Consider the following 54,142-nt stretch of genomic DNA (forward strand, 5'->3'; position numbering starts at 1 on the left):
CCCCCGTTCCGCCCGAGCCCGCAGCGCCGCTGCCGGTGACGCACTACGAGAACTTCCCCGTGGCCTCCTGGCTGTGCCCGCCGGCGCTGCGCGCGCCCATTGCGGCGATTTACGCCTTTGCCCGCACCGCCGACGACATCGCCGACGAAGGCGATGCCGCGCCAAGCCAGCGCCTAGCGGACTTGGACGATTTCGAAACCGAGCTGCGGGCCGTCGCCAGTGGCGCGGCGCCCGGCGCACGCTGGCCCGAAGTGTTTGCCCCCCTCGCCGCCACAATCAAAAGCCACGCCCTGCCCCTGCCCTTGCTGACCGACCTGCTCAGCGCCTTCCGCCAGGACGTGGAGCGCACGCAGTCGGCCGAGCCCTACGCTGACCGAGCCGAGCTGCTCGACTACTGCCGCCGCTCGGCCAACCCCGTGGGGCGGCTGCTGCTGCACCTGTACGGTGTGAACGACCCCCAGGCGCTGGCGCAGAGCGACGCCATCTGCACGGCGCTGCAACTGATCAACTTCTGGCAAGACCTCAGCGTGGACCTGCCCCGCCAGCGCTGGTACGTGCCGCAAACCGACGCCACCGCGCTGGGCCTGCGGGCGGCGGACTTGCTGGCGCAACCGCGCACCCCCGCCAGCGACCGCCTGGTGGCCGAGCTGGCCGGCTGGGCACGGCGCTGCATGGACCAAGGCGCGCCGCTGGTGCACCGCCTGCCCGGCCGTGCGGGCTGGGAGCTGCGCCTGGTCGTCCAGGGTGGCCTGCGCGTGCTCGACAAAATCGACGCACTGCACGGCGCTTGCCTCAGCCAGCGCCCACGCATCCGCGCCTGGGACGCGCCCCTGCTGCTGGTGCGCGCCATGGCGATGTAAGCAAGTTTCATGGGCAACAAGCAGACGCTGTTGACCGCCAAAATTTTGAATCAAATTGGTCTCTAGCGCTTATCCACTATGCGCTAGAAGCTAGTTTTTTTATAGCGCGCTCTGTGTCTGCATCGGCCGTTGGGGCGCGCCCAGCGTGGCGCATCAGGGTAAGCGCGCATACCCGGCGGCGGCGGCGTGCGTACTGTGCGCGCACTGCCACTTTTTCACGGGCCAGCGTTCTGGCCCGTTCGCTTCATGACCCACGATTGCGCGCCTGCGGACAGCTTTGTCAGCGTCTTTGATCTGTTCAAGATCGGCATCGGGCCGTCCAGCTCGCACACCGTCGGCCCCATGATTGCCGCGCGCCAGTTTGTCTGCCAACTGCAATCGGCCATGGGGCTCGCGCCCGTGCATGGCGTGCGCGTCGAGCTGTTTGGTTCGCTCTCGGCCACCGGCATCGGCCACGGCACCGACCGCGCGGTGCTACTGGGCCTGGCCGGCCATGAGCCCGACCGCATCGACCCCGAGGCCATCGCCCCGGCCATCGAAGCCATTCGCAGCTCGCAAAGCCTCTCGCTGCTGGGCCAGCACCCGGTGCGCTTTGTCGAAAAAGAGCATGTGCTGATGCGCCGCAAAAGCCTGCCGCTGCACCCCAATGGCATGCGCTTTGCCGCGCTGGGCGCGGCGGGCGAAGAGCTGCTGGTCAGCGACTTCTATTCGATTGGCGGCGGCTTCGTCGTCGACGCGGCGGGCCAGCGCGTGGTCAACGCCAGCGCCGACGCCGCCGCGCCCAGCACGGCGCCCGCGCTGTACCCCTTTGCCAGCGGCGCCGAACTGCTGGCGCAGTGCAGCGCCAGCGGCCTCTCGGTAGCGCAGCTCATGGCGGCCAACGAGGCGCAGCGGCAAAGCCCTGAGGCGGTGCGCAGCCGCTTGCTCGCTATCTGGACCGTCATGGCCGGCTCGGTAGCGCGCGGCTGCGCAGCCAGCGGCCACCTGCCCGGGCGCATGCAACTGCGCCGCCGTGCGGCCGAGCTGCACAAAAGCCTGTGCAGCCACCCCGAGGCTGCGCTGCGCGACCCGCTGGCCATGCTCGATTGGGTCAACCTCTACGCCATGGCGGTAAACGAAGAAAACGCCGCCGGTGGCCGCGTGGTCACCGCCCCCACCAACGGGGCGGCCGGGGTGATTCCGGCGGTGCTGCACTACTACCGCAACTTTGTGCCCGGTGCGAACGAGCAGGGCGTGCTCGATTTCCTGCTCACTGCTGGCGCCATCGGCATCCTGTACAAAAAGAACGCCTCGCTCTCAGGCGCCGAAGTCGGCTGCCAGGGCGAAGTCGGCGTGGCCTGCAGCATGGCGGCGGGCGCGCTCGCCGCGGTGCTGGGCGGCAGCCCGGCGCAGGTGGAAAACGCTGCCGAAATCGGCATGGAACACAACCTGGGCATGACCTGCGACCCCGTGGGCGGCCTGGTGCAGATTCCGTGCATAGAGCGCAACGCGATGGGCGCCATCAAGGCCATCAACGCCGCGCGGCTGGCGCTGCGGGGCGACGGCCGGCATGAGGTATCGCTCGACCAGGTGATCCGCACCATGGTGCAGACCGGCGCCGACATGAAGAGCCGCTACAAGGAAACCTCGCGCGGCGGGCTGGCGGTGAATGTCATTGAGTGTTGAATTAGGTGCATCCCCCTGAGGCGCTTCGCGCCTTCCCCCTTCTCTTGCATCGCTGCACGATGCGGAAGGGGGACACCACCAGCGCGGCGGGGCGGCCCTTGCGCGGTGGTTGCTGGCTTCTGGCGCGCTCGCTTCATACGTCCTGGGTGGCGTACGCTGCATTCCCATCTCTACAAGCGAAAAGCGCCCCAAGGGGCGCTGCAATGGGCCGGTGCGGGTGTGCTTTTACCAGCGGTCGGAGCGCATGCGCAGCTCCCAATTGCCGCGGCGCAGTTGGTACACGCCCACGGCGGCGTAGCGCTGCTCGCCCTTTTCGTCCCACTTCATGGTGCCGGTGACGGGGGCGTAGCCGTTGATCTTGTGCAGCGCCGCCGTGATGTCTTCGGGCTTGGCCGACTTGGCCAGTTGCAGCGCTTGCGAGAGCACGTACATGCTGTCGTAGGAATAATGGCCGCCGTACGCCGGGGGCTTGCCAAAAGCGGCGCCGTATTTTTCAAGAAACTGCGGGCCGGCGGTGAATTCCTTGGCTTCCAGCACCGGCGACGTCGCGTAGAGGCCGTCGATGATGCCGTCGCCCTTGATCATGTCGGTGGTTTTGGCGGTATCGCTCCCCAACAGGCGCACGGAGGTGTAGTTGATCTTCTTGAGTGCCTGGAGCAGTGCCAGCACCTGGAAATCGTTGAGCGCCGAGATGATGACGTCGATGTTCTCAGCCTTCAGCTTGGCGGCCAGCTCATCAAAGGCCACCGTCTTGTCATCGAACGACTGGCGCAGCGCGACGCTCTTTTTCGCGGCTTCGAGGCGCTTGGCGGCGCCATTGGCCAGGTCTTTGCCATAGGGCGTTCCGTCATCGACCGCGGCATAGCGTTTGCCACCCAACTGCTCAGCAGAGAATGACGCAATTGCTGCGGCCTGCAAGTTGTCGTTGGCCACCATGCGCAGCGTGGTCGGAAAGCCCAGCTCGGTGTACTTGGGGTTGGTCGAAATAGCGATCTGCGCAATGCCGTGGGCCGCGTAAATGGGCGCGGTCGGAATGCTGACGCCCGAGTTTAGATGCCCGATCACCGCGACCACCCCGGCATCGACCAGCTGCTGCGCCACCTTCTTGCCCGTCTCCACGTCGGATTTGTCGTCCACCGACACCACTTCGAGCGTGACCTGCTTGCCGTCCACATTGAAACCCGCCGCATTCAGCTCTTTGACGGCCAGCGTGACGCCGTTGAGCAAATCCTGCCCCAGCGCGGCAATCGGGCCACTCAGCGGCTGCGCCACGCCGATGCGGACCGTGTCGGGTATGCGGCTGCAGCCGGCCAGCAGACCACCTGCAGCAAAGGGTGTCAGCACAAGCCCGGCAGAAAACTGGCGGCGATTCAGGTCTTGGGTCATGGAGTCGGTCGGCTGAAAAATTGAATGGGGTAGGTATACGGCGTGCAGCGGCGGCTGTGCGCGGGGGTTAGCCCTTGTATTAGAAAATGTGATCAACCGTAACAAATTGCCATGCCAGTGCCTTTGTTCCAGCAGATCAAGGCATTTGTCGGCCCCGCGTGGCACGACTCTTGCTTCGCATTGCCCACCATGAACGAACACAAACAAGCGCTGCGCATTGTGGTGATAGCCCCCGAACTCGCCGTGGCCGACCCGCGAGACCGGCACGCCCTGCGGCTGGCCGAGCGCTCGCGCATGCTGCGCATCGGTTTGCTGGAAAACAACCTCAACCTCGTCGCCGTGCTGCCGGCCGACACCTTCCTGAGCGAACGCCTGGCGCAGCTCCAGCCCGATCTGGTCATCGTGGACGCCGAAAGCGAAGCCCGCGACGCGCTTGAACATGTGGTGATGGCCACGCGCGATGCGCCCCGCCCCATCGTGCTGTTCACCAACGACGACGACACCACCCACGTGCGCGACGCCGTGGCCGCGGGCGTGTGCGCCTACGTCGTGGCGGGCCTGGCGCCCCAGCGCATCCGCCCCATCCTCGACGTTGCCCTGGCCCGCTTCGCCCACGAACAAGCCCTGCGCAGCGAACTGGCCGACGCCAAAAGCGAATTGAAAGACCGCAAAACCATCGACCGCGCCAAAGGCCTGCTCATGCAGCGCCAGGGCCTGAGCGAACCCGCCGCCTATGAGAAGCTGCGCAAGACGGCGATGGAAAAGGGGCTGAAGCTGGGCGAGGTGGCGCGGCGGATGCTGGAGATGGTGGATTTGCTGGGGTGAGAACCACCGTGGTCAAGGGGCCGCCCCATGCCTTTGCATGTCCCCCTCACATGCCCGACGAATTGAAGCAGGGGGGGTTGTGAGCGCCGCAGGCACTGCGCTGCTGCCAACCGGGACTGTGCGCCAACACGCCGGAGCGGCGCCTTGGGTTTCCACGGGTAATATCGAACGCGCACGGAGGGGCTCTCATGAAGCAGTTTGACCTGGGCAAGGCTTTCACTCTGATGGAATCGGGGCCCGTGGTCCTCGTGACCACCCATGATGGGGAGAAGCACAACGTCATGACCATTTCCTGGACCATGGTGCTGGATTTCACTCCGAGGTTCGCCATCGCCACGGGGGAGTGGAACCACTCTTTCGCGGCGTTGCGAAAAACCCGGGAATGCGTGATTGCGATCCCCACCGTTGACCTCCTGGACCAGGTGGTCGGCATCGGGACATGCTCCGGGGCAGACACGGACAAGTTTTCCAAATTGGGGCTCACGCCCGTGCCGGCCAAGCACGTCAGGCCGCCCTTGATCAGGGAATGCCTCGCCAACATCGAGTGCCGGGTCGTCGACCTCATCCAGAAGCACCCCATTGTCGTGCTGAAGGCGGTGGCCGCCTACCTCGATACCGGACGCACGGAAAAGCGCACGGTTCACGCCGTGGGGGACGGAACGTTCATCGTCGATGGCGACAGGATCGACCGAAAGAAGATGATGGCCTCCAAGCTGCCACCGGGCGTTTAGCCGGCCCAGCGGTTCAGGCGGGCCATTTCCGATCTTCGTCGCTCCCGCGCTCCCATGGTGCAGCGCACAACTCCGGTGCATCCCCACGCACCCGGTTCGCAAGAGGCCAGCCCCAGCGCTCTGGAACCAAGCGCCTCGCAGTCCTTTTCCCCTAGCAAGCACTCCGCCCACCACCTGGCACAAGCCTTGCAATAGTGCTTACAGACCCTTCGGGGTCAATACGGCGGCACCACCCAATGGCGGGTGGAGGCAACCGTTCAATGGACAAAGGCGTCCCCACCCTGCGCGTCTGCCGCCCCTTGCGGCGCTGCGCAGCGTGAGGACGCCTTTTTTATTGGCCCAACGCAAAAAGGAACCCCATGACCGATCTTCTGACATCCCGCTTGCCCCGCCGCACCGTGCTGCAGGCCGCCGCCGTGGGCGCCGTGGGGATCAGCCCAGCGCTGCGCGCGCTGGTCCACGCCCAGGGCTCGGACGCCCCCGAGAAGAAGGAAGTGAAGATTGGCTTCATTCCGCTGACCGACTGCGCCAGCGTGGTGATGGCCTCGGTGCTGGGCTTCGACAAGAAGTACGGCGTGACCATCATCCCCAGCAAGGAGGCGAGCTGGGCCGGGGTGCGCGACAAGCTGGTCAACGGCGAGCTGGACTTTGCCCACGTGCTGTATGGCCTTGTCTACGGCGTGCACCTGGGACTGGCCGGCCCCAGGAAGGACATGGCGGTGCTGATGACCCTCAACCGCAACGGCCAGGGGCTGACGCTCTCCAAAGCGCTGGCCGACAAGGGCGCGACCCACCTGGCAGGCCTGGCGGCGCTGATGAAGAAAGAGCCGCGCGAATACACCTTTGCGCAGACCTTCCCGACCGGCACGCACGCCATGTGGCTGTACTACTGGCTGGCGTCGGGCGGCATCGACCCGTTCAAGGACGTCAAGTGCATCGTCGTGCCGCCGCCGCAAATGGTGGCCAACATGCGCGTGGGCAACATGGACGGCTTCAGCGTGGGCGAGCCCTGGAACGCGCGCGCCATCGCCGACGGCGTGGGCATCACGGCCGCCACCTCGCAGGACGTGTGGAAGGACCACCCCGAGAAGGTGCTGGGCACCACCTTTGACTTCGCCCAGAAGTACCCCAACACCGCCCGCGCGGTGACGGCCGCCATTCTGGAGGCCAGCCGCTGGATCGACGAGAGCGCCGCCAACAAGACGCGCATGGCGCAGACCATTGCCGCCAAGTCGTACGTGAACACCTCGGTGAACACGATTGCGCCGCGCATCCTGGGGCGCTACGACAACGGCTTGGGCAAGACCTGGGACGACCCCAACCACATGAAGTTCTACGACGGCGGCGCGGTCAACTTCCCCTATTTGTCGGACGGGATGTGGTTCCTGACGCAGCACAAGCGCTGGGGCCTGCTGAAAGACCACCCCGATTACACCGGCGTGGCGCGCGCCATCAACCGCATCGACCTTTACAAGCAGGCCGCTGCGGCCAGCGGCACGCCCTTGCCCAAGAGCGAGCTGCGCAGCAGCACGCTGATCGACGGCGTGGTGTGGGACGGCAAAGACCCCGCCAGGTACGCCGACAGTTTCAAGATTCACGCCTGACCCTTAGGAGCCCACCCATGGTCGCCGCCGTTTTCCATTCCCCGCCCGAAGCCGCAGCAAGCGCGCCTACACACTCCGGAGCTATCAAAAATATAGCTTCTAGCGCAATCAACACAAGCGCTAGAGGCCAAAAACACCTTAAAGACACCCCACGCGGCCCGCTGCTGTCCCGCGCCTTCTGGCTGGCGGTGCTGCCGCCGCTGTGCGGCTTTGCGCTGCTTCTGGGCGTGTGGGCGCTGGTGTCGGCCGGCACGGGCGCCAGCATTCCCGGCCCGGCCGCTACCTGGCAGCAGGCGCGCGAGCTGTTTGCCGACCCGTTCTACCGCAACGGCCCCAACGACCAGGGCGTGGGCTGGAACGTGCTGGCCTCGCTCGAACGCGTGGCCGTGGGCTTTGGCTTGGCGGCGGCGGTGGGGATTCCGGCGGGCTTTGCCATCGGGCGTTTTACCTTCCTCTCGCGCATGTTCGGGCCGCTCATCAGCCTGCTGCGGCCGGTGTCGCCGCTGGCCTGGCTGCCGATTGGCCTGCTGGTGTTCAAGGGCGCCAACCCGGCGGCCATCTGGACCATCTTCATCTGCTCGATCTGGCCCATGGTCATCAACACCGCCACCGGCGTGCAGCGCGTGCCGCAGGACTACATGAACGTGGCGCGAGTATTGAACCTGTCGGAATGGAAGATCGCCACGCGCATCCTGTTCCCCGCCGTGCTGCCGTACATGCTGACCGGCGTGCGCTTGGCGGTCAGCACGGCCTGGCTGGTGATCGTGGCGGCCGAGATGCTGACCGGCGGCGTGGGCATTGGTTTTTGGGTGTGGGACGAGTGGAACAACCTGAACGTGGCCCACATCCTGATCGCCATCTTCATCATCGGCGTGGTCGGCTACGCGCTCGAATTCGCCCTGGTGCGCATCGCATCGGCCTTCACGTTTGAGGAGACACGCGCATGACCACCCCCAGCGACACCACCGCCGCCGCCCTGCCCGCCCGCTCTGCGCCACCGGCTGCGCGCTACCTCGACATCCAGCAGGTGGGGCAAACCTTCAAAACGGCCAAGGGCCCGTTCACTGCGCTGCAGGACATCAACTTGCAGATCGCACAGGGCGAATTCGTCGCCCTGATCGGGCATTCTGGTTGCGGCAAATCGACGCTGCTCAATTTGATCGCCGGGCTCACCGCGCCCACCAGCGGCGTGCTGCTGTGCGCCAACCGCGAGATCAAAGGCCCCGGCCCCGAGCGCGCGGTGGTGTTCCAGAACCATTCGCTGCTGCCGTGGATGAGCTGCCACGACAACGTCTACCTGGCGGTGGAACGGGTCTTCGGCGCCAAGGAGAGCCGCGCCCAGTTGCGCGAGCGCACCCAGGCCGCGCTGGCGCTGGTGGGGCTGTCGCACGCCGCCGGCAAACGCCCAGGTGAAATCTCCGGCGGCATGAAGCAGCGCGTCGGCATCGCCCGCGCGCTGTCCATGGAACCGCAGGTGCTGTTGATGGACGAGCCCTTCGGCGCGCTCGACGCCCTCACCCGCGCCAGGCTGCAGGACGAACTGCTGGAAATCGTCCTGCGCACGCGCAGCACCGTGGTGATGGTGACGCACGATGTGGACGAAGCCGTGCTGCTGGCCGACAAGATCGTCATGCTGACCAACGGCCCCGCCGCGACGATTGGCGAGGTGCTGCACGTGCCCCTTGCGCGCCCGCGCCAGCGCGTGGCGCTGGCCGACGACCCGGTCTACCTGCGCTGCCGCAAAGCGGTGCTGGATTTTCTGTACACCCGGCAGGCGCATGTGGAAAAGGCGGCCTGAGCGCGAGCCTGGAAAAAAGGCGGCCTTGGCCGCCTTGGGTTCAGACAAGCGCAGGGCGTTTACTGGGCGCCGCGTGCCTTCTTCACCGCGGCCTGCACCTCGTCCCACAGCGGCTGGCCCACGTTGGCGGCAATGCCGGCGTTCACCGTGCTCAGCTTGTCGCGCATGCGGTTGGCCTCCATGGGCGAGAGCTGGTTGATCTGCATGCCCTTGGCTTTCAGATCGGCCAGCGCCTTGTCGGCTTCGGCACGCGTGTCCTGGCGCTCGAAATCGCGGCTTTTCTTGGCGGCGTCCATCAGCACTTTTTGCTCGGTCTTGGACAGACCATCCCAGTATTTCTTGCTGACCAGCACGATCCAGGGGCTGTAGACGTGGTTGGTCACCGTGAGGTACTTTTGCACCTCATAGAACTTGCTCGACAGGATGGTGTTGAACGGGTTTTCCTGGCCATCGACCGTCTTGGTTTCCAGGGCGGTGAACAGCTCCGAGAACGGCAGCGGCACGGCGTTGGCGCCCAGCGTTTTGAAGCTGTCGATGAAGACATTGTTCTGCATCACGCGCAGCTTGATGCCGTCGAGGTCTTCGAGCTTGGCGACGGCGCGCTTGTTGTTGGTCAGGTTGCGAAAGCCGTTCTCCCAGTACACGAGGCCGACAAGGCCCTTTTCCTGCAGCTTGTCCATGATCTTCTGGCCGACGGGGCCATCGAGCACGGCGTCGGCTTCCTTGCCGTTGTTGAACAGGAAGGGGGTGTCCCAGATCGCCATCTCCTTGGTGATGCCCACCAGCGTGGCCGTCGAGCCGACCATCATCTCCTGCGCGCCGCCGATGAGCGCCTGCTGCATTTGCACATCCGAGCCCAGGGCGGCACCACCAATGGCGCGCACCTTCATCTTGCCCCCCGACAGCTTCTCGACTTCATCGGCAAAAACCTTGGTGGCGCGGCCTTGGTTGGAGATGTCGTTCAGGCCATAGCCGAAACGGATGATGCGGTGCTTCACCTCCTGCGCATGGGCAGCGCCCACGCTCATAGTGACAGCAAGGGTAAGGCTGGCGGCAAGGGCAAGTGACTTGATCTTCATGAAAATCTCCTTGGGGAACAGAGCAGACAAAAGGAAAAACCGCGCGGCCTCAGAACATCAGTTGGAGAGGCCAGAGCACGATCTGCGGGAACAGGACGAGCAGCACCAGAGTGACGAGGTACACCGCCAGAAACGGCATCACGCCGCGAATCACCGGCTCCATGCGCAACTGGCCAACGCCGGCCACCACATTGAGCACCGTGCCCACGGGCGGCGTCAGCAGGCCCAGACAGCCGACAAAGATGAAGACGAAGCCGAAATACACCGGGTCGATGCCGGCGCGCGCCGCCAGGGGCGCCAGCACCGGGCCGAGGATGAGGATGGTGGGCGTCAGGTCCATCACCATGCCCACGGCGAGCAGAAACAGGCACACCACCACCATGAACAGCAGCGGGCTGTGCAGCAGCGGCCCCATGCTCTGCGCCAGTTGGCTGGGCAGATCGGCCAGGGTGATCATGTACGACGCTGCGGTAGCCGCGCCGCACAAAAACATCACCACGCCGGTAGTGCGCGACGCGGCGACAAACACGCGGTACACCCCGGCCAGGTTGAGTTCGCGGTACACCAGCGTGGCCACCAGCAGCGCGTAGACCGCCGCGACCACGGCTGCCTCGGTGGGCGTGAACAGCCCGGCGCGCAGCCCGCCGATGATGATCACCGGCAGGCCCAGGGCCCAGGCACTGGAGGCAAGCGCCTGCCAACGCTCGGGCCAGGACGCGCGCTCGGCCACCGACAGCGCCTTCGATTTCGCCACGCCACGCCAGACGAGAACCAGCGCCACGGCCATCAAAATGCCCGGCACGATGCCGGCGAGGAACAGCTTGCTGATCGAGGTGTTGGTCGTCACGCCATAGATCACCATGGGCATGGAGGGCGGCACGATGGGCGCGATGATGCCGCCCGCACCGATCAGGCCGGCACTCGACCCATCCGGGTAGTTCTGGCGCCGCATCATGGGCAGCAGCAGCGTAGCCAGCGCGGCGGTATCGGCAATGGCCGAGCCGCTCATCGAGGCCAGCATGAGCGAGGCGGCAATCGCCACATAACCCAGGCCGCCCGGCACATGGCCGACAAAGCTGCGCGCCAAATCGATGATGCGCCGGCTCAGGCCGCCGGCATTCATCAGCTCGCCGGCCAGGATGAAGAAAGGCACGGCCAGCAGCGGAAAACTGTCGAACCCGGCCTGGGTGTTCTGGGCCAGCAACTGCGCATCGAAAAAGTCGAGCTGCACCATGAGCGCCAGTGCCGTGAGCAACAGCGCAAAGGCAATCGGTACGCCCACCACCATGGTGGCGAACAGCACGCCAAGAAACAGGGCAATGGTCATGCTGCATCCCCCGTGCGCTGGCCGCGCAGTTCGGCCCAGCACTCGGCCACCAGAATCACCGCCATGCAGACACCCATGAACAGAATGCCGCCCGCGCCCAGCGCCAGCGGGTAGTTCATCACCGGGCTGCGGCTGTCCATGCCGACCAGCACCTGCTGCCAGGAGCCGACGATCAGGTAATACAGCGAAACGGCGATGAGCCCGCGCGTGAGCCAGCGCGCCACCGTCGCTCGGCGCCCATGCAGCCGCGCGGTCACCAGATCAAACCCCAGGTGCTGGCCCTCGCCATAGGCCAGCGTGGCAGCGATGCTGACCAGCCAGACGAACAGCAGGCGCGAGAGCTCTTCGGACACCACCCAGCCCGTGCCCCACAAATACCGCTGCACCACGTTGCCAAACACCGCGATCACCATGACCAGCAGGCTGAGCGCCATCAGTGCTTCCATGGCCGTTTGAAAACCTTTGCGCATGCGCTACTCCTTTTCAGTGCCAGTGAGCCAGGCACACACGTCGGCAGACAAAGCTTCCAGGGGCCGCAGGGCGTCCACCGTGAGCACGCCGGGCTCGCCGCGCGGGCTCTCCAGCGTGGCGAACTGGCTGGCGACCAGGCTGACCGGGAAAACATGGCCCAGGCGCGCCGCGACGCGCGCACGCGCATCGCTCTCGCTCAGTTCCAGGAACACGAAGCGCAGACCCGGCGACGCGCGGCGCAACTGGTCGCGGTAGGCGCGGCGCAGTGCCGAGCAGGCCAGCACGGTTCCGCCGCTCGACTCCGCCAGGCGCCTGGCCAGCACGGCAAGCCATTCCGTCCGGTCGGCGTCGGACAAGGGCACGCCGCTCTGCATCTTCTGCAGGCTGGTCTGTGAATGGAAGGCGTCGCCCTCCACCAGCGCCATGCCCAGTGCGCTGGCGCAGGCGGCACCCAGGCTGGATTTGCCGCAGCCGGCGACACCCATGACAACGAAAGAGCCTTCAAAGCGGCGAACAGACATCGGACAGCGCTATCCCAAAAGAGTTTTAAAAAGCCCGCTTCAGTCGCTCGGCGTCGGTCCTGCTGAAAGCGCACAGGGCACGCTATTTCAGAGGTTTTACGTCTTGCCGCAACTGTCGGACAGCGCTATCCTAAACGTTCTGCTTCCTGGCCCGTTCTCGGGAAAACCCTTGTCCACTGCCCTTCCCCGCCGTCCGCGCGCAAGCGGTCGAACTACGTTGGCCGATGTTGCCAGGGCCGCATCGGTCAGCCCGATCACGGCGTCGCGCGCCCTGCGCGGCGAGCGCGCCGTGGCGCCGGACCTGGTCGAGAGGGTCCGGCAGGCGGCGCAAACGCTCGGCTATGTGCCCGACCCGGCCGCGCGCGCGCTGGCCTCGCAGCGCAGCACCCTGGTGCCGGTGCTGGTGCCACTGCTCTCGAACGCGCTGTTTGTCGATGTGCTGGAAGCCGTGCACCGCGGCCTGGCGCCGCACGGCTACCAGATCCTGATTGGCGTGACGCATTACGACCCGCAGGAAGAAGAAAAACTGCTGACCTCGTACCTGGCCATGCGGCCAGCGGGCCTGCTGCTGACCGGTTTTGACCGCACGGACGAGGCCCGCCAGCGCCTGGCGGCGAGCGGCGTGCCGTGCGTACACCTGATGGAAACCACACGTGCGCCCGATGTGTACTGCGTGGGGTTCTCCCAGCAGGATGCGGGCGAGCGCATGGTGCAGCATTTGCTTGATCGCGGCCACCGGCGCATCGCCTTTGCCGCGGCCCAACTGGACCCGCGCACCCTGCAGCGCGCCGAGGGCTACCGGCGCTGCCTGCGCGCTGCGGGCTGCTACGACGCCGGGCTGGAGCTGCTGAGTTCCGAGGCCTCATCGGTGCGCCTGGGCGGCGAACTGTTGGCGCAATTGCTCGACAAGCATCCAGACATTGACGCCATCTTTTTCTGCAACGACGACCTGGCGCAAGGCGCGCTGCTGGCGGCGCCGAGGCTGGGCATCCGCGTGCCCGATCAGGTGGCGGTCGCCGGCTTCAACGACCTGGCCGGCAGTGCCGAAATGCTGCCCTCGCTCACCACGGTACGCACGCCGCGCCAGGCCATTGGCGAGGAAAGCGCGCGCATGCTGCTGGCGCTGATGCGCGGCGAAACGCCGGCGCGCAATTGCATGGACCTTGGCTTTGAGCTGACCGTGCGCGAGAGCACCTGATGCCCTTTCTCAATCAAACGGCTACTTGGTCGGCTTCGCTTGGCCAGTACGCCGGTACTTGCGCTTCGCCTTCGCGCACCCGATTGATTGCGAAACCGAATGGCCCCACCGCGCTCACGTTCGCGCCCGCAGGCGCGGGCCTCAGCGCACGTTGCCGCCGATGTAGTGCGTCATCTGCTCGATGATGAATTTCTGCTCGGAAATGATGTCGGCCACCAAATCGCCAATCGAAATGATGCCAATGAGCTGCTCGCCGTCGAGCACCGGCAGGTGGCGCAGGCGCTTGTCGGTCATGATCTGCATGCACTGCTCGCTGGTCTGGTGCGGGTGCACGAACATCACGGAGCGCGTCATGACTTCGCGCACCGGCGTATCGGCCGAGGTCCGGCCCAACAAGGCAATTTTCCGCGCGTAGTCGCGTTCCGTCAGGATGCCCTCGATCCGGCCATCCTGAACGACCAGCAGTGCGCCGATCTGCCGCTCCGCCATGATGCGCAGGGCGTCCAGCACCGAGGCGTCAGGGGCAATGGTCTGCACCGCGGCATGGGCCTTGGCTTTCAGTATTTCTGCAACAACCGTCATAGAACCTCCCGGATGAGTCCGACACGGTAATTTCAGCCCATCCCCGCATTGCATGCAATCGGGTCCTGTCAGACGTTTGTGCTTTCGCGCAACAAGCGTTGCGAATGCGCGAAAAGGCACTCCTTAATTTGCCTTAATTATTCCTAATACCGGAATAGTCAATTTACGACTCAGCGGTTTTTAATTGCACCCTTGCGGCGTACAGTTCACCCCATCGATGAGCCGAACACACAAGGCGACTCACCGAAACCGCTCCCCAAGGGCATCAAGCTCTCCCTGCAGCGGGTCCTTTTGAAGTCGTTTTTAAGAAAGAAACCATCATGAACACCGCACGCATTCTCTCTATCGCCGCTGTTGCCGCTTTTGCCTCCATCGGCGCCCAAGCCGGCGAATTGAACGGCAACCTCTACGGCATGGACTTTGAAGCCCATGTGCAATCCACCCGCAGCAGCACCGACGTGCGCGCCGAAGGCCAGAAGGCACTGCCCAACTTCGCCAAGGGCCCCGTGGCCGACTACGCTGCACGCGCCACCAGCACCCAGGCCCGCGCTGCCGTCCGTTCGGAAGCCCTGGTCGCTATCCGCGCCAACCAGATCGCTACTGGCGAACGCAGCTAAACCGAGCGCCCGGGCGCTAGTGCGCCAGGGCGTCAGGCGCCTCCCTCTCACAAGGCCCGCACCGTGCAAACGGTGCGGGCCTTGTGCATTTCCCGTGCGATGCACCAGCCTCAGGCACAACACCCTCCAGCATGGTGCAGCCGCCGCATGCACCGCGTCCTGACATACCGCACTGCCATGGTGCCACTCACAGGCGCCGACAGGCAGAGCCACACAGCCTTGATCGCTGGCACGGTCATTGCATTGCACTGGATACCGGCGCGAACCCAAGGCGCCGATGGTTTGCAATTCATTCGCCCAAGGAGTGCTTCGATGAAAAAACCCAGGCTGGTCATGGTGGGCAACGGCATGGCCGGGGTGCGTACGCTCGAAGAGCTGCTCAAGATCGCCCCCGATCTGTACGACATCACCGTCTTCGGCGCCGAGCCGCACCCCAACTACAACCGCATCCTGCTCTCGCCGGTGCTGGCCGGCGAGCAGACGGTGGACGAGATCATCCTCAACGACCGCGCGTGGTACCAGGAACACGGCATCACCCTGCACACCGGCTTTACCGTCACCGACGTGAACCGCACGCAGCGCACGGTAAGCGCCACCAGCGTGGCGGGCGACACGCTCACGGCCGGCTACGACCGGCTGATCATGGCCACCGGCTCCAACGCCTTCATCCTGCCGGTTCCGGGCAAGGACCTGCACGGCGTGCTGGCCTACCGCGACATCGCCGACACCCAGGCCATGATCGACGCCGCCACGCGCTACCGCCACGCCGTGGTCATTGGCGGCGGCCTGCTCGGGCTGGAAGCCGCCAACGGCCTGATGAAACGCGGCATGCAGGTCACCGTGGTGCACGCCGCCGAATGGCTGATGGAGCGCCAGCTCGACCGCGTGGCCGGCAAGCTGCTGCAAAAGTCGCTTACCGAGCGCGGCATGCAGTTTTTGATGCAGGCGCAGACCGCCGAGCTGCTGGGGAACGATGCGGGGCGAGTGCGTGCGGTCAAATTCAAGGACGGCAGCGAAGTGCCGGCCGACCTGGTGGTGATGGCCGTGGGCATCCGCCCGAACACACAGCTCGCCGAAAAAATGCGCCTGCACGTGGACCGCGGCATTGTGGTCAACGACACGCTGCAGACCACCACCGACGCCCGCATCTACGCCGTGGGCGAATGCGCGGCGCACCGCGGCATTGCCTACGGTTTGGTGGCGCCGCTGTTCGAGCAGGGCCGGGTAGCGGCCAACCACCTGGCCGAGTTCGGCATTGGCCGCTACGTGGGCTCGCTCACCTCGACCAAGCTCAAGGTCACTGGCATCGACCTGTTCTCGGCCGGCAACTTCCAGGGCGGCGAAGGCACGGAAGAAATCGTGCTCTCCGACCCGTATTCGGGCGTCTACAAGAAGCTCGTGATCAAGAACGACAAGCTCGTCGGCGCCTGCCTGTACGGCGACACCGTGGACGGCAGCTGGTACTTCAAGCTGCTGCGCGACGGCCGCGCCGTGGGCGACCTGCGCGACAAGCTGATGTTCGGCGAATCGAACATGGGCGACGCCGGCCACCAGGGCCAGAACAAGGCCGCCGCCATGCTGGACACCGACGAGGTCTGCGGCTGCAACGGCGTGACCAAGGGCCAAATCTGCAAGGCCATCCAGGAGAAAGGCCTGTTCACGCTGGACGAAGTGCGCAAGCACACCAAGGCCAGCGCCAGTTGCGGCTCCTGCACCGGCCTGGTCGAGCAGATCCTCATGGCCACGGCCGGCGGCGACTATTCCGCCACGCCCAAGACCAAGCCGGTGTGCGCCTGCACCGACCACGGGCACCAGGCGGTGCGCGACGCCATCGTGCAGCACCACCTGCTGACGAGCGACGCCGTGTTTCGCTTCATGGAATGGAAGACGCCCGACGGCTGCCCCACCTGCCGCCCGGCCATCAACTACTACCGGCTATCGAGCTGGCCGCACGAAGCCCAGGACGACCCGCAAAGCCGCTTCATCAACGAGCGCAGCCACGCCAACATCCAGAAAGACGGCACGTATTCCGTGGTGCCGCGCATGTGGGGGGGAGAGACCAGCGCCGCCGAGCTGCGCCGCATTGCCGACGTGGTGGACAAGTACCAGATCCCCACGGTGAAAGTGACGGGCGGCCAGCGCATCGACCTGCTGGGGGTCAAGAAAGAAGACCTGCAGGCCGTCTGGCGCGACATCGGCATGCCCAGCGGCCACGCCTACGCCAAGGCGCTGCGCACCGTGAAAACCTGCGTCGGCAAGGAGTGGTGCCGCATGGGCACGCAGGACAGCACGCAGATGGGCAAGGACCTCGAACGTGCCTTCTTCGGCATGCAGGCGCCGCACAAGGTCAAGTTCGCCGTCAGCGGCTGCCCGCGCAACTGCGCCGAGAGCGGCATCAAGGACGTGGGCATCATCGGCGTGGACAGCGGCTGGGAGATGGTCATCGCCGGCAACGGCGGCATCAAGACCGAGGTGGCGCAGTTCTTCGTCAAGCTCAAGACCGCCGAGGAAGTCATGGAATACACCGGCGCCTTCATGCAGCTCTACCGCGAAGAAGGCTGGTACCTGGAGCGCACGGTGCACTACGTGGCGCGTGTCGGGCTGGACCACGTGAAGAAAAGAATCCTTGGCGACCCGGCGGGCCGCAAGGCGCTCTGGGCGCGGCTGCAGCACGCGCTGGCGGGCGAGCCCGACCCGTGGTTCGAGAGCCAGCGGGCGCAGGTGGACGAACGCCAGTTCATCCCGATTGCCGTCGCCTGACCTCCCCTCACTTCACAAGATTTTAGATAAAAACAGCCCCTAGTGCTTACCCCATAAGCGCTGGCAGCTACCAAAGGAATAGCAATGACCGCTTGGACCCCCATTTGCCATGTGGACGACATTCCCCGCCTGGGCGCCCGCCGCGTGGCGCGGGCGCAGGGCCTGGATGTGGCCATCTTCCGCAGCGCCGACGACCAGATCTTTGCCCTGCTCGACTCCTGCCCGCACAAGGGCGGACCGCTGTCGCAAGGCATCGTCTTTGGCACCAGCGTGGCCTGCCCGCTGCACAACTGGACCATTGGCCTGTGCACCGGCCAGGCCGCCGCACCCGATGAGGGGTGCACGCCGAAGTTTGCGGTGAAGGTGGAAAACGGCCAGGTCTTCCTCGACGCCGATGAGTTGGCGCGTCACGCCACCACCGAGACGCGGCCGGTGGCGGGGCCGGTGGGGCGCTTGGTGGTTGCTTGAATGCTTTGGATTTATGGGGCAGGTGTGGGGATGCAGAGGGCGGAGGCCGGGTCTCGCCCCGGCGGGCGACCTTCTTTTCTTGCTCGTGCAAGAAAAGAAGGCAAAAGAAACACGCCCCTGCTGGCTGCGACCCCTGCACTGCGCTGCGGGGCAACCTGCGTCGGGACGTTTGCGGGGTGCGCCGCAGAACTCGCTGCGCGCCTGCGGCGCTCCGCGAGTTCTGCGGCGAGTCAGTTCACGAAGCATGCGCGCGCAGGCGCGCATGCCACCCCGCAATCGCCCCGCCGCAGGCGCTTCCAGAAGGGATGGGAGCCGACGCGTGCCATCGCTGCGCTCGGCCTGGCGCGGGGCCGAGCGCAGCGATGGCCCGTATCGTCTTTGCCCTTCTGGCCGTGCCGAGAAGCGCAGGGCGCGGGGTGGCGGGTGTGCCGAAGGACACACCCGCTTCGTGATCTGGCTTGCCGCGTTTGTCCGAACGGAGCGCCGCAGGCGCGCAGTGAGTTACGCGGCACACCCCGCGAACGAGCATCGCAGGTTGCCCGCAGCGAAGCGGAGGGACACGGCCAGCAGGGTCGCCCTTTCTTTGGTGACTTTCTTTCGGCGAAGCGAAAGAAAGTTACTGCGCCGCCGGGCGCACACCCCGGCCTCTGCCCTCAGCAAAGAAACAGATATCAAAAAGATAGCTAACAAACCAACCCAGTCAAGCGCCAGAGCCAAAAAACACCACAGAACCCACGCCATGCAAGAAACAAAATCCACCTGCCCCTACTGCGGCGTAGGCTGCGGCGTGGTCATCGAGACCGAGGGCGACGCCATCACCGGCGTGCGCGGCGACCCCGACCATCCGGCCAATTTCGGGCGGCTGTGCACCAAAGGCGCCACCCTGCACCTGAGCGCCAGCGCCAGCGTGACCCGCCAGATGCGCTTGCTGCAGCCGCTGGTGCGTGCCACGCGCACCCAAGCGCCGGCACCCATCGCCTGGGACAGCGCGCTCGACCTCGCCGCCAACCGCTTCGCCGGCACCATCGCCGCGCACGGGCCGGATGCGGTGGGGTTTTACGTGTCGGGCCAGTTGCTCACCGAGGACTATTACGTCTTCAACAAACTCGCCAAAGGCCTGGTGGGCACCAACAACATCGACACCAACTCGCGCCTGTGCATGAGCAGCGCCGCCGCCGGCTACAAGGCCACGCTGGGCGCCGACGCACCGCCCGCCTGCTACGACGACCTGCAGCACGCCGACTGCCTGTTCATCATCGGCAGCAACACCGCCTGGGCGCACCCGGTGCTGTTCCGGCGCATCGAGGACGCACGCGCCGCACGGCCGGACATGAAGGTCATCGTGGTCGACCCGCGCCGCACCGACACCGCCGCCTGCGCCGACCTGTTCCTGCAGATCCAGCCCGGCAGCGACGCCGTGCTCATGGCCGGCATGCTGCACCTCATGCAGCGCCAGGCCTGGCTCGATACCGACTACATCGCCGCGCACACCAGCGGTTTTGCCGCACTGCAGCCGCAACTGGCCGCCTGCACGCCTGAGCGCGTGGCACGCGAATGCGGCATTGCACTGGCCGACCTGGTGCAGGCGGCGCGCTGGTTCTCCGGCGTGGCAAGCGACGCCACCGCGCCGCGCGGCCGCACGCTCAGCCTGTACTGCCAAGGCCTGAACCAGAGCAGCGCTGGCACCGCCAACAACGCCGCGCTGGTGCACCTGCACCTGGCCACCGGGCAGATCGGCAAACCCGGCGCCGGGCCGCTCTCGCTCACCGGCCAGGCCAACGCCATGGGCGGGCGCGAGGTCGGCGGCATGTCGAATTTGCTCTCGGGCCACCGCGACATGGCCAACCCGGAGCACCGCGCGGAAGTGGCCGCGCTGTGGGGATTGAGCGAGGTTCCCGCCCGGCCAGGCAAGACAGCGGTGGAGATGTTCGAGGCCGCGGCCGATGGCGAGATCCGCGCGCTGTGGATCGCCTGCACCAACCCGGCGCAGAGCCTGCCCCACCAGAGCGCGGTGCGCCGCGCGCTGGAGCGTGCCGAATTCGTCGTCTTGCAGGAGGCGTTTGCCCACACCGCCACCGCCGCCTATGCCGATCTGCTGCTGCCCGCCAGCACCTGGGGCGAAAAAACCGGCACGGTGACCAACAGCGAGCGCTGCATTTCGCGTGTGCGCAGCGCCGTTCCCGCTGCGGGAGAAGCCCGGCACGACTGGCAGATCGCGCTGCAATTTGCGCAGCGCCTTGAGCAGCGCCTGCGCCCTGGCGCACCCACCCTGTTCCCCTACGCCGACCACCTGGCCAGCGCCGAAGCCGCGACCGAGGCCATCTGGAACGAGCACCGCGAGAGCACGCGCGGGCGCGATCTGGACATCACCGGCCTCTCCTACGCCAGGCTGGACGCCGCCGGCCCGCAGCAGTGGCCCCTGCCAGACGGGGCGACGCATGGGCGCAAGCGCCTGTATGCGGACGGCGTGTTCCCCACGCCCGACGGCCGGGCGCGCTTTGCCGTGCTGGCGGCCCAGGGCCTGGCCGAATCGCCCAGCCTGCGCTACCCCTTTCTGCTCACCACCGGGCGATTGCGCGACCAATGGCACGGCATGAGCCGCACCGGCACCGTGGCGCGCCTCTCGGGCCACGCGGGCGCGCCCTGCGTGCAGATGCATGCGCAGGACATGGCGCGCCAGGGTCTGCAGGAGGGCGCGCTCGCCTGCGTCACCAGTGCCCGCGCCAGCATCGTGCTGCCGGTAGCGGCCTGCGCGGAGATCGCGCCCGGCCAGGCCTTCATTGCCATGCACTGGGGCAGCGACTGGCTGGGCGGGCAGTCGGCGGCCGGGCGTGCGCTGGCCGGGGTGAATGCCCTCACCACGCAGGTGCGCTGCCCCGTCTCGCAGCAACCGGCGCTCAAGCACACCGCCGTCAAGATCCTCAAAGTCGACCTGCCCTGGCAGCTCTGCGCCATGGCCTGGTTCCCCGAGGACGAGGCGCTGCGCGCCCGCACCGCGCTGGCCGCGCTGATGGACACCTTCGCCTTCGCCAGCTGCACGCTGTTTGCAGCGCCCTCCGCTTCCGGCGCCGACGCGCCCGCGCGCACCGGTGTCTGCCTCACGGCCGCCGGGCACTACGCCGCGCCCGATGCCCTGCTCGAACGCATCGAAGCATTGCTGGGCCTGGCCAGCGAGGGCACGCTGCGCTACGCCGACCGGCGCCGGGGCCAGCGGCGTGCTGCCCGGCTGGTGCGCGGTGCGGCGCACAGCACCCTGGGCGCCCTGCTGCTGGCCGGCGACGCGCAGGCGCAACACTGGCTTACCGGCGTGCTGCAGAACGATCTGCCGACCGACCCCTATGGCCGCATGCTGCTGGCGCCCGGCGCCAAGCCGCCGTGCGGCACCCTGGGCGCTGCAGCAGGCGCACGCCAGGTGTGCAGTTGCCTCGGGGTGAGCGAAGGCGCCATCGCCGACGCACTCTCGCGCCTGGCAGGCGACGCCGCTGCCCGGCTGAGCGCCCTGCAGGCCCAGTTGCGCTGCGGCACGCAATGCGGCTCCTGCGTGCCCGAGCTGCGCCGTCTGGTGCAGGGCACGCCGGCACAGGCAGGCGCGGCCTGACAGCTACTGAGCCACAATCCCTGCTCCCTTCTTTTGCAAGTTGCGCATGGCCATCAGCCACTACCTCAAAATCATCGCCCGCGGCGCCCAGGGTGCCCGCCACCTGCCGCGCGAGCAGGCCTGCGACCTGTTCGGCCAGGTGCTCGATGGCAACCTCAGCGATCTGGAAGTGGGAGCGTTTTGCATCGCCATGCGCGTCAAGGGCGAAACGCCTGAAGAGATGGCCGGTTTTCTCGACGCCATCCACGCCCGCCTGGCGCCCCTGCCCGCCAGCACGCGCACGCTGGTGGTGCTGCCCAGCTACAACGGTGCGCGCAAGCTGCCGGTGCTCACGCCCTTGCTGGCGCTGCTGCTGGCGCGGGAAGGCTTGCCGGTGCTGGTGCACGGCACCGCCACCGAAGACAGCCGGGTTTCTAGCCAAGATGTGCTTGCAGCGCTTGATATACCTGCGCTTCAAACTATTCAAACAATAGCGCCTGGCAGCGTCGCCTTCGCGCCCACCGCCCTGCTGCTGCCGGGCCTGGCGCGACTGCTGGCCGTGCGGCGCACGCTGGGGGTGCGCAGCAGCGCGCACAGCCTGGTCAAGCTGATGAACCCGCTGGCACCCGTGGGCGCGCGCGCCCTGGTGGTGGGCAGCTACACGCACCGGGAATACGCCGAGTCGATGGCCGCCACCTTGGCGCTGACCGGCGCCGACGCGCTGCTGCTGCGCGGCACCGAGGGCGAGCCCGTGGCCGACGCGCGGCGCATGCCGCAGATGGATGGGTTTGTGGCGGGTGTAGTGACCCGGCTGGAAGAGGCGCAGGGCGGCCCGCTCACCGCCCTGCCCGAGCTGTCGGCCGGTGCCGACTTTGATGGCACCGCCGCCCTCATCCGCGCCATGCTGGACGGCCGCCTGCCCGTGCCGACCCCCATCGCGCGGCAGGTGGAACACATCTTGCATCTGGCCCTGCAGATTGATTCTGCAAGGCCAGCACCGTGAAAACTCCAGCCACCACCCCCGTTGCCTCCATCACCCCCTTGCTGCACGGCCGCTGCACCCTGGTGGGTGCGGGGCCCGGCGACCCCGAGCTGCTGACGCTCAAGGCGGTGCGCGCCATCCAGGCGGCCAACGTGCTGCTGGTGGACGACCTGGTCAGCCCCGGCGTGCTGGCGCTGGCCCGCCCCACGGCCCGCGTGGTCCATGTGGGCAAGCGCGGCGGCTGCACGAGCACGCCCCAGGCCTTCATCGAGCGGCTGATGCTGATGGCCGTGCTGGAGGGCGAGAACGTGGTGCGCCTCAAGGGCGGCGACCCCATGGTGTTCGGCCGCGGTGGCGAGGAGGTGGCGCATCTGCGCGCCGCCGGCATCGCGGTGGAGGTGGTGAACGGCGTGAGCGCAGGCATGGCCTGCAGCGCGGCGCTGGGTACGGCGCTGACGCACCGCGAGCAGGCCCACGGGGTGCTTTTCATCACCGGCCATGCCCACCCGGGGCGCGAAACCGACTGGGCCTTGGTTGCCGGCACCGCCCATGCCGCGCGCCTGACGCTGGTGGTCTACATGGGCGTCAGCCGCCTGGCCGACATCGAACAAGGCCTGCTTGCCGGCCTGCCCGCCCACACGCCAGCGGCCATCGTCGAGCGCGTCAGCCTGCCGGAGCAGCGCGTGGCCAGGTGCACCCTGGCAAGCCTGCACGCCACCGCCCGCAGCGAAGGCCTGGCCAGCCCGTGCATCATCGTCGTGGGCGACGTGTTGCAGGGCGTCGCCGCGGCCGAGCAGCAGGCCCCGGCACTACACTCGCCCTTCGCGGCGCAGGGCTGATTCCATTTTTAAATCAAACGATTACTTTGTCGGCTTCGCTTGCCGTACGCCTGTACTGTCTGCGCTTCACCTTCGCGTACTCGATTGATTCAAAAATGGAAGGGACCTGCGCCAGCTTTTAAGCTTTCTTTTTCGTAGCATCTAGCGCTTACAGAACAAGCGCTGGCGCCCTCTTTTCATGGAAATATTTGACGCCGTCGTGATCGGCGCTGGCGCCGCCGGCCTGTTCTGCGCCGGCCAGGCCGGCCAGCGCGGGCTGCGCGTGCTGCTCATCGACCACGCCGACAAGGTGGCCGAAAAAATCCGCATCTCGGGCGGCGGGCGCTGCAACTTCACGAATCGCGATCTCAACCCGCGCGCGCCGCACAAGCACTTCGTCGGCCAGAACCCGCAGTTCTGCCGCTCGGCGCTGTCACGCTACACGCCGCAGGACTTCGTTGCGCTGCTGGAGCGCCACGGCATTGCCTGGCACGAGAAACACAAGGGCCAGCTCTTTGCCGACCACTCGGCCGAAGACATCATCGCCATGCTGCTGGCCGAATGTGCTGCGGGCAGCGTGACGCACTGGCAGCCCTGCAGCGTTAAAAATATAGTCTTTTCGGCCTCTAGCGCAGATGGGACTAGCGCTGGCAGCTATCAAATAGATACCGATCGCGGCCCCGTGAGTGCGCGCAGTCTGGTGGTGGCTACGGGCGGTCTGTCCATCCCCAAGATCGGCGCCACCGATTTCGGCTACCGCCTGGCGCAGCAGTTCGGCCTGCCGCTCATCGAGCGCCGGCCGGGCCTGGTGCCACTGACTTTCGATGGCGCTGCCTGGGCGCCGTATGCGCAGCTCTCTGGCCTGGCTTTGCCCGTAGAGATCAGCACGGGGGCCAAGAAAGATCGCATGACTTTCCAGGAAGACCTGCTGTTCACCCACCGCGGCCTCTCGGGCCCGGCGGTGTTGCAGATCTCCAGCTACTGGAACCCTGGTACACCGCTGTCCATCAATCTGGCGCCGGGCATCGACCTGCCTGCAGCCCTCGCCGATGCCAAGCTGCGCTCACGCAAATTGCTGGCCAACGAACTGGCCCAATGGGTGCCCAGCCGGCTTGCCGACGCCTGGGTGGCACAAAGCAGCGATTGGCAGCGCCCCATGGCCGAGGTGCCCGACAAGGCCCTGGCGCGCCTGGCACAGCAGCTCGCACGGTGGGAATTGGTTCCCACAGGCAGCGAGGGCTACAAAAAAGCCGAGGTCACGCTGGGCGGCGTCGACACCAGTGCGCTGTCGCAGCAAACCATGGAGTGCAAGGCGCAGCCGGGGCTGTACTTCATTGGCGAAGTGGTGGACGTCACCGGTTGGCTGGGCGGCTACAACTTTCAGTGGGCCTGGGCCAGCGCGGCGGCCTGCGCGCAGGCGCTGCCCGGGCGCTGAACAGGCGTCAATCGCCCGCCACCTCACGCCAGCGCGCCAGGCCCAGCCAGTCGCGCAGGGCGACGGCACCGGCGGGGGTGATGGCCAGTGCGCGCGTACCAGCGCCGCGCAGCAACCAGCCACTGTCCAGGGCGTGGCGGCAGATCAGCGAGCCCATACGGCCCGCCAGGTGCATGCGCCGCTCGCTCCAATCGAGGCAGGGGCGGCACGCGGGCCGGTGACCGCCCTGCCCTGTCAGCGCATCGGCAGCAATGCCGAGGGGGCGCAGCGCCGCTTCCACACGGGGCGTCACCTGCGCCGACGCGGCCTCGGCATCGAACTGCACCGCCCCCAGCTCCTGCAAATGGCTGGCGATGGCGACACCCAGGCGCCCGGCCAGGTGGTCGTAGCAACTGCGCGCGGTGCGCAGCGCAGCGTCCGCCGGGCCTGTGGCCACGCGGCGCGTTGCCTGCGGGGCGGCCAGTTGCATGAGGCCTTCCAGCATCTGCGCCACTTCGGCAGAGGCCAGGCGGTGGTAGCGGTGCCGACCCTGCTGCTGCACCTGCAGCAAGGCCGCCTCGACGAGCAAGCCCAGGTGGCGGCTGGCGGTGGCCGGGGTGATGTGCGCGGCATCCGCCAACTCCCTGGCGGTGAGCGCACGCCCATCCATCAGCGCCATCAGCATGGCGGTGCGCGCCGGCTCGCCGACCAGTGCGGCGACATGGGCGATGCGGTTGGTGTTCATGGTGGCAGTGTGCGGCAAGCGGCGGCGGCACGCTTCGCTCTGCAGCGAAGCGTGGCGCCAATCCGGCCCCGCAACATCGAGGCTTGTTTCCCACGCCGCCCCCCGGAGCACACCCCATGACCATCACCTGTTTCATTCGCTACGAGCTCGACCCGTTCCAGATCGGCGCCTTCCGCGAGTACGCCGAGCACTGGGGCCGCATCATTCCGCGCTGCGGCGGGCATTTGCTGGGCTATTTTCTGCCCTGCGAAGGCAGCAACTACGAAGCCTGGGGGCTGATCGCCTTTGACAGCCTGGCGGCGTACGAAGCCTACCGCGCGCGTTTGCGCGCCGACCCCGAAGGCCGCGCCAACTTCGAGCGCGCGCAGCGCCAGCGCTTCATCCTGCGCGAGGAGCGCCGCTTCACCGAGGTGGTCGACGGCACCCTGGGCCGCGCCGCACTGGCCGAGGGCGCCACGCCATGATTGCCGTGATCTTCGAAGTCCTGCCCAGCGCTGCGGGGCGCCAGGCCTATCTGGACACTGCCGCCGCGCTTCGCGCCACGCTCGAATCCATGGACGGCTTCATTTCGGTGGAGCGCTTTGAGAGCCTGAGCCAGCCCGGCAAAATGCTTTCGCTTTCGTTCTGGCGCGACGAAGCGGCGGTGAGCGGCTGGCGTGCCCTGCCCGCACATCGCAAGGCGCAGGCAGCGGGCCGCTCGGGGGTGTTTGCCGACTACCGCCTGCGCGTGGCGCAGGTGCTGCGCGATTACGGACTGAACGAGCGCGCCGAGGCACCGGAAGATTCGCGCATGCACCACTGCGACTCGCTATAATGCTTGGCTTTGCTGGCAATACCCCGTCGGCCAATACTAGTTACAGACGGGGAAACCGCTTCACATGGCGCCCGGGCCCGATCTCCCGCGCACCCTCTGGGAGCACCAAAAATTGGAAACATTAGCTGATGACAACCGTCCGTGTAAAAGAGAACGAACCCTTTGACGTAGCGCTGCGCCGCTTCAAGCGCACCATCGAAAAGCTCGGCCTGCTGACCGACCTGCGCGCCCGCGAGTTCTACGAAAAACCCACCGCCGAGCGCAAGCGCAAGAAGGCGGCCGCCGTCAAGCGCCACTACAAGCGCGTGCGCAGCATGCAGCTGCCCAAGAAGATGTACTGATCTGCCGATCGGAAGCTTCTTCCAGATTGCAAGAACCCGCGCCAGGGACGCCCAGCGCGGGTTTTTCCGTTTCAGGGTTTGCCAAAAGGCGCTCGGGGTTGGTCCATCAACCACACCAGATCGAGTTTTCCCCGTTCCAGGGTCTGCCAAAAGGCGTTCTGGCTAGGCGCAGCGCCGCAGGCAGTAGCATCGCTACGACAAGGTGCGGCAACGACGCCAGAGCGTCTTTTGGCAGACCCCACCCCCATAAGAAAGTAATCGCCATGAGCCTTAAGGACCAGATCACCGAAGACATGAAGACCGCCATGCGCGCCAAGGACAGCGAGCGCCTGGGCACCATCCGCCTGCTGCTGGCCGCGTGCAAGCAGAAGGAAGTCGATGAGCGCGTGGTGCTGGACGACGCCGCGGTGGTGGCCATCGTCGACAAGCTCGTCAAGCAGCGCAAGGACAGCATCACCGCCTTCGAGGGTGCGAACCGGCAGGACCTGGCCGACAAGGAAAAAGCCGAGATGGCCGTGCTGCAGGGCTACCTTCCCCAGCGCATGTCGGCCGAAGAGACCGCCGTGGCCGTGCAGGCCATCGTCATCGAGCTGGGCGCCAAGGGCCAGGGCGATATGGGCAAGGTCATGGGCGTGGTCAAGACCCGCCTGGCCGGCAAAGCCGACATGGGCCAGGTATCGGCCGCCGTGAAGGCCGCGCTGGCGGGCTGAAGCCGCGCTGCCCGCGGCGCGGGCCAAGGCCGGGCGCTATCCCTGCGCCCGCGCCAGAAACGCATCCACCAAGGCCCACTGGTCGGCCACATTGAGCGCCGGGGCGTGCCCGCACCCAGGCACCTCGACCACCTCCAACTGGCCGCGCACGCCGGGGCCGCGCGAGCGCATCGCGGCCGTGGTGGCGGGCAGCACCAAATCCGAGTCGGCTCCGCGCAGGCACAGCACCGGGAGATCGAGCGCGTCGTAGTGCTTCCAGATCAGGTAGTCGTTTGCGTGCTGCGTGAATTGCCGCACCATCGCCGGATCGTAGTGCGGCGTGACGCGGCCGTCCGGAAGGCGGCGCACCGAGCTCTCGGTCAGCAAGCGCCACTGGGCATCGGGCAACCAGCCGTAGGGTGCATACACTTGGCGAAAAAAGGCCTCCAGCTCCGCCACAGTGGCAAAGGCCGGAGGGCTGCCCGCATAGGCCTTGATGCGCTCCAGCGCCGGGGCGGCAAGCTCCGGGGCGTTGTCGTTGAGCAGCAGGCTGCGAATCGCGCCCTTGAGGGCCGGCTCGAACAGACCGCTGGCGCACACGGTGCCGATGGCCCCCCCCATGGAGGTGCCTATCCAATGCGCCTGCTCGATGCCCAACTGTGCAAACAGGTCCGCCGCCAGGCGCGCGTAGAAGCGCAGCGTGTAGTCCACATCGGGCTGGCGGCTCCACTGGCTCAGGCCCCGCCCGAGGGTGTCGGGGCAGATCACGCGGTAGCGGCTCGCCAGGTGCGCGGCGAGCGGGTCCATGTCGCGCCCGGTACGCGCCAGGCCGTGCCAGGCCACGACCACAGGCGCGTCGCGCTCGCCCCATTCCATGTAGTGAATTTCATAGCCAGCACAGGTGGCGTAGCGTGAGCGCGGTTGCATGTTGAATCCTTGAAGATGGCCTATTTCATGAGCCGGCCGGTGCTGCCGATCACCGTCACCTCGACACTGCGCGAGCCGATCCGGTTGGTGGGCGAGTAGCTGATCACCAGGCCGCCCAAGTCGAATTTCTCCAGGGATTCGAGCGCCTTGATCACGCCCGCGCGCGTGGGCGCGGGCCCGGCGCGGCGCAGCGCTTCCACCAGCACCTTGGCCCCCAGGAATTCCTCGAAACTGGTGTAGTTCACTTCGGCGCCGGGGGCGTACTTCGCCAGCAGTTGCTGGTATTCGCGCACGACCGGGAGCCTGGGCTGGTAGGGGAAAGGTACGACCTGGCTGATACCCAGCCCGTGGGCATTGGCAAGGCCCGCCAGGCGCACGATTTCGGCCGGATTGACCACCGAGATGTTGTAGAGCTGCGCCCCGCCGCCCACCTCCCGGTACTGCTTGATGAATGCCGCGGCAGGCTTGTTGACGGCAACCATGATCACTGCGTGCGGGTTGGCGGCAGTGATGGTCTTGACGGCGGCGGCCACATCGTCGGTATTGCGCGGGTAGCTCGCCGCTGCCACCAGCTTGAGCTTGCGCCGCGCCAGTGCGGCCTCCACGCCCTCCAGGCCCGATTGGCCAAAGCCGTCGTCCTGGTACATCACGGCAATGCGGTTCATCCCCAGCGTGGTGAGCTGCTGCACCATGTGCTCGGCCTCATCCACATACCCGGCGCGCACGTGGAAGATCCAGGGGTTGAACGGCGTGCGCAGCGATTCACCGCCGGTGTAGGGTGCCACCAAGGCCGCGCCGCCTTCGGCCAGCACGCCGTCCTTGAGCAGTTGCGTGATATTGGCCGTGCCGGCAAAGCCAAACAGCGCGACCACATCGGGCCGCGCCAGCAACTCACGCGTGCGCGCCACCGTCTTGTCCACCTCGTAGCCGTCGTCCACCACCAGTTGGTGCAGGGTGGCGCCGTGCACGCCGCCCTGGGCATTGACGGCATCGAAATAAATCTTGCCACCCAGCTCCATTTGCTCGCCACTGCTGGCCAGCACGCCGGTCAGCGGGGCGACCTGGCCAATGACGATTTCCGCCGCCGCCACAGCGCCAGACCCAAGCAGCGCCAGAGCGGTGAGCCCGGCGCCCAGTACGGTGCGCAGCGCTGTGCGGCCATGTTTCGGCAGCGTGTGTGCCATGACGATCTCCTTCAAAGTGGGGGCCTGCACAACCGGCGGTGCACCGCGCAGCAAGGGCATTTACTCGGGTACCGAGATCACACCAGGGGTCAGTACGATGGCATCGGCGGCCACCGGCACGCTGGCGATCGGCGGCAGGTTGGCATCGGTGAGTGCCGGCGCGCTGCCCGGTGCACCACCACGCGGCACGGTGCGTACCACCTGGCTGGCTGGCAACGCCGCGCCCGTGCTCAGGTGCGCGTACATCGCGTCGAGCGCGCGGTTGAGATAGATGTGCAGCGGGATGTAGCGGCTGTCGTACCCTGGCAGCACCGCCGGCAGGCCGATGAAGCTGTCAAAGTGCTGGGCGTTGGCCACCTCGATGTAGGCGAGCTGGCTGGCCGCGCCTTCGACCTTGCGGTTGAGCGCAGCGTACGGGCGCGAGGTGTGGTTCACCGGCAGCAATGCATCGGAGCGGCCATGGACGATGAGGGTCGGTTTGCCATGCAGGTTGCCGTTGCGCCGGGTTTCGTCCAGGCCGGCCTGCAGCTTCCTGGCAGCGGCGTCAGAGCCTATGACCAGGTTGCGCAGGCACAGAGCGCCATTGGTGTTCCAGTCGGGCACACCGGCAGCCGAGAACGAGAGGAAATCGCGCGCCGGCCCGAACTTGCCCAGGTTGTTAACAAGCTGCACACCGCTGGTCGGCGGCACGCCGTTGCCGGTGGCGAACATGCCCGCGAGCGCAGCAGGGGCCAGCGGTGTCACGCCGCCAGCGGCCGTGGTGGCGGCAAAGCTGAAGCCACACAGGTTGTCCTGCACACTGGCGCGCGAGAGGCTGTTGGCAAAGGTGACGGCCACTGCCGGTGCCACCTCAAACGCGGCGAGCGAGGCGTGCAAGGCGTCCGATTCGCCTTCCCAGCCGTAGTCGCGCAGCTTCTGCAACGCCTCTTCGGCCTGGGCTGCGGTGGTAGTCGCAGTGAGCAAGCCATGGGCGGCCAGCGCACTGCAGCGATTGGGGGCAATGGGCAGCGCCGGATTGGCAAAGCCTGCGGCAAAGCCCGCCGCGTAAGGGGTGGAGGCAATCGACGGCGCGAGCGCCGCGCAGGACTGGTACAGGTTGGCCACGGTGGTGAAGTCGATCAGCGGCTTGCCGCTGGTCGTGACCACCACCCCCCCGCGCTCGACGCGCACACCGGAGTTGGCGGGCATTTCCACTGCGGGCTCGGACACGGCGACGCCACTGATCAGGCCTTCGCTGTCCTGCTCAGCGGCAGCAATGGCCGCGCCGCCGCCGTTGGAGATGCTCGATGCAATCGAGATCGTGTTCTTGGGTGTAAAGGTTTTGACGTGCTCACCGCCCTGCACCTCACCATAGCGCTCATTGATCACCCAGAAGGCAAACTCCACGGCCTGCAGCGTGCTGCGGCCCCAGTCGCGCTCGGCGTTCTGGCCCGAGTGCGCGTGTTTGAAGGCAAAGCGGTTTGGCGTGGCGGCATTGAACGCGGCAAGCTCGCTCGCCGTGAGGCCAGCGTTGAAAGCCGCATCCTTGCCGGCAGCGGCAGCCGAAGTGCGCGTGCCGTCGATCAGCGGCACCGTATCGTTTTGCAGATCGTGCGGCGCACCGCCCGTGCCTTTGTCGGAATAGGCCACCGCGCAGCCGTGCTTGAGGCCCCACTCGCCGGTGGAAATCGCGCCGTACACCCCGCGCGAGCCCGACGCCGTGGCGGTGATGATGCAAGGCTTCTTCGTATCGAAGCTGGCGGGCAATTGCACCATCAGCGTGACGTTCTTGCGGCCACTTCCGTCATCGGAAAACGCCAGGTATTCAGTGCCTGCAATCTTGCCCTCACTTGCCGTGACATTGCCCTGAGCATCCACGTTCGGGCCGTAGAAACGGCCATAACCACCGCTGGCCGTCATGTCGAGCATGGCGCGGTAGTTGGTGTAGATGGCCGCACGGCGCAGCTCGGCGGCAGTGGGTGCCAGCGGGTTGGCGTAGGCGGGCGGCGCGGCAGCAGCCAGGCCAGTGGCGCCCAGGCCCGCGGTGAGCAGGTCGTCCGCCGTACCGTCGTACGCCGTGGCGCGCACGGCACCGAGGAAATCCGGCTTGGTGTTGGTGGCGACCGTGCTGCCACCGCCACAGGCAGCCAGTGCGGCCGCTGCGAGCAAGGTGGGGACCAAAGGGTGGGTCAATATCTTCATGCGCTTGTCTCCTGGTGGTTTTTTGGTGGAACGCGAAGAACAGAAATCAGGCACCGCTGCGCCCTGCCGCGCTGGCGCGCAGGCGGCCGACGACACCGGTGGGAAAGTAATAAACCGAGAGCACGAACAGCACGCCCAGCCAAAGCAGCCAGCGGTCAGGCGAGAGCAAGACAGCCAGCCAGGGCAGGCCGCTCGCGGCCTCGTGGCCCAGGCGCAGCAAGTCCTGCAGGTAGCTCTGGGCGACGAGGAACAGCACGGCACCGATGGCGGCGCCGTAAATGGTGCCCATGCCGCCGATGACGACGATCAGCAGCACATCGATCATGATTTCAAACGACAGCGAGGTGTCCGGCCCGTTGTAGCGCAGCCAGATCGCCAGCATGGCGCCGGCCAGGCAGGCAAACAACGCAGACAGCACGGACGAGAGCGTGCGGTACACCACCACGCGGTAACCAATGGCTTCGGCGCGGAACTCGTTTTCGCGAATGGCTTGGAGCACGCGGCCAAAGGGCGAGTTGACGATGCGCAGCAGCGCCAGCACCAGGACCACTGCCGTGACGAACAGCAGGTAATACGTCAGCAGCCGCCCGTCAAGCGACACGCCCAGGAACGGGTCTTCGGCAAACTCGTGGCTGGGCGAGAGCAGCTCTGGCAGGCGGAAGGTCAGGCCATCCTCGCCGCCGGTAATCTCGAAAAGCTGCGACGCCAGCGTCTGGAACGCTGCCGCCACGGCCAGCGTGATCATGGCAAAGAAGATGGCGCGCACCCGCAGCGAGAACAAGCCAACGGCGAGCGCCAGCACGAAGGACAGCACCAACGCCCCCAGGATGCCCACCGCCAGTGCCGCCCAGCCGGCGCCCATGCGCGTGCTGGCCACCGCCACGCCGTAGGCACCGATACCAAAGAACATGGTGTGCGCAAAGCTCACGATGCCGGTGTAGCCCAGCAGCAAATCGAAGCTGGCCACCAGCACGACAAAGACCAGCACCTTGGCCGCGACCGACAGCGCTTTGACGCCGGGGAACAGGAAGGGCGCAAACGCCAAGCCCATAAAGATCGCGACCAGCACCACGGTCAGCACGCGGCTGCGCGGGTAGTCGCCGGAGAGGATTCGGTTCAACATGGCTGGGCTCCGGTTCAACGGTTCGTCACCGGATACACGCCCTGGGGCCGCCAGAGCAGGATGGCCACCATCAGCGCAATGTTCGAAAACAGCGCCACCTTCGGCACAAGGAAGCCGGTGTAATTCGCCATCAGCCCGACCAGCAGCGCACCAATCAGCGCACCGCCCGTGCTGCCCAGCCCGCCGATGATGATGACGATGAAAATCAGCACGTTGACCTGCGCGCCCATCTGCGGAATCACGCTCTGCTGGTACAGGCCCCACATCACGCCGCCCAGGCCCGCAAGCGCGCTGCCGGCGACAAACACACCAATAAACAGGCGCCGGATGCGGTAGCCGAGCGACTCGACCATCTCGCGGTCTTGCACGCCCGCGCGGATCAAGAGGCCCACCTTGGTACGCGCCAAAGTCCAGGCCAGGGCGCCGAAGACCAGCAGACCGACGACCACGGCAATCAGCCGGTATTTCTCGATGGCAGCGTCGCCGATGAAAAGCGAGCCTTGCATGCCTGCCGGCAGTGGCAGCGGAATCTGCGCCGGGCCCCAGACCATCTTGATGATTTCTTCACCGATGATCATCCCGCCCATGGTGATGAGGATCTGCTTCAAGTGCTGGCCGTACACCGGCCGCACGATGAAGCGCTCGAACGCCAGGCCGACAGCGCCCGCCACCAGCATGGCGATCAGCATGGCGGGAATCACGGCCACCAGGTTGCGCCACAGGTCCTGCGAGCCGTTCCAGTCGCCCATGCTGCCCAGCACGCTGACGGCGACGAAGGCGCCCAGCGCAATGAACACGCCATGGCCGAAGTTGAGCACATCCATCAGGCCGAAGACCAGCGTCAGGCCCGACGCGATGATGAAGATGATCATGCCCATCGCCAGGCCTGCCACGGTGAGCGTGAGCCAGGTGGAGGGCGAGCCGATAAACGGCAGCACCGCCAGCGCCAGCACGGGCACCAGGGCGAGCGGCTTCCAGTCGAGTTCACGCCAGTTCATGCTGCACCTCCGGCGAATGAACGCTTTACTATTGATTTCATAGCTGGTTGCGCAGGTGCAATAAGCGCTAGAGGCGTGGGCTTGGGGTTTTGCCAAAAATACTTCAAATTCATAGCGCCAACCCCAGCAGCGAGCGCTGCAGCGCCTCGTCCTGCGCCAGCGCCGCCATGCGGCCAGCGTGCACGACGACGCCGTTGTCCATGACCGCCACGCTGTCGCCCAGGCGTTTGGCGAAGTTGATGTTCTGCTCGACCAGCAGGATGGTCACACCGCGGCGCTTGAGCTGGTCGAACGCGTCGATCATGTTGTTGATGATGGCCGGCGCCAGACCTTTGCTGGGCTCGTCCACGATGAGCAGCTCGCGCGGCTCGACGATGGCGCGCGCCACCGCCAGCATCTGTTTCTGCCCACCCGAGAGCTTGCCGGCCGGGTGGTTCCAGAACTTCTCCACCGCGGGAAACAGCTGGAAAATCCAGGCCAGGCGCTCGGCGTCGATCTGCGCAGCGGTGCGTGCGCCGCGTGCCGCGAGCACCATGTTGTCCTTCACCGTCAGGTCGGCAAAGATGCCCATGTTTTCGGGCACGTAGGCGATGCCCAGGCCAGCAATCTGCGGTGTGGCCAGGCGCGTGATGTCTTGGCCGGCGAACTTCACCGTGCCCTGCGAGGCGCGCCACAGGCCCATGATGGTGCGCAGCGTCGTCGTCTTGCCGGCGCCATTGCGCCCGAGCAGCATGGTGACCTCGCCGCGCGGCACCACGAGATGGACGCCATGCAGGATGTGGTACGCCGCAATGTGCGTGTGCACGCCTGAGAGTTCGAGCAGCGGCGCGGCGCTGGGGGTCGTTGCAGCGCTCATGCGGCCACCTCTTGCCCATCGGTCTGCACCACACCCAGATAGGCCTCTTGCACCACAGGCGAGGCAATCACCTCGGCGGGGGCGCCATCTGCCACCAGCGTGCCGTTGGTGAGCACGATGATGCGGTCGGCCAGCTCGCGCACGACGTCCATCTTGTGCTCCACCAGCAGGATGATCTTGGTCGGGTCCTTCTTCAGTTCGCGAATCAGGTTCAGGATCACCGGCGCCTCGTCGTGGCTCATGCCGGCGGTGGGTTCGTCAAACATGTAGACCTGCGGGTCCAGCGCCATCAACAGCGCCACTTCGAGCTTGCGCTGGTCGCCATGCGGCAGGCTGGCCACGGGGGTGTCGGCGCGCTCCTGCAGCGCCACGCTGGCAAGGATGGCGTCGGCTTGCGCAATCAAGCCGGCATGGTCGCTCCAGATGCTCCAGAGGTTCAGTCCGCGCCGGTGCTTGCCCTGGTGGGTCGCCTGTACCGCCAGGCGCACGTTTTCCTGCACCGTCAGTTGCGGGAACAGGTTGGTCAGCTGGAATGCCCGGCCCAGGCCGGCCCGCGCGCGCTCGGGCACCGACAAACCCGAGAGTTCGCGCCCGCCCAGCAACACCTGCCCCTTGGACGCCTTGAGCTGGCCCGAGATCAGGTTGAAATAGGTCGTCTTACCGGCGCCGTTCGGGCCGACGATGGCCGTCAGCGTGCCGGGCGCAAAGGCGCAGCTCACCGCATTGACGGCCACGTGGCCGCCGAAGCGGATGGTCAGGTCTCGGGTTTCAAGCATGGCGCTGAAATTTAGGCAAAAAGTGGCTCTATCGCTTACTGAATAAGCGCTTGTTGCTATAGAAATGAAAGCGCTCTAGACGCCCAATACCGCCGCCCTGACAGGCGGCGGCGACCGAATTACCGCTGGTTTCGGATCGGAATATCCATCTCTTCCGGCTTGATCTCGTGCACCAGCTCCGGCACGCCCCAGGCGAAGGCCGGGTCGTTCTTGATCTTGAAGTGGTACATGCTTTGCATCGCCTGGTGGTCTTCCTTGCGGAAGGTCATCTTGCCCTTGGGCGTGTCAAAGCTCATGCCTTCCATGGTCTTGATGAGCTTGGGCGTAGCAGTGTCGCCGTTGGTCTTCCTGAGCGCCGTCACCAGCGCCATGGCGGCCGAGAAACCACCGGCGGTGAAGAAGTCTGGCGGGGTCTTGAATTCCTTGTAGTGCGCAGCCACCAGCGCATCGTTCACGGCGTTCTTGGGAATACCGAAGTAGTAGTAGGTGGCGCCTTCCATGCCGGGGAAGTTCTTGTAGCTCGCCATGGCCGGCAGAATGTTGCCGCCCGTGAACACCTCAATACCGTAGCGCTTCTTCAGGTCTTGCGCGGCCAAGGCGTTGAAGGGCGGCGTACCACCGGCCCAGATCACCTCAATGGCTTTGCGGCCTGGCTTGTCTTTCAGGGCGTCCACAATGCGCTGAATACCGGCCGTGAAGTCGGTGGTGGTCTGCGGCAGGTATTCCTCGTGCCCGATCTTGGCGTGCTTGAGGTTGGCCTTGAAAGCCTTGACACCATCGCGACCAAACGCGTAGTCCTGCGCCAGCGTGGCCACGGTGACGCCGTCCTTGTCCATCGCCACGGCGTTGCTGATGGCATCCTGGCTGGAGTTGCGGCCGGTGCGGAAGATGTATTTGTTCCACTTGTCACCAGTGATCGAATCGGCCACGGCGGGCTCGACCAGCAAAATCTTCCTGTATTCCTCAGCGACGGGCAGCATGGCCAGCGCGACGCCCGACGAGGTGGGCCCTACGGCGATGTCGGCCTTGTCGTCTGCATAGGCGGCGGCCAGCAGGCTCTTGCCCAGGTCTGGCTTGCCCTGGTCGTCGCGCTCCATCAGCACAATTTTCTTGCCTGCCACCATCATGGTGCCGCCCGTGGCGTATTCCAGGCCCATCATCAGGCCCGTCTGGGTCTGCTTGCCGTAGGCTTCGAGCGGGCCCGTCTTGCTGTAAACGTGGGCGATGCGGATTTCATCGGCCGCAAAGGCGGATACGGATACCGTGGCGGCGAGGGCCGCGAGCGCGACGAGAGAGCGACGTTGCATGGAATGCCTCCTGTAATGATGCCTGCATTCTGTGCACATAGCGTGCCAGACTGCAAGGCATTGATTCACAAAGGTTACCTGGCGCCTCACCCTGCGATATGTTCAATATTCAGACAATCGAAATGTCTGTTTTCCAGTCAATTGCCTGAATTTAGCTCAGGGTTTTCCAGGCGCCCGTACAGCGTGGCGCGCGAAATTCCCAGCCGCCGCGCTGCCGCCAGCTTGTTGCCGCCCGATGCCGCAAGCGCAGCCGCAATGGCGCGCCGCTCCACCTCGGCGACCTGCTCGGCCAGGGGGCGCAACCAGGCGCCCTCGCCCTCTTGCGGCGCAGGTTCCGGCACCGGGGCAGCGGGCTCGACGCCGGTCTCGCGCAGGATGCGGGTGAGCTGTTCGGCATCAATGCTGTCCGAATCGCTGCGCATGGCGGCCTGCTCCAGGACATTGCGCAGCTCGCGAATGTTGCCGCGCCAGGGCTGGCCCATGAGCAGCGCCAGCGCGTCGGGGCGCAGCTCCGGCGTGGCGGTGCCGTTCCTCAGCGCCATGTCTTCGCCCAGCACTTCCAGCAGCGCGGGAATGTCGCTGCGCCGCTCGCGCAGCGGCGGCACGCGCAGCGGCAGCACGTGCAGGCGGTAGTACAGGTCTTCGCGGAACTTGCCGTCCCGCACCAGCGCGCCCAGGTCACGCGAAGTGGCGGCCACCACGCGCACGTCAAACGGCACCAGCTGGTTGGAGCCCAGCGGCTCGATCTCGCCCTCCTGCAGCGCACGCAAGAGCTTGGCCTGCAGGTTTTGCGGCATGTCGCCGATCTCGTCGAGAAACAGCGTGCCGCCATCGGCCAGCTTGAACTTGCCGTCGCGTGCCTTGCGGTCCGCGCCGGTGTAGGCGCCGGGCGCCACGCCGAAGAATTCGGCCTCCAGCAGCGTGTCGGGCACGGCGGCAATGTTCACGCTGACAAACGGCCCGGTCGCACGGCTGGATGCGGCGTGTATGGCGTGCGCCAGCAGCTCCTTGCCGGTACCGGTCTCGCCCAGCAGCAGCACCGGGCTGGTGGACTGGGCCGCGCGCCGTGCCTGGCGCTTGACTTCTGCCGCAGCCGGGCTGGAGCCGACAAAGCTGGCAAAGGTATGGCGGGCGCGGCGCGTGCCATCGCCGCTGCCGGCGCGCAACTGGCGCCCGCGCTGCTCGGCCAGCTCGCGCCGTGCGTCGTCCAGGTCGCGCTGCAGCAAAGCAAACTTGCTGATCAGCGGCTGGAGCGTGGTCTCGGGGTGGTCGAACAGCACGATGCCAATGGCGCCAATCACACGGTCGTCGTCGCCGCGCAGCGGAATGCGGCTGACCACAAAGGTGCCGGCGCGGTTGGTGAGCAGGTCGATCAACACCGCCTCGCCCGTCTCCAGCACGCGGCGCATCTGGGTGTTGGGGATGACGTCTTCGACCATGCGCCCCAGGAACTGGTCCACATGGGTCAGCCCGAGCTCTGGCAAAAACCGCTGGTAGCCCTCGTTCACCCAGACGATGCGCCCGCGCAAATCCACCAGGAACATGCCCTGGCTGACGCTGGAGAACAAATGGAACATCGAGCGCGCCGCCAGTTCGAGAATGCCTTGGGCATCGAGCGGCAGCGCGGGGGTGTCGGGGGCAAGCGCATCCATGGGCGGATGGTAACGCCCGGTAGCAAGGGCCCGGAAAAACTATTGTTTTGATAGCCATTAACGCTTATTGATTAAGCGCTAGAGGCCATTTTTATTATTTTTCCGTCTAAGGCATCACTTGCCGGGCACCACCGCGCTCAACAAAGCAAAATGCGCGCTATGGACAACGCCCAGACCGTGCGCATCGACAAATGGCTGTGGTGCGCGCGCTTTTTCAAGACGCGCAGCCTCGCCGCCGAGGAAATTGCCAAAGGGCGCGTGCGCGTCAATGGCGCCGTGACCAAGGCTTCGCGCGAGCTGCGGCCCGGTGACACGGTGGACTTGCGCCAGGGCCAGATGCCGCGCACCGTCGTGGTCCGCGGCGTAAGCCACGTGCGCGGGCCAGCGCCCGTGGCGCAGTTGCTGTACGAAGAAACCCCCGAGAGCCTGGCGGCGCGCGCAGCGGCAGCCGAGCGCCAGCGCCTGGCACCGGAGCCCGCTGCGGCGCTGCACGAAGGCCGCCCGACCAAACGCGACCGCCGGGACATCGACAAGGCGCGCGACTGGGGCAGCCGCTGGAGCGCGTCACTCGACGAATGAGCCGCCGCCCCGGAAAAAGCACGCAGCGGTTTATAGTGGGCTTGGGCAAGGCACTTCCCGAACTCCCCGGGCAACCCGTCGAAGGAAAGAGCAACGATGTTCCCTGAATACCGCGACCTGATCACCCGACTCAAAAACACCGACCACCACTTCACCCGCCTGTTCGACAAGCACAACCATCTGGACGAGAAAATTGCGCAGTTGGTGGCCGAAACCGGCCCTTCGGCCGATCTGGAGATTGAAGTGCTCAAGAAGCAGAAGCTGCAACTCAAAGATGAGCTGTACGCCTTGCTCAAATCCAGGGCCGAGGCAAGCTGACAAGCCCGGGGCCGACTTTGCGGCCGCCGGGCTCTTTTTCTCTCAGCGGTAGCTGCTGAACACGCGGGTACCGCCATCGCGGGCCACCAGCAGCACGTCGTACGGGTCGCGCCGGCCGCCGTAGACCGCGCCATCCATGCCGGGCGATCCCACCGGCATCCCCGGCACGGCCAGCCCCAAGGCCTTGGGTTTTTGCGCCAGCAGCTTGCGCACATCGCCCGCAGGCACATGGCCTTCCAGAAGGTAGCCGCCGACCAGTGCCGTGTGGCACGAGCCGAGCTTTTGCGGCAGGCCCAGCCGGGTGCGCACGGCGTTGTTGCCGCTCTCGTGCACGGTGACGGAAAAGCCGTTGTCCTGCATGTGGGCGACCCAATCCTTGCAGCAGCCGCAACTGGGGTCTTTCCAGACCTCGACGGCCAAGGGGTCGGTGGCGGCGCGTGCCAATCGCGGGGCCACGATGGCCGCGCCGAGAAGGCCACATGCAGCCAACAGGTGCCGGCGTGGCATTGGGGGTGCCTTGGTAGGAAGGGTGCCGGTCGCCGAAGGCAGAAACGCGGATACGGTTGAAAAGATCTGGGACATGAAAATTCCTTGCATGCTGAAGTTTGGGCGAGACGCCGCGCTGCTGCCCATGGGCAGCCACGGGCACGGCTGAAATCGAGGGAAACCGGTGAATCGCCGAAACATCCGACCACAGCCGGTGCGACCACCGGAATGCGAAGTTTCGGCTCAGCCGATGCGGTGCGCAATGGGCGGTTTGAGGGCCATCGCCACGGGCGCACTGGCAAAAGCCCCATCGGCCTGCACAGCCGGCAATCGAGCGCCCGAACGCGCGGGCACTTTCTCGACGGACAAAGGCAGCGCTACCGCGTGGCAGACCGCGCAGTCCGTGCAGGCATTGCTCAGAACGGATACCGCTCCACCATGGGCGCAGTGCGGGGACACGGCGGCGACTGCCGCTTGGTCGCAACGCTCACCGGCCGCCATTGCCACATCGGCGCCCAGGAGCATGCGCAGCACCAGCAGAGAGACGGCAAGACAGGCAAACAAACGGCGCATGGCTGCATGGAGCACGCCAGGCGCCAAGTGGTTCCGCATCGCACAGGTTTTTGCAATGATTTTTATAGCTGCTTGCGCAATCTGCATAAGCGCTAGAGGCATATTTTACCTATATTTCTCAGTGTGCACCCTGGCCCTGCGCGGGTTCCGCGCGCAGCATGCGCAGGCCATTGGCCACCACCAGCAGGCTGGCGCCCATGTCGGCGAACACCGCCATCCACATCGTGGCCTGCCCGGCCAGTGCCAGCGCCAGAAACAGCAGCTTGATGCCCAGCGCCAGCGCGATGTTCTGCACCAGCACCTGGTGTGTGCGGCGCGAGAGGCGCACCGTCTCGGCCACACGGCGCAGGTCGTCGTTCATGATCACCACGTCGGCGGTTTCCATGGCCACGTCGGTGCCGGCGGCGCCCATGGCAAAACCGATGTCGGCCTGCGCCAGAGCGGGCGCGTCGTTGATGCCATCGCCCGCCATGGCCGTCATGCCGTGCAGTTTTTGCAAGGCGGCGATGGCGCCCTGCTTGTGCTCGGGCAGCAGGTCGGCCTGCACCTCATCGATGCCGGCAGCGCGGGCAGCGGTTTGCGCCGCAGCGCCATGGTCGCCAGTGAGCATGATGGGCGTGATGCCCAGGGCGCGCAGCTCGGCCACCGCTTCGATGGCCTGCGGGCGCAGGGTGTCGGCCACGGCAAACAGCGCGCGCACCGCGCCGCGCTCGGCCAGGAAGGTGACGCTGCGGCCCTGCGCCTCGTGCTCGGCGGCAGCGGCCTCCACCGTCTCGGTCCACAGGCCCAGCTCACGCATCCAGCGCCGGTTGCCCAGGGTCCAGCGCTCGCCGCCCACCCGGCCCTCCACGCCGCGCCCAGCGTGGGCGGTGAAATCGCTCACCTCCGGCAAGGCGCCTTGTTGCGGGCCCAGTCCGAGCGCAATCGCCTGCGATACCGGGTGGTCCGAGCGGCGGGCCAGCGCCAGCGCCACGTCGTGCGCCGCGTCGCTGCCAAAAGCGCTCTGCCCCACCAGCACCGGTCGGCCGGTGGTGATGGTGCCGGTCTTGTCAAAGGCCACGGCGCGAATGCCGCGCGCCTGCTCCAGCCAGGCCCCGCCCTTGATCAAAATGCCGCGCCGCGCCGCGGCGGCCAGGCCACTGACCACGGTGACGGGGGTCGAGAGCACCAGCGCGCACGGGCAGGCGATCACCAGCAAGACCAGCGCGCGGTAGATGGCGTCCAGCCAGGCCCAGCCGAGCAGCAGCGGCGCGCCGACGGCCACCAGCACGGCGATGGCAAACACTGCCGGCGTATACACCGCAGCAAAGCGGTCCACCAGGCGCTGCGTGGGCGCGCGCGTGGCCTGTGCATCCTCCACCGCGCGGATGATGCGGTCGAGCGTGGTGTGGCCCGATGCCGCCGTCACGCGCATCTCCAGCTCGGCGTGGGCGTTGAGGGTGCCGGCAAACAGCGCGTCGCCCAAAGCTTTGTCCACGGCCAGGCTCTCGCCCGTGACGCTCGATTCGTCCACCGCGCTGGCGCCGCGCGTCACGCTGCCGTCCAGCGGCACCCGGCCCCCAGGACGAATGCGCACCGTGTCGCCCAGCGCCACGTCGGTGGCGGGCACGCTGCGCCACTGGCCGTCTGCGCTTTGGACTTCGGCCTGGTCCGGGCTGAGCGCCAGCAAGGCGCCAATGGCATGGCGTGCCCGCCCCACCGCGCCCTCTTCGATGCGCTCGGCCAGTGCGTACAGCGCCATCACCATGGCCGCCTCAGGCCACTGGCCGATGGCGAAGGCGCCGGTCACCGCCACCGCCATGAGCGCGCTGATGCCCAACCGCCCCCGCACCAACGAGCGGACGCCGCTTTGGTAGACGCCCAGGCCCGCCAGCAGGATGGCTACCGCGGCCAACAACATGCCACCGGTATGCCAAGGCCAGGTATCCGGCCCCAGCAAGTGCAGCAGCTCTGCCCCGGTCGCCGCAAGCAGCCCGGCGCCAATGCGCGCCCAGCCCGGCAGCGCACTGTGGTCATGGCCGTCGCCATCCCCGTGGCTGTGATCGTGCACGTGCTCGTGGCCTGCGTGCGCACCAACGGAGGCGTCGCCCTCGCCTGAACACTTGGCGCTGCGGCGCGCCGGGTTCGCGGTCGATGCGCATCCACCATCCTCCGTGGAGCAGCAGGAAAGCGAAATGCGCGGGCCGGCGGGGCGTGCGGTGGTGGGCTCGACTGGCATGAAATCCTTGCAATCAACGCGGTTGAAGGCCGCAATGGCACCATTGGAATCCATGAAGCCACTTGAAGGTCAAGCCATGCCCTTGCAGGACACCGCCGCGTGGCGCATTGGCGAGGCCGCGCGCCGCTCGGGCGTGTCGGCCGCCAACATCCGCTTTTACGAGAAAGAGCAGTTGCTGCCGCCCGGCGCACGCGCGGACAACCGCTACCGCCTCTACAGTGCCGCCGACGTGCACCGCCTGCGCTTCATTCGCCTGTGCCGCGCCATGGACATGTCGCTGGGCGAAGTGCGCACGCTGGTGGCGCTCAACGCCCAGCCGCCCACCGACACGCATGCGGCCTGCCACACGCTGGACGAGCACCTGGCCCACGTGCGCGCCCGCCGCAAGGAACTGCAGGCGCTGGAGCAAGACCTGCGCGCCCTGCGCAGCCGCTGCGACGGCACCGACGACGCACACTGCCATGTGCTCGACGCACTGCACGCCCAAGCCGATGCACAAGCCGATACAGGGCTGGCAGCGGCGCTGCCGAAGCGGCATGTGTAAGACCTGTTCAGGCTCTAGGCATTTGGCTACCCGCGCTGTCACCCCCGAAACTTCCTGCAAGGTCACACCCGCCGAAAATCAAGGACACTCGTGCGTTAGTGCACGCAGCGCCTCCTCCATGACACCCCTCTCCCGCCGCCAGCTCATTGGCCTCGTTCTGCTCACCCTGATGTGGGGGTTGAACTGGCCAGTGATGAAGCTCGCGCTGCGCGAGATCAGTCCGCTCTATTTTCGGGGGCTGACCATGGGAGTCGGCGCGCTGGTGCTGGCAGGATATTTCGGGAGGCAAGGCATTCGCCTGCTCCCCAGGGGGCGTTCGGAATGGCGAACCGTAGTGGTGCTGGGGCTGCCCAACATCCTGGGCTGGCACGCGTTGTCCATCATCGGCGTCGCGCACCTGCCGGCCGGGCGCGCCGCCATCCTCGGTTTCACCATGCCCGTGTGGACGGTGCTGCTGGGCGTGCTGCTGTACCGCGACAAGCTGACCCCGCGCCTGGTGCTCGCCGTGGTGGCGGTGCTCACGGGCATTGCGCTTTTGCTCTGGAACGAGTGGGCCCACCTGGCGGGCCGACCGGTGGGTATTGCCTGGATGCAGGGGGCGGCGCTCTGCTGGGCGCTGGGCACAATCTGGATGCGCCGCGCGCACCTGACGCTGCCCGCAGAGACGCTGGTGGTGTGGATGATGGCTTTGTCGGCGGTGGTGATCGTGCTGCTCGCGGTGGCGCTGGAGCCGCCCCAGCACTGGCATTTCAGCACGTCGGTGTGGGTGAGTCTGGTATGGAGCGTGCTGATCAACTATGGCGCGGCGCAGGTGATCTGGTTTGCGCTGGCGCGAGAGCTGCCGGCGGCCACCAGCGCCATGAGCGTAATGGCCGTGCCCCTCATCGGCATCTTGAGCGCGCCGCTCATCGTCGGCGAATGGCCCCATTGGCAGGACATGGCGGCCATGGTGTGCGTGGTGGTGGCGATTGGCGCCGTGTTGCTGCGGCCGCTGCAGCCGCTCTCGTCGACTCCTTCGCCTAAGCGGCACTGACAGAGCGCGAACTTGCCTTGCCTTTCGCAAGACAGTCAACGATCCTGCGCGTCCGCCCTTCCCGCCAGCGCCGCAAGCTCCCGGCTTGCAAGCATCAGGCGGTTACCCACCGCCGCGCTCCGGGCCGTTCCCAGCCTCGAGTGGATCGCAGCGACGCTGATGGCGGCAACGGGTCGGTCATTCATGTCGCACACCACAGCCCCAACCGCCCAACTGTCGGCTATCACCAGGCCCGGCTGCACGCAGTACCCACGCCCCCGCGTATCGCGCACCAGCGCGATCAGGGCGTCGTCGGTGCAACGCGGAAACCGTTCGGCCCGAAGCGCAGCATTGCGCGCAAGAACGTCGGCGACCTCGTCGTCTGCCAAAGCTGCCAGCAACGCGCAACTTCCGCCGCCAACGCCCAGGGGGTACCGATCGCCCGGCTTGACGAGTTGATTGCGAATCGGAAAGTCGCCCTCTTCGCGCGAAAGGCAGATGCTCTCGTAGCCGTGCAGAACCGAGAAGAACACCGTATCCCCAGTTTCGGCCGCAAGGGCACGCAGTGCGGGTGCGGCGAGCCGCTGAAGCTCGTAGCTCGGTTCAGCAGCCAGTCCGACGGCGAACGCCTCGGGGCCGAGCCGGTAACGGCCCGATGCGCGGTCGTGCAACACAAAACCCTCATCCACGAGCGTGCGCGTCAGCCGGATCGTGGTTGCCTTGTTCAGGCAAAGCCGCCGCACGATCTCCCCCATGCGCAGACCTCCTGGGCCCACACGTGTCAGCAGGCGCAGCACCGACAAACCTCGGCGCAGGGTCTGCGCACCGGCCACTTCAACCGCAGGCGAAACCGCGAGCGCACCGGGATGTTCCGTCACCTGCACAACCGAATCGTTCATGATTTTTTGGTGAAAGGCAATCTGGCAAGGATGGCCATCTCAGCACGCGACAAGGAAGGCATCAGGAGCCAGCGGCCATGCGGCGCAGCGTGGGAAGACCCACGCCGGCAGCTTCAAATCCGCCATCGACTGCCAGCACCTGCCCGTTCACATAGCTGGCAGTGGGGCTCGACAGAAAGCCAACGGCCTTGGCGATTTCCTCCGTTGTGCCGTAGCGGTTGAGTGGAATGACATCGTGGTAGTCAGAGCGGATCGCCACACTGTGCACCAGCTTGGCCATCTCGGTTTCGACCGGTCCTGGAGCAACCACATTGGCGCGAATACCAACCGTGCCATATTCCACCGCCAGTTGTTTGGTGAGATGAATCAGGGCCGCCTTGCTCGTGCCGTAGGCCACCCGCAAAGTGCTCGCACGCAGCCCGGAAATGGACGCGATATTGACAATGCTGCCGCCACCCGTGCGCCGCATGACCTTGGCGCACGCCTGCGCGCACAGGAAGGCTCCGTCCAGGTTCACACTCAATACCTGACGCCATTCCTCGAAGGAGGTGTCCTCGATACGCTTGAACACAGCCACCCCCGCGTTGTTGACCAGGGCATCAATTCGTCCGAAGCTTGACGCGACCTGATCGACCGCCGCCTGCACCTGCCCGGCATCCGATACATCGGCATTCACACACAGCACGCGCGCCGCGTCAGGCCCTTCGGCAAAGGATTGCTCGGTGCTTTGCAGGGTCTTCGCATCCGAATCCACCAGGGCCACCCTCCATCCGTGCGCCAGAAACCAGCGACCGATCGCCAGCCCGATGCCGCGCGCGCCGCCTGTGACGAATGCAACGCGTTCAATTTCTTCGGATGCCGTGGTGGTGTTGGGGGTTGCAGCTTGAGTCATTGTGTCTCCGGAAAGAGAGTTGAAAAAAATTTTGTGCGCGCCAGAACTGATCACTCAGTGGTCAGGCCGGCAGCCATTCCTCGAGGGTGACTTCGAAAGTCATGCAAATCAGGTTCTGGCCCGCAACGAACGGGCCGCCATAAACAGTTCCGCTGCGATCTGCCACGACACCCGCAAGCGAAGCACGGATTGAGCCATCCGGCTGGGTTCGGACTTCGCCAGCCAGGCTCACGATCTCAACCGCCGGCCCGGAAACGATCTGGCACTTTCCATCCTCCGCACCCAGGCAGGCATCCACCAGACTGCCGAGCGCACCACGCACGAAGGCGTTGTGAAAGCCTTCGGCAGCACAGAGTTTTTCGACGCTCTGCACTAGGTCTTCATTGGGGGCTATGCGGGCATAAGCGACGCGGCCCATGCGGCCGTCCTCGACCAGGGTGATTTCAGCCATGTTGCGCCACCTCTTTCGGTCCCAGCAAAGGAATATTCGTTTCCGGGTCATGCGCGACCCGCAATTCAAATCCATCAAGCGTCGTCACCAGAACCGACAGAGGCGCTGCACCGACGATGACCCGGTTGGCCAGAATGTGTCCGCCTTTGACCGCACCGAGCGCGTCCCGGAATACGGCGTGGCAATGCACCAGTGGCTTCCCGTCAGCGCTCAGCCCCAGCGTTGCATTGCCGAACACCATCCAGGCACGACCTGCATGGATGGGCGCTGAATAAGCAGCCACCGATTGCTGCGTGCCATCCGGTCCGGCCACGCAATACCAGAGCTGGGCAAAGGAGCCACCCAGAAGCGTCATCGAAGCGCTACGCACGCCGAGGCTCTGCAGTGGCTCGACAATGGATTGGTAAAGGCTTTGACCGGGATGGAGCACCAGACGGAAATGCCGGCCACGACTGGTATGCATGCTGCTGATGCGAACCGGATTGAACGGGCCGGGATGAACAAGGGTGCGCGGTCGCGCGGGCGGGGGTGCTGCCGTGATGGGCATTGACTTGTCTCCTGCATGCTTGTGGCACGAACTGGTGGCAGGGGTGAGGGTCACCCGTCCCGGCCGCCGATCAACTCCGCTGCGAAGCGGCGCAATGTTGTCGGAGCATCCGACCCCGACAGTCTAGGCAGCACTTACCATTCGCAGAAGTTTGCATTTTGAATGGATCCATTTAAGATTCAGATCAATATGGAAATGCGCCACCTTCGCTGCCTTGTCGCCGTCGCCGAGGAACTTCACTTCGGTCGCGCAGCCCGCCGACTCCATCTGTCGCAGCCCCCTGTGAGCCTCGCGATCAAAGAGCTCGAGCAGGAATTGGGCATCCGGCTTTTCGAGCGCAACTCTCGCCATATCGCGCTGACCCGGGAGGGCGAGGTGGTGTTGCGAGATGCGCGTGCCGTGCTGGCCCGCACGGCCTCATTGCGCCAGCACGCGCAGGATGCCGGCAGGGGTGTGGGCGGATCTCTGGCGGTGGGTTTCATCAGTCTGGCAACGTACTCGTACCTCCCCACCTCGATCGAACGCCTTACCCATACCTATCCGGACGTACGGCTGAGTCTGCACGAGAGCACGACCGACGAAATCCTCGCCGGACTGGAGAACGCTTCGATCGACGTGGGCTGCCTGTTTGCTTCGCCGGGACTGCCGGCAGGGCTGCGTTACCAGGCGACGAGTCGCGAAGCCTTGGTGATTGCCCTGCCTGAGCAGCACCCGATGGCGCACCTCACACGGACTCCTCTGGAAAAACTCGCCAACGAACGCTTTCTGGCGTTCGAGCGGCATTTCGGGCCAATGATGTTTGACACCGTCGTGAGCGCCTGCATGCGCCACGGATTCAGCCCACGCATCTTCCCGGCTCGGCAGATGCACACCATCGTCAGTCTGGTGGCTGGCGGAATTGGCGTCGCGCTGGTGCCGCAATCGGTTCAGGTCTTTCAAAGGGCGGGCGTGGTGTTTCGGCCGTTGCGCGGGGACCGCATCTCGGTTGAAACCGGCGTGGCATGGCGCGCGGGGGATGATGCGCCGCTGGTGACCGAATTTGTTCGGACTGTTCCACGCTTGCGTCCCGTCGCCAAGGTCTCCACGCTTTCCACCGACTTCGCGTAAACCCGGTGTGGGCTGCGCACATGGTGGACCGGTAATTTGCCAGAACCGTGTAAATGCCGGCGGTAAATGCTTGTCGCATTCCTAGAATTTGGCGATCAGCCCAGCGCCCATTGATAACGGTCGCTCGCGGACTGGACAGGTTCACCGGCGGCCCATGCAACGCCCGGCTCATCAAGGTTCATATCATGACAAGCTTCCCCTATATCGTCGGCTGGGGCCACACCCCTTTCGGCAAGCTCGACAAACTCAGCCTCGAAGAGATGATCCGCGATGCCGCTCTGCCCGCCATCGCAAGCGCAGGCCTGGAGCCTTCAGATATCGACGGCGTTTTTGTCGGCCATTTCAACGGCGGCTTTGTCCGTCAGGATTTCAGTGGCGCATTGCCAGCGCTCGCCATTCCCGAATTGCGCCATGTGCCATCGGTGAGGCTTGAAAACGCATGCGCCACGGGTTCCGCCGCCATCTGGGCGGCACTTGATGCGCTGGCAAGCGGGCGCGTCAAGCGGGCGCTTGTGGTGGGCATGGAAAAGATGAACACCCTGCCCAACCAGCAGATTGGCGAAATCCTGCTCAAGTGCTCCTATGTGGCGGAAGAAGGCGACACACCTGGCGGATTCGCCGGCGTTTTCGGCAAAATCGCAAGCAGCTATTTCGAGCGTTTCGGCGATCAGTCCGACGCGCTTGCATCCATCTCCGCCAAAAACCATCAAAACGGCATGCGCAATCCACTGGCCCACATGCGGCGCGATCTTGGATTCGACTTTTGCCGCACCCCATCGGACAAGAACCCCTTTGTCGCGGGCCCGCTCAAGCGGTCGGACTGCTCGCTTGTTTCCGACGGCGCAGCTGCACTGATTCTTTCCAATGAACCTCTGGCGGACGCCAAGATGCCGGCCGTACGCTGGCTTTCGCGCACACAGGTGAACGAGTTCCTGCCGCTCTCGCGCCGTGATCCGACCAGATTCGAAGGCGCGGCACTGGCCTGGCAACGCGGCCTGCACGGCGCCCACGCCACGCTGGACGACCTGCAGTTCGTTGAAACCCACGACTGCTTCACCATTGCAGAACTGCTGGAATACGAGGCCATGGGCCTGGCGCCACACGGACAGGGAGCGCGAGTGATCCTCGACGGCACCAGCACCAAGGAAGGGCGCCTTCCGGTCAATCCCTCCGGCGGCCTCAAGTCGCGCGGCCATCCGATCGGAGCGACGGGCGTATCGCAGCACGTCATGGCCGCCATGCAGCTCACCGGCACCGCTGGCGACATGCAGATCAGCGGAGCGCGCCGCGGCGCCGTATTCAACATGGGTGGCGCGGCGGTGGCCAATTACCTGAGCGTTCTGGAGGCCGCATGAAGCAGCGGCTCTTGCACCCTGCGCAATCATGCTCAGGGAGGCAGTCTCGTGGCTAATGCACAGGTGATGAACTTGGCGTGCCTGCTATCGCAGACCGCACGTCTGTTCCCCGATCTACCCGCGCTGATCCAGGGTGACAGTAGCTGGAGCTGGGCGGAGACCGAAGCGCGGGTCGATGCGATGGTTTGCGCACTGCGCGCGCGCGGCGTCCAGAAAGGAGACCGTATCCTGGTGCAATCGCGCAATACCCGCCAGCTGTTCGAGAGTTGCTGGGTGGCATTTCGCCTCGGCGCGGTCTGGGTGCCGACCAACTTCCGTCTCACTCCGCCTGAAATCGCGTATCTGGGCGCTTCCAGCGATGCCATCGTGATGCTCGCTGAGCCCGATTTTTGCAAGCATGTCGATGCGGTTAGAGCCGCTTCGAAGAGTCTGCGGGACGTGATCTGGCTCGGCAGGAGTGATGCGACGCCTGAGAACGAACTCGGATACGAAGCGCTTCTCGGGAATTATCTCGGGCAGATCGCTACTGCGGAGACCGTCGAGCGGGATGATCCTCTCTGGTTCTTCTACACATCAGGCACCACCGGTAGGCCCAAGGCGGGTGTATTGACGCATGGTCAGATGGCCTTCATTGTTACCAACCATTTGGCCGACCTGATCCCGGGCACTACCGAGGAAGACCGCTCACTCGCTGTGGCTCCCCTTTCGCACGGCGCGGGTATTCACGCACTGCTGAATGTGGCACGCGGCGCGGCCACCGTCCTGCCACTTTCGGACAGGCTTGACGGCGAAGAGGTGTGGTCGCTCGTCGAGCGGCACCGCATTTCAAACATCTTCACCGTGCCTACCATCGTCAAGATGCTCGTGGAACATCCAGCGGTGGGCGAATACGATCACAGCAGCTTGCGCTACGTAGTCTACGCCGGCGCTCCGATGTACCGCACGGATCAGAAGCGTGCACTCGAAAAACTCGGGCCGGTGCTGGTGCAGTACTTCGGGCTGGGCGAAGTCACCGGCTGCATTACTGTGCTGACACCGCGTATGCATGTGCATCTTACCGATGAATCGGACAGTCCCATAGGCACCTGCGGCCGGCCCCGCACCGGGATGGAGGTGGCGGTGCTTGATGCTGCGATGCAGCCGGTACCCACCGGCGAGGTTGGAGAAATCTGCTGTCGCGGACCCGGGGTTTTTGCGGGCTACCACAGCAATCCGGACGCAACCGCCACAGCGCTGCGCGGCGGCTGGTTCCACACCGGCGACCTGGGTCGGCTCGATGCACGCGGGCTCCTCTACATCACTGGGCGCGAGTCCGACATGTACATCTCGGGCGGCTCGAACGTTTATCCCCGCGAAGTGGAAGAGGTGTTGCTCACCCATCCCGCAGTGGCGGAGGTTGCCGTGCTCGGCGTGCCCGATCCCAAATGGGGAGAGGTCGGTGTAGCAGTGGTGGTCCAGCGTGAAGGTTGCGAACCAGCGAGCGAAGCCCTGCTTCTGGCGCATCTTGAAGGCCGTTGTGCCCGATATCGCTGGCCGCGACAGATTTTTTTCTGGGACGCGCTGCCGAAATCCGGATACGGCAAGATCACGAAGAACGAGGTTCGCCGACTGCTCATCGAGAAAGGCGAGTTACGGGAAGTTCAGACGATGCAATAGCAACTTGGACGTGCGAACAGGCGTAGGGCAGTCAGATCGCGGCTTCGCCTCCTGGGAGCACCGTCTTTGCCAGCGCCCATTTCGGTTTCGGTTTTCCATTCATCCAACCACGACAACAGGAGACATATCCATGACCATCAGCCGCCGCAACATGCTGGCCACCACCCTTGGCGCCCTAGCGCTACCGGCCACCAGCGCTTTCGCCGCGAAAGCCGAGTTCCAGTACAAGTATGCGAACAACCTGCCCTTATCGCATCCGATGAACGTGCGCGCAAAGGAAATGGCCGATGCGATTCGAGCTGAAACCAAGGGTCGCGTGGACATCCAGATTTTCCCGAGCAGCCAGTTGGGCTCCGACACCGACATGCTGAGCCAGATCCGCTCGGGTGGAGTCGAGTTTTTCACGCTGTCGGGGCTGATCCTCTCCACCCTCGTGCCGGCGGCCGCGATCAGCGGTATCGGCTTTGCGTTCCCGGATTACCCCACCGTGTGGAAAGCAATGGACGGCGATTTGGGCGCCTACATCCGCGGCGAGATAGGCAAGGCCAACCTGGTTGCCATGGACAAGATCTGGGACAACGGTTTCCGTCAAACCACGTCTTCCTCGAAGCCGATCGTTACGGCCGAAGACTTCAGGGGCATGAAGATCCGCGTGCCCAGCTCGCCACTGTGGACTTCGATGTTCAAGGCATTCGACGCAGCGCCTACCTCGATCAACTTCAGCGAGGTGTATTCGGCCCTGCAAACCAAGGTGGTGGAAGGCCAGGAGAACCCGCTCGCCATCATTTCGACCGCCAAGCTGTACGAAGTGCAGAAATACTGCTCGCTGACCAACCACATGTGGGACGGTTTCTGGTTCCTGGCCAACAAGAAGGCCTGGGAGCGCCTGCCGGAAGACCTGCGCACCATCGTCGCCAAACACATCAATGCAGCCGGCATGGCCGAGCGCACTGACGTGGAAGCGCTCAATGGCACCGTGCAGACGGATCTGGCTTCCAAGGGCCTAACCTTCAACAAGACCGATGCTGCGACCTTCCGTGACCAATTGCGCAAGGCGGGTTTCTATTCCGAGTGGAAGAAGAAGTTCGGTGACGACGCATGGGCACTTCTGGAACGCAGCACCGGCAAGTTGTCATGAGAAGGGGGGCGACGACCGACGTGCATCCTGCCGAGAGCGTCGCCCTGCCGGCGGCCGCTGACGCGGAGACGTCCAATTCCCACGGCGGGGTCGCTCAGGCACTGCCTGGCCGCCCGCTGCTGGCGAAGATCGATCGCGCACTTGGCTGGCTGGTCGAAGTGCCGGCTGCAGCCCTGGTGCTGGCCGACATCGTCGTGCTGCTCTGCGGGGTGGTGGCGCGCTTTGTGTTTCACAACCCGCTGGTGTGGTCCGACGAACTGGCCTCAATGATCTTCCTGTGGCTTGCGATGTTCGGCTCGGTCATCGCCCTGCGCCGCGGCGAACACATGCGCATGACCGCACTGGTAAGCCGGCTCTCGCCCCAGCGGCGTGCCCTCTTCGAAGCGATTGCCACGGCAGCCTGCCTGCTCTTTCTGGCCATGGTGCTGATGCCCTCCTTCGGTTATGCGGCCGAAGAAGCAGACATCACCACTCCGGCACTCTCGCTATCCAACGCCTGGCGCGCGACTGCGCTCCCGGTAGGTCTGGTGTTGATGACGACCTTCGCCGTGCTGCGTTTATTGCGCACGGCCACCTTGCGCGACGCAGTGTCAGCGCTGGCGATCATCGTGGCCATTGCTTTCGCGTTCTGGCTCGGTCGATCAGCCTTCGACGACCTGGGCAAGCTCAATCTGCTCGTGTTCTTCGTGGGTGTAGCCGCAGGTTGCGTATTTGCCGGCATCCCGATCGCATTTGCCTTCGGGCTCGGCACCTTCGGCTATCTCGCGCTTGCCACGGGTACGCCGCTGGTCATCATGGTCAACCGCATGGACGAGGGCATGTCCCACATCATCCTGCTGGCGGTCCCCCTCTTTGTTTTCCTGGGTCTGCTGATCGAGATGACCGGCATGGCCCGCGCCATGGTGAGCTTTCTGGCAGGCCTGCTGGGGCATGTGCGCGGCGGGCTTTCTTATGTGCTGATTGGCGCGATGTATCTGGTCTCCGGCATCAGCGGTGCAAAGGCTGCCGACATGGCCGCAGTAGCCCCAGCGCTGTTTCCTGAGATGAAAAAGCGCGGAGCCGACGAAGGTGAACTGGTCGCCTTGCTGGCGGCCACCGGGGCGCAGACCGAAACCGTTCCGCCAAGCCTGGTGCTGATCACCATTGGCTCGGTTACGGGTGTATCGATCGCGGCACTCTTCACCGGCGGCTTGCTGCCGGCGCTGGTGCTGGGAGTGGTGCTCTGCCTGGTGGTCAGAAGCCGTTATCGGCACGAAGACCTGAGCAATGTGCGGCGGGTGCCAAAAAGGGAAATATTCAAGCTTTTCCTCATTGCCGTCCCCGCGCTGGCTTTGCCCTTTGTGATCCGCGCCGCGGTGGTCGAGGGCGTGGCGACTGCCACCGAGGTCTCGACCATCGGCATTGCCTATGCGGTTGTGGCTGGCCTGGTGATATACCGGCAGTTCGAGTGGAAGCGGATCTTTCCGATGCTGGTCAGTACCGCAAGCCTGTCAGGCGCCATTTTGCTGATCATCGGTACTGCAACTGCAATGGCCTGGGGGCTGACCCAGTCCGGGTTCTCGCGACTGCTTGCCGTCACCATGGCCGACCTGCCCGGTGGCGCACCCACGTTCATCGCGGCTTCGGTGGTGGCGTTCGTGATTCTGGGCTCGGTGCTCGAAGGTATTCCGGCCATCGTGCTTTTCGGCCCCCTGCTCTTTCCGATCGCGCGCGAACTCCATGTGCATGAGGTGCACTACGCGATGGTGGTCGTGTTGTCGATGGGTCTGGGCCTCTTTTCGCCGCCGATGGGCGTGGGGTACTACGCAGCGTGCGCCATTGGCCGGGTGAGCCCGGATGCTGGCATCCGCCCGATCATCGGCTACATGGTGGCGCTGCTAATCGGCACCATCGTGGTTGCAGCCATCCCGTGGATATCCATCGGCTTTCTGTGAGCGAAGCGCAGTCGAGCGGATTTGAGATTTTTTAGCTATGGCCTGCTAACCTTCCTGAATCGGTTGAACCAGCCGGTATCAGTTAGCGACATAGGGCACTCCAAGGGATGTTCTTTTGGCGATACCCCCAATCGAATACCCCCATGCCCCCAAAGAT

At 65.7% G+C, this 54,142-nt stretch carries 51 protein-coding genes; 28 read left to right on the top strand and 23 right to left on the bottom strand.

Annotation, left to right across the window (positions count from 1 at the left end; translation table 11 throughout):
* Together hpnC and AC07ZH_RS17925 are read left to right on the top strand one after the other, a co-directional pair.
* The coding region (gene hpnC / locus AC07ZH_RS17920) for a squalene synthase HpnC (RefSeq protein WP_495200768.1) at positions 1–860 on the top strand (860 nt) is incomplete at its 5' end.
* Positions 861–1,106: 246 nt separating this feature from the next.
* Positions 1,107–2,525 carry an L-serine ammonia-lyase gene (locus AC07ZH_RS17925; RefSeq protein ID WP_495200769.1) on the top strand — a complete coding sequence of 473 codons (1,419 nt, stop codon included), beginning with the start codon at positions 1,107–1,109 and terminating at the stop codon, positions 2,523–2,525.
* Positions 2,526–2,750: 225 nt separating this feature from the next.
* Here AC07ZH_RS17925 and AC07ZH_RS17930 read toward each other — a convergent pair whose 3' ends face one another.
* Entirely contained in the window at positions 2,751–3,911 is a 1,161-nt protein-coding gene (locus AC07ZH_RS17930; protein ID WP_119108103.1) for a branched-chain amino acid ABC transporter substrate-binding protein, read from the bottom strand.
* Positions 3,912–4,100: 189 nt separating this feature from the next.
* Here AC07ZH_RS17930 and AC07ZH_RS17935 point away from each other — a divergent pair, with 189 nt between their 5' ends.
* From AC07ZH_RS17935 to AC07ZH_RS17955, 5 genes are all read left to right on the top strand, one after another.
* Positions 4,101–4,736, top strand: coding sequence for an ANTAR domain-containing response regulator (locus tag AC07ZH_RS17935; protein ID WP_119108569.1), 636 nt, complete (start codon positions 4,101–4,103; stop codon positions 4,734–4,736).
* A 188-nt stretch (positions 4,737–4,924) separates the two neighbouring features.
* Positions 4,925–5,467, top strand: a complete 543-nt coding sequence (locus tag AC07ZH_RS17940; protein ID WP_495200770.1) for a flavin reductase family protein — start codon at positions 4,925–4,927, stop codon at positions 5,465–5,467.
* 359 nt (positions 5,468–5,826) lie between these two features.
* Complete coding sequence (locus AC07ZH_RS17945; protein ID WP_495200771.1) at positions 5,827–7,071, top strand: CmpA/NrtA family ABC transporter substrate-binding protein; 1,245 nt, start codon at positions 5,827–5,829, stop codon at positions 7,069–7,071.
* Positions 7,072–7,088: 17 nt separating this feature from the next.
* Complete coding sequence (gene ntrB / locus AC07ZH_RS17950) at positions 7,089–8,018, top strand: nitrate ABC transporter permease (protein WP_495200772.1); 930 nt, start codon at positions 7,089–7,091, stop codon at positions 8,016–8,018.
* Positions 8,015–8,869 carry an ABC transporter ATP-binding protein gene (locus tag AC07ZH_RS17955; RefSeq protein WP_495200773.1) on the top strand — a complete coding sequence of 285 codons (855 nt, stop codon included), beginning with the start codon at positions 8,015–8,017 and terminating at the stop codon, positions 8,867–8,869. The genes ntrB and AC07ZH_RS17955 overlap by 4 nt, the downstream gene beginning before the upstream one ends.
* Before the next feature lie 59 nt (positions 8,870–8,928).
* Here AC07ZH_RS17955 and AC07ZH_RS17960 read toward each other — a convergent pair whose 3' ends face one another.
* Genes AC07ZH_RS17960 through AC07ZH_RS17975 form a run of 4 tightly spaced genes read right to left on the bottom strand, consistent with a single transcriptional unit; the run spans position 8,929 to position 12,267 of the window.
* Entirely contained in the window at positions 8,929–9,948 is a 1,020-nt protein-coding gene (locus AC07ZH_RS17960) for a TRAP transporter substrate-binding protein (protein WP_495200774.1), read from the bottom strand.
* A 49-nt stretch (positions 9,949–9,997) separates the two neighbouring features.
* Positions 9,998–11,275 carry a TRAP transporter large permease gene (locus tag AC07ZH_RS17965; RefSeq protein ID WP_119108109.1) on the bottom strand — a complete coding sequence of 426 codons (1,278 nt, stop codon included), beginning with the start codon at positions 11,273–11,275 and terminating at the stop codon, positions 9,998–10,000.
* Positions 11,272–11,745, bottom strand: coding sequence for a TRAP transporter small permease (locus tag AC07ZH_RS17970; RefSeq protein ID WP_495200775.1), 474 nt, complete (start codon positions 11,743–11,745; stop codon positions 11,272–11,274). Before AC07ZH_RS17970 ends, AC07ZH_RS17965 begins: the two co-directional genes overlap by 4 nt.
* Before the next feature lie 3 nt (positions 11,746–11,748).
* Positions 11,749–12,267, bottom strand: coding sequence for a gluconokinase (locus AC07ZH_RS17975; RefSeq protein WP_245960489.1), 519 nt, complete (start codon positions 12,265–12,267; stop codon positions 11,749–11,751).
* A gap of 169 nt (positions 12,268–12,436) precedes the next feature.
* Here AC07ZH_RS17975 and gntR point away from each other — a divergent pair, with 169 nt between their 5' ends.
* Complete coding sequence (gene gntR, locus AC07ZH_RS17980; RefSeq protein ID WP_245960490.1) at positions 12,437–13,465, top strand: HTH-type transcriptional regulator GntR; 1,029 nt, start codon at positions 12,437–12,439, stop codon at positions 13,463–13,465.
* Between the two features lie 141 nt (positions 13,466–13,606).
* On the opposite strand, the gene AC07ZH_RS17985 is transcribed toward gntR, so the two are convergent.
* The gene (locus AC07ZH_RS17985) at positions 13,607–14,047 is read right to left on the bottom strand and encodes a CBS domain-containing protein (RefSeq protein ID WP_119108113.1); all 441 of its coding nucleotides are present in this window, start codon (positions 14,045–14,047) and stop codon (positions 13,607–13,609) included.
* 320 nt (positions 14,048–14,367) lie between these two features.
* Here AC07ZH_RS17985 and AC07ZH_RS17990 point away from each other — a divergent pair, with 320 nt between their 5' ends.
* The 7 genes from AC07ZH_RS17990 (at position 14,368) to AC07ZH_RS18020 (ending at position 24,704) form a co-directional block, all read left to right on the top strand.
* Positions 14,368–14,664: a DUF4148 domain-containing protein gene (locus AC07ZH_RS17990; RefSeq protein WP_495200776.1), complete on the top strand. Its 297-nt coding sequence runs from the start codon at positions 14,368–14,370 to the stop codon at positions 14,662–14,664.
* Positions 14,665–14,976: 312 nt separating this feature from the next.
* Positions 14,977–17,424 carry a nitrite reductase large subunit NirB gene (gene nirB / locus AC07ZH_RS17995; RefSeq protein WP_495200777.1) on the top strand — a complete coding sequence of 816 codons (2,448 nt, stop codon included), beginning with the start codon at positions 14,977–14,979 and terminating at the stop codon, positions 17,422–17,424.
* Positions 17,425–17,508: 84 nt separating this feature from the next.
* The gene (gene nirD, locus AC07ZH_RS18000) at positions 17,509–17,892 is read left to right on the top strand and encodes a nitrite reductase small subunit NirD (RefSeq protein ID WP_495200778.1); all 384 of its coding nucleotides are present in this window, start codon (positions 17,509–17,511) and stop codon (positions 17,890–17,892) included.
* A gap of 739 nt (positions 17,893–18,631) precedes the next feature.
* Positions 18,632–21,490 (top strand): nitrate reductase, encoded by a 2,859-nt coding sequence (locus tag AC07ZH_RS18005; RefSeq protein ID WP_495200779.1) that lies wholly within the window; start codon positions 18,632–18,634, stop codon positions 21,488–21,490.
* A 46-nt stretch (positions 21,491–21,536) separates the two neighbouring features.
* Complete coding sequence (gene ybiB, locus AC07ZH_RS18010) at positions 21,537–22,472, top strand: DNA-binding protein YbiB (protein ID WP_495200780.1); 936 nt, start codon at positions 21,537–21,539, stop codon at positions 22,470–22,472.
* Positions 22,469–23,290, top strand: coding sequence for a uroporphyrinogen-III C-methyltransferase (cobA, locus tag AC07ZH_RS18015; RefSeq protein ID WP_495200781.1), 822 nt, complete (start codon positions 22,469–22,471; stop codon positions 23,288–23,290). Before ybiB ends, cobA begins: the two co-directional genes overlap by 4 nt.
* A gap of 178 nt (positions 23,291–23,468) precedes the next feature.
* The gene (locus AC07ZH_RS18020) at positions 23,469–24,704 is read left to right on the top strand and encodes a BaiN/RdsA family NAD(P)/FAD-dependent oxidoreductase (protein ID WP_495200782.1); all 1,236 of its coding nucleotides are present in this window, start codon (positions 23,469–23,471) and stop codon (positions 24,702–24,704) included.
* A gap of 7 nt (positions 24,705–24,711) precedes the next feature.
* Here the strand turns inward: AC07ZH_RS18020 and AC07ZH_RS18025 are convergent, their stop codons facing one another.
* Positions 24,712–25,428 (bottom strand): ArsR/SmtB family transcription factor, encoded by a 717-nt coding sequence (locus AC07ZH_RS18025; protein WP_495200783.1) that lies wholly within the window; start codon positions 25,426–25,428, stop codon positions 24,712–24,714.
* A 116-nt stretch (positions 25,429–25,544) separates the two neighbouring features.
* Between AC07ZH_RS18025 and AC07ZH_RS18030 the strand changes: the two genes are divergently transcribed.
* The 4 genes from AC07ZH_RS18030 (at position 25,545) to AC07ZH_RS18045 (ending at position 27,293) form a co-directional block, all read left to right on the top strand.
* Entirely contained in the window at positions 25,545–25,892 is a 348-nt protein-coding gene (locus AC07ZH_RS18030) for an NIPSNAP family protein (RefSeq protein ID WP_495200784.1), read from the top strand.
* A complete protein-coding gene (locus AC07ZH_RS18035; protein ID WP_495200785.1) occupies positions 25,889–26,242 on the top strand; it encodes an antibiotic biosynthesis monooxygenase family protein in 354 nt (117 codons plus the stop codon). The genes AC07ZH_RS18030 and AC07ZH_RS18035 overlap by 4 nt, the downstream gene beginning before the upstream one ends.
* Before the next feature lie 128 nt (positions 26,243–26,370).
* Complete coding sequence (rpsU, locus tag AC07ZH_RS18040) at positions 26,371–26,583, top strand: 30S ribosomal protein S21 (RefSeq protein WP_106447058.1); 213 nt, start codon at positions 26,371–26,373, stop codon at positions 26,581–26,583.
* 263 nt (positions 26,584–26,846) lie between these two features.
* The gene (locus AC07ZH_RS18045; RefSeq protein ID WP_119108124.1) at positions 26,847–27,293 is read left to right on the top strand and encodes a GatB/YqeY domain-containing protein; all 447 of its coding nucleotides are present in this window, start codon (positions 26,847–26,849) and stop codon (positions 27,291–27,293) included.
* 36 nt (positions 27,294–27,329) lie between these two features.
* Here the strand turns inward: AC07ZH_RS18045 and AC07ZH_RS18050 are convergent, their stop codons facing one another.
* The 9 genes from AC07ZH_RS18050 to AC07ZH_RS18090 form a co-directional block, all read right to left on the bottom strand.
* Positions 27,330–28,199, bottom strand: coding sequence for an alpha/beta fold hydrolase (locus tag AC07ZH_RS18050; RefSeq protein WP_495200786.1), 870 nt, complete (start codon positions 28,197–28,199; stop codon positions 27,330–27,332).
* 20 nt (positions 28,200–28,219) lie between these two features.
* On the bottom strand, positions 28,220–29,383 hold the full coding sequence (locus AC07ZH_RS18055) for an ABC transporter substrate-binding protein (protein ID WP_495200787.1): 1,164 nt from the start codon (positions 29,381–29,383) through the stop codon (positions 28,220–28,222).
* 60 nt (positions 29,384–29,443) lie between these two features.
* A complete protein-coding gene (locus AC07ZH_RS18060) occupies positions 29,444–31,564 on the bottom strand; it encodes a 3-hydroxybutyrate oligomer hydrolase family protein (RefSeq protein WP_495200788.1) in 2,121 nt (706 codons plus the stop codon).
* A gap of 46 nt (positions 31,565–31,610) precedes the next feature.
* Positions 31,611–32,687, bottom strand: a complete 1,077-nt coding sequence (locus tag AC07ZH_RS18065; protein WP_495200789.1) for a branched-chain amino acid ABC transporter permease — start codon at positions 32,685–32,687, stop codon at positions 31,611–31,613.
* 14 nt (positions 32,688–32,701) lie between these two features.
* The gene (locus AC07ZH_RS18070; protein ID WP_495200790.1) at positions 32,702–33,685 is read right to left on the bottom strand and encodes a branched-chain amino acid ABC transporter permease; all 984 of its coding nucleotides are present in this window, start codon (positions 33,683–33,685) and stop codon (positions 32,702–32,704) included.
* Between the two features lie 109 nt (positions 33,686–33,794).
* Entirely contained in the window at positions 33,795–34,541 is a 747-nt protein-coding gene (locus tag AC07ZH_RS18075; RefSeq protein ID WP_495200791.1) for an ABC transporter ATP-binding protein, read from the bottom strand.
* Positions 34,538–35,317 carry an ABC transporter ATP-binding protein gene (locus AC07ZH_RS18080; protein WP_495200792.1) on the bottom strand — a complete coding sequence of 260 codons (780 nt, stop codon included), beginning with the start codon at positions 35,315–35,317 and terminating at the stop codon, positions 34,538–34,540. The genes AC07ZH_RS18075 and AC07ZH_RS18080 overlap by 4 nt, the downstream gene beginning before the upstream one ends.
* A 119-nt stretch (positions 35,318–35,436) precedes the next feature.
* The gene (locus AC07ZH_RS18085; RefSeq protein ID WP_495200793.1) at positions 35,437–36,624 is read right to left on the bottom strand and encodes a substrate-binding domain-containing protein; all 1,188 of its coding nucleotides are present in this window, start codon (positions 36,622–36,624) and stop codon (positions 35,437–35,439) included.
* 137 nt (positions 36,625–36,761) lie between these two features.
* Complete coding sequence (locus tag AC07ZH_RS18090; protein ID WP_495200794.1) at positions 36,762–38,276, bottom strand: sigma-54 interaction domain-containing protein; 1,515 nt, start codon at positions 38,274–38,276, stop codon at positions 36,762–36,764.
* A 159-nt stretch (positions 38,277–38,435) separates the two neighbouring features.
* Here AC07ZH_RS18090 and AC07ZH_RS18095 point away from each other — a divergent pair, with 159 nt between their 5' ends.
* Entirely contained in the window at positions 38,436–38,855 is a 420-nt protein-coding gene (locus AC07ZH_RS18095; RefSeq protein ID WP_495200795.1) for an RNA-binding S4 domain-containing protein, read from the top strand.
* Positions 38,856–38,951: 96 nt separating this feature from the next.
* Positions 38,952–39,173 carry an HP1242/YdcH family protein gene (locus tag AC07ZH_RS18100; protein ID WP_119108133.1) on the top strand — a complete coding sequence of 74 codons (222 nt, stop codon included), beginning with the start codon at positions 38,952–38,954 and terminating at the stop codon, positions 39,171–39,173.
* A 42-nt stretch (positions 39,174–39,215) separates the two neighbouring features.
* Here AC07ZH_RS18100 and AC07ZH_RS18105 read toward each other — a convergent pair whose 3' ends face one another.
* The 3 genes from AC07ZH_RS18105 to AC07ZH_RS18115 all read right to left on the bottom strand — a co-directional run bounded on the left by AC07ZH_RS18105 (position 39,216) and on the right by AC07ZH_RS18115 (position 42,504).
* Positions 39,216–39,680, bottom strand: coding sequence for a DUF411 domain-containing protein (locus AC07ZH_RS18105; protein WP_119108134.1), 465 nt, complete (start codon positions 39,678–39,680; stop codon positions 39,216–39,218).
* A 222-nt stretch (positions 39,681–39,902) separates the two neighbouring features.
* On the bottom strand, positions 39,903–40,232 hold the full coding sequence (locus AC07ZH_RS18110; protein ID WP_495200796.1) for a hypothetical protein: 330 nt from the start codon (positions 40,230–40,232) through the stop codon (positions 39,903–39,905).
* A gap of 118 nt (positions 40,233–40,350) precedes the next feature.
* Entirely contained in the window at positions 40,351–42,504 is a 2,154-nt protein-coding gene (locus tag AC07ZH_RS18115) for a heavy metal translocating P-type ATPase (RefSeq protein WP_495200797.1), read from the bottom strand.
* A gap of 22 nt (positions 42,505–42,526) precedes the next feature.
* Here AC07ZH_RS18115 and AC07ZH_RS18120 point away from each other — a divergent pair, with 22 nt between their 5' ends.
* Positions 42,527–42,994: a Cd(II)/Pb(II)-responsive transcriptional regulator gene (locus tag AC07ZH_RS18120; RefSeq protein ID WP_495200806.1), complete on the top strand. Its 468-nt coding sequence runs from the start codon at positions 42,527–42,529 to the stop codon at positions 42,992–42,994.
* A 118-nt stretch (positions 42,995–43,112) separates the two neighbouring features.
* On the top strand, positions 43,113–44,027 hold the full coding sequence (locus AC07ZH_RS18125) for a DMT family transporter (RefSeq protein WP_495200798.1): 915 nt from the start codon (positions 43,113–43,115) through the stop codon (positions 44,025–44,027).
* Positions 44,028–44,062: 35 nt separating this feature from the next.
* On the opposite strand, the gene AC07ZH_RS18130 is transcribed toward AC07ZH_RS18125, so the two are convergent.
* The 4 genes from AC07ZH_RS18130 to AC07ZH_RS18145 all read right to left on the bottom strand — a co-directional run bounded on the left by AC07ZH_RS18130 (position 44,063) and on the right by AC07ZH_RS18145 (position 46,795).
* Positions 44,063–44,905 (bottom strand): IclR family transcriptional regulator, encoded by an 843-nt coding sequence (locus AC07ZH_RS18130; protein WP_495200799.1) that lies wholly within the window; start codon positions 44,903–44,905, stop codon positions 44,063–44,065.
* A 61-nt stretch (positions 44,906–44,966) separates the two neighbouring features.
* Positions 44,967–45,797 carry an SDR family NAD(P)-dependent oxidoreductase gene (locus tag AC07ZH_RS18135; protein WP_495200807.1) on the bottom strand — a complete coding sequence of 277 codons (831 nt, stop codon included), beginning with the start codon at positions 45,795–45,797 and terminating at the stop codon, positions 44,967–44,969.
* Between the two features lie 61 nt (positions 45,798–45,858).
* Positions 45,859–46,248, bottom strand: a complete 390-nt coding sequence (locus tag AC07ZH_RS18140; protein WP_495200800.1) for a PPC domain-containing DNA-binding protein — start codon at positions 46,246–46,248, stop codon at positions 45,859–45,861.
* A complete protein-coding gene (locus AC07ZH_RS18145; RefSeq protein WP_495200801.1) occupies positions 46,241–46,795 on the bottom strand; it encodes a PPC domain-containing DNA-binding protein in 555 nt (184 codons plus the stop codon). The genes AC07ZH_RS18140 and AC07ZH_RS18145 overlap by 8 nt, the downstream gene beginning before the upstream one ends.
* Before the next feature lie 162 nt (positions 46,796–46,957).
* On the opposite strand from AC07ZH_RS18145, the gene AC07ZH_RS18150 reads away from it, so the two are divergent.
* From AC07ZH_RS18150 to AC07ZH_RS18170, 5 genes are all read left to right on the top strand, one after another.
* A complete protein-coding gene (locus tag AC07ZH_RS18150) occupies positions 46,958–47,902 on the top strand; it encodes a LysR family transcriptional regulator (RefSeq protein WP_495200802.1) in 945 nt (314 codons plus the stop codon).
* Positions 47,903–48,087: 185 nt separating this feature from the next.
* A complete protein-coding gene (locus AC07ZH_RS18155; RefSeq protein ID WP_495200803.1) occupies positions 48,088–49,257 on the top strand; it encodes an acetyl-CoA acetyltransferase in 1,170 nt (389 codons plus the stop codon).
* Positions 49,258–49,275: 18 nt separating this feature from the next.
* Positions 49,276–50,913 (top strand): acyl-CoA synthetase, encoded by a 1,638-nt coding sequence (locus AC07ZH_RS18160; RefSeq protein WP_495200808.1) that lies wholly within the window; start codon positions 49,276–49,278, stop codon positions 50,911–50,913.
* Positions 50,914–51,043: 130 nt separating this feature from the next.
* Complete coding sequence (locus AC07ZH_RS18165) at positions 51,044–52,051, top strand: TRAP transporter substrate-binding protein (RefSeq protein ID WP_495200804.1); 1,008 nt, start codon at positions 51,044–51,046, stop codon at positions 52,049–52,051.
* Positions 52,012–53,985 (top strand): TRAP transporter large permease, encoded by a 1,974-nt coding sequence (locus tag AC07ZH_RS18170; protein ID WP_495200805.1) that lies wholly within the window; start codon positions 52,012–52,014, stop codon positions 53,983–53,985. The genes AC07ZH_RS18165 and AC07ZH_RS18170 overlap by 40 nt, the downstream gene beginning before the upstream one ends.
* Positions 53,986–54,142 lie beyond the last annotated feature (157 nt).

Source organism: Simplicispira sp. GW247-4R2A (genome assembly GCF_059424465.1).

Bases quoted from the DNA above. Each gene is read 5' to 3' on its own strand.
- AC07ZH_RS18080 (WP_495200792.1), bottom strand. From the start codon at position 35,317: ATGCTTGAAACCCGAGACCTGACCATCCGCTTCGGCGGCCACGTGGCC.
- AC07ZH_RS18145 (WP_495200801.1), bottom strand. From the start codon at position 46,795: ATGCCCATCACGGCAGCACCCCCGCCCGCGCGACCGCGCACCCTTGTT.
- AC07ZH_RS18035 (WP_495200785.1), top strand. From the start codon at position 25,889: ATGATTGCCGTGATCTTCGAAGTCCTGCCCAGCGCTGCGGGGCGCCAG.
- AC07ZH_RS18130 (WP_495200799.1), bottom strand. From the start codon at position 44,905: ATGAACGATTCGGTTGTGCAGGTGACGGAACATCCCGGTGCGCTCGCG.
- AC07ZH_RS18085 (WP_495200793.1), bottom strand. From the start codon at position 36,624: ATGCAACGTCGCTCTCTCGTCGCGCTCGCGGCCCTCGCCGCCACGGTA.
- AC07ZH_RS18140 (WP_495200800.1), bottom strand. From the start codon at position 46,248: ATGGCTGAAATCACCCTGGTCGAGGACGGCCGCATGGGCCGCGTCGCT.
- AC07ZH_RS18165 (WP_495200804.1), top strand. From the start codon at position 51,044: ATGACCATCAGCCGCCGCAACATGCTGGCCACCACCCTTGGCGCCCTA.
- AC07ZH_RS17990 (WP_495200776.1), top strand. From the start codon at position 14,368: ATGAACACCGCACGCATTCTCTCTATCGCCGCTGTTGCCGCTTTTGCC.
- rpsU (WP_106447058.1), top strand. From the start codon at position 26,371: ATGACAACCGTCCGTGTAAAAGAGAACGAACCCTTTGACGTAGCGCTG.
- AC07ZH_RS17985 (WP_119108113.1), bottom strand. From the start codon at position 14,047: ATGACGGTTGTTGCAGAAATACTGAAAGCCAAGGCCCATGCCGCGGTG.
- AC07ZH_RS18090 (WP_495200794.1), bottom strand. From the start codon at position 38,276: ATGGATGCGCTTGCCCCCGACACCCCCGCGCTGCCGCTCGATGCCCAA.
- nirB (WP_495200777.1), top strand. From the start codon at position 14,977: ATGAAAAAACCCAGGCTGGTCATGGTGGGCAACGGCATGGCCGGGGTG.
- AC07ZH_RS17960 (WP_495200774.1), bottom strand. From the start codon at position 9,948: ATGAAGATCAAGTCACTTGCCCTTGCCGCCAGCCTTACCCTTGCTGTC.
- AC07ZH_RS17970 (WP_495200775.1), bottom strand. From the start codon at position 11,745: ATGCGCAAAGGTTTTCAAACGGCCATGGAAGCACTGATGGCGCTCAGC.
- AC07ZH_RS18070 (WP_495200790.1), bottom strand. From the start codon at position 33,685: ATGAACTGGCGTGAACTCGACTGGAAGCCGCTCGCCCTGGTGCCCGTG.
- AC07ZH_RS18025 (WP_495200783.1), bottom strand. From the start codon at position 25,428: ATGAACACCAACCGCATCGCCCATGTCGCCGCACTGGTCGGCGAGCCG.
- ntrB (WP_495200772.1), top strand. From the start codon at position 7,089: ATGGTCGCCGCCGTTTTCCATTCCCCGCCCGAAGCCGCAGCAAGCGCG.
- AC07ZH_RS18120 (WP_495200806.1), top strand. From the start codon at position 42,527: ATGCCCTTGCAGGACACCGCCGCGTGGCGCATTGGCGAGGCCGCGCGC.
- AC07ZH_RS18075 (WP_495200791.1), bottom strand. From the start codon at position 34,541: ATGAGCGCTGCAACGACCCCCAGCGCCGCGCCGCTGCTCGAACTCTCA.
- AC07ZH_RS17965 (WP_119108109.1), bottom strand. From the start codon at position 11,275: ATGACCATTGCCCTGTTTCTTGGCGTGCTGTTCGCCACCATGGTGGTG.
- AC07ZH_RS18030 (WP_495200784.1), top strand. From the start codon at position 25,545: ATGACCATCACCTGTTTCATTCGCTACGAGCTCGACCCGTTCCAGATC.
- AC07ZH_RS18005 (WP_495200779.1), top strand. From the start codon at position 18,632: ATGCAAGAAACAAAATCCACCTGCCCCTACTGCGGCGTAGGCTGCGGC.
- AC07ZH_RS18045 (WP_119108124.1), top strand. From the start codon at position 26,847: ATGAGCCTTAAGGACCAGATCACCGAAGACATGAAGACCGCCATGCGC.
- AC07ZH_RS17930 (WP_119108103.1), bottom strand. From the start codon at position 3,911: ATGACCCAAGACCTGAATCGCCGCCAGTTTTCTGCCGGGCTTGTGCTG.
- AC07ZH_RS17925 (WP_495200769.1), top strand. From the start codon at position 1,107: ATGACCCACGATTGCGCGCCTGCGGACAGCTTTGTCAGCGTCTTTGAT.
- AC07ZH_RS18095 (WP_495200795.1), top strand. From the start codon at position 38,436: ATGGACAACGCCCAGACCGTGCGCATCGACAAATGGCTGTGGTGCGCG.
- AC07ZH_RS17945 (WP_495200771.1), top strand. From the start codon at position 5,827: ATGACCGATCTTCTGACATCCCGCTTGCCCCGCCGCACCGTGCTGCAG.
- AC07ZH_RS17940 (WP_495200770.1), top strand. From the start codon at position 4,925: ATGAAGCAGTTTGACCTGGGCAAGGCTTTCACTCTGATGGAATCGGGG.
- AC07ZH_RS18105 (WP_119108134.1), bottom strand. From the start codon at position 39,680: ATGCCACGCCGGCACCTGTTGGCTGCATGTGGCCTTCTCGGCGCGGCC.
- AC07ZH_RS18115 (WP_495200797.1), bottom strand. From the start codon at position 42,504: ATGGATTCCAATGGTGCCATTGCGGCCTTCAACCGCGTTGATTGCAAG.
- AC07ZH_RS18020 (WP_495200782.1), top strand. From the start codon at position 23,469: ATGGAAATATTTGACGCCGTCGTGATCGGCGCTGGCGCCGCCGGCCTG.
- AC07ZH_RS18125 (WP_495200798.1), top strand. From the start codon at position 43,113: ATGACACCCCTCTCCCGCCGCCAGCTCATTGGCCTCGTTCTGCTCACC.
- AC07ZH_RS18150 (WP_495200802.1), top strand. From the start codon at position 46,958: ATGGATCCATTTAAGATTCAGATCAATATGGAAATGCGCCACCTTCGC.
- AC07ZH_RS18065 (WP_495200789.1), bottom strand. From the start codon at position 32,687: ATGTTGAACCGAATCCTCTCCGGCGACTACCCGCGCAGCCGCGTGCTG.
- AC07ZH_RS18170 (WP_495200805.1), top strand. From the start codon at position 52,012: ATGGGCACTTCTGGAACGCAGCACCGGCAAGTTGTCATGAGAAGGGGG.
- AC07ZH_RS17955 (WP_495200773.1), top strand. From the start codon at position 8,015: ATGACCACCCCCAGCGACACCACCGCCGCCGCCCTGCCCGCCCGCTCT.
- AC07ZH_RS18135 (WP_495200807.1), bottom strand. From the start codon at position 45,797: ATGACTCAAGCTGCAACCCCCAACACCACCACGGCATCCGAAGAAATT.
- AC07ZH_RS18050 (WP_495200786.1), bottom strand. From the start codon at position 28,199: ATGCAACCGCGCTCACGCTACGCCACCTGTGCTGGCTATGAAATTCAC.
- AC07ZH_RS17975 (WP_245960489.1), bottom strand. From the start codon at position 12,267: ATGTCTGTTCGCCGCTTTGAAGGCTCTTTCGTTGTCATGGGTGTCGCC.
- ybiB (WP_495200780.1), top strand. From the start codon at position 21,537: ATGGCCATCAGCCACTACCTCAAAATCATCGCCCGCGGCGCCCAGGGT.
- AC07ZH_RS18055 (WP_495200787.1), bottom strand. From the start codon at position 29,383: ATGGCACACACGCTGCCGAAACATGGCCGCACAGCGCTGCGCACCGTA.
- AC07ZH_RS18060 (WP_495200788.1), bottom strand. From the start codon at position 31,564: ATGAAGATATTGACCCACCCTTTGGTCCCCACCTTGCTCGCAGCGGCC.
- AC07ZH_RS18155 (WP_495200803.1), top strand. From the start codon at position 48,088: ATGACAAGCTTCCCCTATATCGTCGGCTGGGGCCACACCCCTTTCGGC.
- AC07ZH_RS18100 (WP_119108133.1), top strand. From the start codon at position 38,952: ATGTTCCCTGAATACCGCGACCTGATCACCCGACTCAAAAACACCGAC.
- nirD (WP_495200778.1), top strand. From the start codon at position 17,509: ATGACCGCTTGGACCCCCATTTGCCATGTGGACGACATTCCCCGCCTG.
- AC07ZH_RS17935 (WP_119108569.1), top strand. From the start codon at position 4,101: ATGAACGAACACAAACAAGCGCTGCGCATTGTGGTGATAGCCCCCGAA.
- AC07ZH_RS18110 (WP_495200796.1), bottom strand. From the start codon at position 40,232: ATGCGCCGTTTGTTTGCCTGTCTTGCCGTCTCTCTGCTGGTGCTGCGC.